The organism is Janthinobacterium silvisoli (assembly GCF_014200725.1).
GTDB lineage: Bacteria > Pseudomonadota > Gammaproteobacteria > Burkholderiales > Burkholderiaceae_D > Janthinobacterium.
On sequence record NZ_JACHCL010000001.1, the window covers coordinates 287,161 to 344,021 of the forward strand.

The following is a 56,861-nucleotide window of genomic DNA, read 5'->3' on the forward strand; positions in this document are numbered from 1 at the left end:
GCTGCGCGGCAGGCATGGCGATGGTTGCCGTGCCCATAAAAGTGCCGCCAACCAATAAGGCGCTGAGGATATAACTAGTGGCGGACGGAACCAGCGCCGGCAGCGCCACGCCTATGGCTTGCAGCAACAGGTTGAGCCGCAGCACCTTGCGCGTGCCGTAGCGCTCATGGGCGCGGTACCACAGGAAACAGGAAGGGGCGGCGCTCAGGCCAAACACGGCCCACACGTGGGCGGAATTCAGATCGGGCAAAGCCAGCTTGACCAGCACCGGCAAATACGTCGCGGTAACGATGTAGCCGAGCCCGGCCAGGCCATAGATCAGTACCAGCGGCCAGGCCGCCACCGGTGCCTGGCTGATTGATACGGGCTTGAGCAATGCATCGAGCGTGCCCTCGCCGCTGGCGACGATGCCGGGCGCGGCCAGCAAACCCAGCACCAGGGTGACGCCACACAGCATCAGCCACATGCCGGTGCTGTGCAAACCCAGGTGGGTGGCCAGCACCAGCAATTCGGCCGACAGGGCGATGCCGATGCCCACGCCCGCGTACAGCAGCGGCGCGCCGCTGCCATGCTTGCGGTGTTCCAGCAGCCACAAGGAGGCGGACACCATGGACAAGGCGCTGAAGAGACCCGCCAGGCCACGCACCGTCACGATCAGCCAGACCGGCATCGGCAAGGCCAGTAACCCCAGGCAGGCTACCGTCCCGATGACCGACCAGACACATAGCTTGTGCGCGCCGCGGGCATGCGCACGCATGGAGAGGATGGCGCCCAGCAAATAGCCCGCATAGTTGGCCGAAGCGGCCAAGCTGCCATCATGCAAGCTCAGCACACCTTCATCGACCATATGCGGATAGATCGCCGTAAAGGCAAAGCGGCCAAAACCCATGCCGATCGCCAGGATCATGGCCGCCTCGATGGCCGAACGCAGGCTGGCCCAGTGTGCGGGCCTATGCCCGGCAAGCGCGCTCACAGCGCCACCTCATTGATTTCCTGCAGCAAATGTTGGAAAGCGGGCACGTCGAATCCCGCGCGCCAGACCAGTAAGGTATCGGCCTGCCCTGCCGGCAAACTCTTCAGCGATGCAGGCGCATTGGACAGCTTGAGCACGCTGTCGGGCAACACGGTCACGCAGGCGCCGGCGGCCACGCAAGCGATCATGATGTGATACGAACTCATCTCATGCACTTGCCAGTCTGTGGTGCCGGCAATTTCCAGCTGCTTTTCCGCGATGCTGCGATAGGTACAACCTTGCGGGAAGGCCGCCAGCGAGCGCGTGCGCACCTGTGCAGCACTGTGTGCATCCGCTTCGCTGGCGGGCAATAGCAAGCGCAGCTCTTCACGCCACACGGTCTTGCTCGCCAAACCCAGCTCTTCCAAGGCACCGGGTGATTCAAACGATGGCGGCAATGCCAAAAAGGCGCAATCGAGCAGGCCCGTACGTACTTGTTCCAGCAAGGGGCGCGACGGCGCCGTGCTCAGTTCCAGGCGCGTGGCTGGATGGTAGGCGTGATAGGCCGCCAACAATGCAGGCAAGCGGCTGGCGGCCGTACTTTCCATGCTGCCGACACGCAAGGTGCCACCGTCGCGCCCGCCCGTGACGACATGCCGCGCTTCTTCTTCCAGCGCCAGCAGGCGCTTGGCATAATCGAGAAAGCGCTCGCCAGCCGCCGACAGGGCCATGCGCTTGTTGGTCCTGACGAAGAGCTCGGCACCGATATCGGCTTCCAGTTGCTGGATGCGCGTGGTGACACTGGACGCCGCGCGGCCCAGCCTGGTGGCCGCATGGGTGATGCTGAGCTCACTGGCGACCGAGCAAAATATCCTCAAGGATTCCAGGTCCATCGCATTCTCCGTTTAAAAATGATTGTGCTATTATATTCGAATATTGCGAATAATTTCCAGCCATCATTCTCAACGAGGAAATACCATGAACACCTCTCAGCACTTTCTTGACCGGCTCTCGATCCAGTTTCCCATTATCCAGGCGCCGATGGCTGGCGTGTCCACGCCGCAGCTGGCTGCCGCTGTTTCGAACGCGGGGGGCCTGGGGTCCCTGGGCATAGGCGCCAGCACGGTTGCGCAGGCGCGCCAGATGATAGAAGAGACGCGCACGCTGACTAACAAACCTTTCAACGTGAACGTGTTTTGCCATGCGCCGGCACAACGAGATACTCCTCGCGAAGCGGCCTGGCTAGCCCATCTGGCGCCCTTGTTTGCCGAGGTGAAGGCAGCCCTGCCCTCTAGCCTCAATGAAATCTATCAAACCTTCCTCAGCGATGAAGAAGTGTTGGCATTGCTGCTGGAGCAGCGCCCGGCCGTCGTCAGCTTCCATTTCGGCTTGCCACCAAGCGAACATATCGCCGCCCTGCGCCAGGCCGGCATCTACACCATGGCCACCGCCACCAACCTGCACGAAGCGGCGCTGATCGAGCAGGCGGGTGTCGACGCCATCGTGGCGCAAGGGGTGGAAGCGGGCGGCCATCGCGGCAGTTTCGATCCGGAAGCCATCGACGAGCGGCACAGCACCCTGGTACTGCTAAGGCTGCTGGCCAGCCGCAGCAAATTGCCCATCATCGCGGCCGGCGGCATCATGGATGGGCAAGGCATCCGCGCCGCGCTGGCTGCGGGCGCTGTAGCAGCACAGCTGGGCACGGCATTCATCCTGTGCCCAGAATCGGCGGCCAATGCCAGCTACCGCAGCAATCTGCAAAGCGAACGGGCAGCGGCCACGCGCCTGACCAGCACCTTCTCGGGCCGGCTGGCGCGTGGCATGGTCAATCGTTTTATCGAATATGCCGAAGCAGCAGGCAGCCCACCGCCAGCCGCCTATCCGGTCGCCTACGATGCGGCCAAGCAATTGAATGCGGCTGCAAGCAAGCTGGGCAACAGCGAATTTGCCGGCCAGTGGGCTGGCCAAGGGGCGCCCTTGATCCGTGACATGCCAACAGCGCAGCTTGTTGCAACCCTGGTCAGGGAAATAGCAGGCTGATTCTTGCCTCAGCCTGGCTTTCATCGGATGGCCAGGCAACTCAGCCCTTGATTCCTGTCGTCTGTCGCATTCCCCATAGGATCTAATTGCTTATTTCATACAATCCTTCAGCTCAGCATTCCCAACCTGCCCTGAAGGATAGATTTATGTGGAAATTGGTCTCTGCCCGCAACTGCCTGCTTGTACTATCGGTCGCAGCCCTGGCTGCATGCACAACGGCCAAAGTGCACCAGCAAACATTCTCCCAGGCGCCAGAACAGTTAAAGCAGCAAATTGAACAGATGGACACAGCCTTGTTCAGCGCGTTCAACACCTGTGACGTAGGGCGTTTTACAGCACTGCTGACGCCCGATGTCGAGTTTTACCATGACGAAAGTGGCCGCATGTTATCGGCCCAGTCCCAGGCGGAAGGCTTGAAAACAAGCTGCGCCGAACAGGTAAGCAATGGAGTACTGCGGCGGGAATTGGTCCAGTCCAGCCTGGAGGTCTACCCGATAGGTAATTACGGTGCGGTGGAAATAGGCACTCACAACTTCTACCGCACCTTACCGGGCAAGCCGGAAAAACTGACCACGGTGGCCAAGTTCGTCCATATCTGGCAGCAGGATGGCCAGCAATGGCGCGTGTCACGCATCATTAGTTATGCGCATTCGGTGCCGAACTAAAGTACCAAGCGCATATTTTTGCATGACGGCACGGGGCATCATGCGGGGCACATGCCAATCTCGTCCGGAACGCGTTCCGGCATGCACGGTGCTATGCTAATTGACGCAATTTATCTTGCATTCTAGCAATCAATTCCAAGATAATGTTTTCACATTCTCTTAAAGGTTACCCATGCGTTTTATGTCCTCGGCTTTCCTGTGCACATCCCTGTTATTGGGCGGCGGTACCGCGGGCGCGGCCGACAATGTGCCAGCTTATATCGGCAAGTATGTCTCGACGCCGCAGGATACACGGGCGATCAACAAGGTGATTGAAGACTTCCAGACCGCGATCAAGACCCGGGACCGCAAACTGCTATCGACACTGGTGCTCAATTCGAACATCCTGTTCGACTCACCCATGAGTCCTGACGATATCGCCTACGTGCGCGACAAGCATGACGTCACGTTCGACGGCCTGCGCGCTGGAGGGTACGGCGATTTCGCGCGCCTGGTCGGCACGTCCAAGGTAGCGATCGAGGAAAAATTCTACAACGTGAAGATCACCCAGGACGGCAACGTGGCGTGGGTGATGTTCGACTATGAATTCGTGCGGGAAGGAAAAACGCAGAACTACGGGATTGAAACCTGGCAAATGATGAAGGTGGGCGATGAGCAATGGAAAATCGCCAGCGTGATGTGGACCATGAACCGGCTGTAACAATGCCCCGGCACCTGTGCACGCAAGCGTCTGATTATGGCAACTTGTGCCGGAAAGTCGGTTCAATATGGCGCGCATGCAGCCAGCGCACGATATCTTCCAGGGTGGCGTCCTGCAGCAGCAAGCCTGGCGATGCGAGGGGGGCTGCTGCGGCTACACGGGGAGACACGACCGGCTCAGGCGCCAAACCCGCATGCTGGTTCAATTTGGCCAGCGCCTGGACAAACTGCGCGGGCGCAATGCTGCGCAGACTTTCCAGGAAACCCAGTTGCGCGGCCGGCGTGGGCGGCATGTCCAGGCCGGGCTCGTCGGCAAACGCAGCGCCCATGCCAGGGTGGATAAAGGCGGCCCACTTGCCCGATGGCTGCAGGCACGGCGGCAATTGCGCCTGTTCCAGGTAGGCAGGTGGCGCCACGGCGAGAACATCGGTCGAAGCTGGCAAAAAAGTCGAGCGCAGCAATTGCACAAACTGCTGTGCCTGTACCAGCGCCACGGGAGTGGCCAGCGACAGCCATAATTGAAACGCCGTGCCCGAGATGCTGACGGCCGGCGCCGGCAAGTCCAGTTCGTGCTGCAGCGCATTGGCAATCGTGCACAACGCGGCCCAATGTGCTTCGCCGCCACCCTTACCGCCAAATTCCATCACCAGCGCGCGGACCAGGCCGCTATCGCTGACCAGCTTGACGGCCACCGTGTGTTCGCCCGACAGATGGCGCGCCAGCACGGCCGGCGTCAGCGCATGGCTGCTGCCATCGGCTTCCAGATAGCGCTGCTCATCGAACAGATACAGGCGGTGTAATTCAGAAATCAGTTTATGCATGGTCGGTCCCGTAACACCGCTGGCAAGCTTGCCAGGGTGCCGCGATTATAGCCGAGCAAGCTCAGCCTGGCGGCACCACGCCAGTCCAGCCTGGCAAGTAGCGCGCCTGCTGTGTGCTCGCCAGTTTCATCGCCTGATCCAGCGCCTTGCTGAAATTTTTCTGCAGGATGGCCGGCGCGATGCGGCTGCGGAAAAAATCGGCCCACAGGAATTCGCTGAATGGCGTCACGTCCTTGGCATACCCCCCGGCGCTGCGCAATTCGCCGGCCAGGCTGCGGTAGGGATCGTCCTGCAAGCCGCTCAAATGGTGGGGCACGGCGGAAAAATCGCGGCGCAAGCCTTCGCTGTCGTAGGGATGCACCCACTGGTGGTGGTCCATCACATGCCAGAAATGCAGCGGTTCCAGCCAGGACAAATCCTTCAATATCATCAGCCGCACGCTTTTCACGCCTTCCTGGTGCAGCGCCAGGCCGAAATGGTGATGGTCGACGATGTAATGGCGTCCTTCCGGACCGATAATGCTGGGAAACCAGTGATCGGACAGCGCCGTTATGCGCGCCTTCCTGCCCAGGCTGGCCCAGCGCTGGCGCTTGAGCGCGACTTCGGCCATGCCGACGGTAATCTGCGTGGGCAGCAGCTTGTTCAGCCTTGCCTTCACCAACTGCGGTTTTGCGCTTGTCATGCCAGCTCCTCGACGGCTTCAGTTGCCTGCCAGCGTAGCATAATCGCGCTCAATTTTCATGCAATGTGGAATCAACGGAAGCGAGCAAACGCACCGCTTCGGCTACGCTCAGCTCGCTCAAGACCAGCGCCTGGGGGCTCTCGGCCAGCAAATCCTGCATGGCAGACTGCAAAAGATCGAACACGGGTTCCTTCAGCCGCGCCAGCGCCAGCCGCAAGCCGCGTTGATGGACAAACAGGGCAAAGTCGCGCAGCGCTTCCACGCTGCTGCCATCGAGGTCGGGCGACTCTTCCAGGCTCAGGATGAGCTTGCGGACCTGGCTGTCTTCCAGCATGGTGCGCGCCAGGTGCAGGCTGCGCTCGGCATTAACAAAGAACAGCGGCTCATCGACCCGCAAGATCAGCATGTCCGCCGCTGCCCTGGCCGTGGGATGTTGTGCCAGCTTTACATAATCGTGGCTGTCACCCAGCCGGCCCAGCACCGACAAGCCCGGTTGCGACAGCCGGCGCAGCATCAGCGCCAGGCTGATGGCAATCGCCACCAGCAAGCCATCGAGCACGCCAAACAGCAGCACGCCGGCAATCGCCACCAGCACCAGTAGCCGGTCGCGGCGCCAGCTGAAATACGGTTTTAAGGCTACCGGATTCAAGGTATGGCTGACGGCGTGGATCACCACGGCAGCCAATACCGGTACGGGTACCAGCGCTACCAGGGGCAGCATGGTCAGCACGATCAGGCCAACCACGACCGCCGCCACCAGCCCGGCCAGGCGCGACGTGGCGCCAGCGGCGTCGTTGGCAGAGGTGGCCGAATAACCGGCGCCCACCGGCATGGCCTGGAACAGCCCGGCCACCACGTTCGCCAGACCCAGCGCCAGCAAGTCGCGCTCGGCGGCGACCGTATCGCCATGTTTCAGGGCGAAATTGCGGATGGAGCCATACGATTCCGCATATAAAATCAGGGCCAGCGCAAACGCCAGCTCGGCCAAACGCGTCCATTCGGCCTGCGTCAGTTGGGGAAACACCGGCATGGCCAGCGTCAAATCGATGTGCCCCACCAGGGACACGCCGTGGCTGGATAAATCCAGCCAGCGCCCGGCAGCGATGCCCAGCGCGATAACGATCAGGCCGGCAGGCCAGCGCTGCCAGCGCCTGAACACAAACAGCAACAGCAGCGCCAGCGCACACACGGCCGCCCCGGTCCAGTTCCACTGCCCTGCACTAGCCAGCAAATCGGGCAGCAGATGCAGCAGATCGCTGTGCGCCGGCTGCACGCCTAGCACGCTGGGCAATTGCTTGACGATGATGACGATGGCCAGGCCGAAGGAAAAACCGCGCAGCACGGGCTTGGCGATGAATTCCGTGATGCTGCCCAGCCTGGCCAGCCAGGCCAGCAAAAAGAACGCGCCGGTCAGCATCACCAGCCCCGCCATCAGCATCAGCTTGTGGCCCGCCGTGCCGCCCGATAAGGAAGCCATGGCAGCGGCCAGCACTGCGGCCGAAGACGAGGTGGCAGAGACGATGGCAAAGCGGCTGGTGCCCAGCAAGCCATACACTAGCAGGCCGACGAACAGCGCCAGGATGCCGGCTTGCGGCGACAGATTGGCAATGCTGGCATAGGCCACCGCTTCGGGTAGCAGCAAACCGGCAATCGACAGGCCGGCGCTGGCGTCTTGCCAGCGATTGGTAGACATACTGGCCATGGCGTTCATCGTGACGGTCCTTGTCAGGTGTGTTTGCCTGCCATGATGGCGCAAAGCGCGGCCGGGTGCAGCAAGAATTTCTCCGCTCATTCCTAACGAATCGCGGGAAGTAGACGAATTGATATACAGTTGGTTTCAGTTGGTTTCTTTTCAGCACTATTCAGATAGGGCGTTGCATATGATGTTTTTCTTTTCTCGTTCAGGAATTCGCTAACCACTCATGCATGTTGACACTCTCAATAGCCTGGCCCTGCTGCTCGCCCGCGCCCAGGACGATGGCCTGACCTTTCCCACCAGCGTGAATGCGGCGCTGCGCCTGCAGCAGGCGCTGGGCAATGCCGATTTTCACGTCGCCGACATCCACCGCCTGCTGCTCTCCGAACCAGCCCTGTCGGCGCGCGCCGTGGCACTGGCCAATTCGGTGATTTTTACGCATGGCCGCATCCAGCCCGTGAGCAGCGTGCGCGCCGCCATCGAGCGCCTGGGGCAGCGCAACCTGCAATCGCTGGCGACGGCGGCCGTCATCCGGCAAATCCATACGGGCATCGCTGATGACCATCTGCGCACCATGGCCGCAAAATTATGGTCGCACACCGTGCATGCGACGGCGCTGGCGCACGACATCGCCCGCGCCGTGACAAAAACCGATGCCGATACGGCCATGTTTGCGGCCATCGTGCATGAAGTGGGCGGCCTGTACCTGCTGGCCGAAGCCGACAAGACGCCGGGACTGTATGAACAGCTCGATGGCCACATGGCGCCGGCGCTGGAAGTCATCACGCGCGCGCTGATGCGGCAACTGAGCGTACCGCCACGGGTGGCCGAAGCCATCGTGGCCCTGCCAGGCGCCACCATCATGCTGCCGCCCGCAGGCCTGCGCGACACGCTGCTGCTGGCCAAGGCGCTGGCCTGCGTGGTCTCGCCCTTGCCGCAAACGCCACGCACCGTCAGCGCGGAGCTGCAAGCCTACCTCGATTCCGATCCCGCACTGCAAGCGCTGCGCAGCGCGCCATCGCCAGAGGCGCAGGCGCTGATCACAGTGCTGCTGGGCTGATCTGCCAAGGTGATCTGCTATTATCCTGACGCCGGCATGCAGCAATGCGTCCGGCCTTTCGTCGATAGGGACATACAGGAATAGAGTAAGGACACCGCCTTGAAGACTACTTTACGCGTGCTCGGCCTGGCCGCAGCACTCACCATCGCTCATCTCGCCCACGCTGACAGCATCGTTTCCTCCGCTTCCAGCGCAGGCTCCGCCTCGAGCGGCAGCATCTCCGATTCGCTCAATGGTTCCAGCAATAGCTCGCGCCATGACCGCCGCGTGGCCAATGGCCCCTACCGCATCATCGACATCGCCGCCGTGCCTGGCCGCGACGGCATGACCCGTTTGACCCTGCAAGCCGAGGCACAGCAAGAGCCGCTGACGCTCGACCTGCCCAATGCGACCTTCGACAAGCAGCAGCTGGTCCAGGGCGACGCCGTGCATGCGCAAAACCGCGACTATGGCATCGAATTTGCCCGCAACGATAACCGCGTGGCCTTCTTCCTGGTGCTGGCCGACGACTGGTACGGCGAACTGGCAGCGCGTCCGGTCAGCATGTGAGGCTGCGTCCCCTTGCAGCGCTGCTGCTGGCCATTTGCGCCGGCAGCGTTTCGGCATCATCGCGCTTTTGCGACCGCTCGCAGGAACTCACCGCCACCGAACAAGACCGTCTATTGCGCTTTGCCGCCGTGGTGCGCCAGGAACTGGCGGCTACCGAAGGCAGCGTGGCCCTGATCAGCCGCTCTGGCCTGGACCTGTCCCGCTTCGGCATCCGTTATTCGCATGCGGCCCTGGCCTGGCGCCATGACGACGGCGCCTGGTCGGCGCGCCAGTTGTACTACGCCTGCGATGAAGGCCGGCCCCGCATCTTCGACCAGGGCACGGCCGGTTTCGCCATGGGCACCGACAATGCAGCACTCGGCTATGTCTCGCTGGTGCGCCTGCCGGCAGAAACGCTGGCGCCGCTGCGCCAGGCGCTGCTTGACCCGGCCCGCGTGCAGCATTTGCTGGCGGGCCGCTACAGCGCCAACGCCTATCCCTTCAGCCTGGAATACCAGAACTGCAACCAGTGGGTGGCGGAATTGCTGGCCGCCGCCTGGGGCGAACTGGCCGACGGCGGCGATTTGCGCGCGCGGGCCCAGGACTGGCTGCGCACGGCGTCCTACGCGCCCGACCCCGTGCAGATCAGTTCACGCTGGCTGATGTTCGGCGCCCTGTTCGTGCCCTTGATCCATCTGGACGACCACCCGAAAGTCGACGTGGCCACCCTGCGCATGCAAGTGAGCTTGCCCGCCAGCCTGGAAGCGTTTGCCCGCGTACGCCTGCCGGCCAGCGAAAGAGTGGAAATCTGCCACGATGGCAGGCAGGTAGTGGTGCACAAGGGCTGGTCGCCGATTGCCGATGGCTGCCAGCCTGGCCCCGGCGACCGCGTAATCCCCTTCGATTAAACCGTCAGCGACTCGCCGATCGCATAAAACTGGCCGCCGGCGATGTAATGCAGGCTGCGCAACGAAGGATCGGCGCTTTCAAAATGCCAGTGGCCATCGCTGAAGACGCGCGTGTCGGCCCAGGCGGCCACCACTTCGCCGATGAATAAATCGTAGGTATTCTGGTTGTGCGGTTCGGGGATCAAACGGCAAGCCAGCCATGCGGAACAGCCAGCGACGAAGGGCAGATCGTGGCCCTCCTGGCCGAACAATTCCACGCCGGCTCGGGCCAGCTTGTCCGGTTCATCGGCCAGGCTGCGGGTGCCCACGGCGTGGGTCAGCTGCAGCTGGGCCGCCGTCGGTACTTGAATCACAAAAGTCCCGCTGCCTTCGACCAGCGCGCGCGTGCTGGTCGCCTTGTCCAGCACCACCGTTAATTTTGGTGGCGCAAAATCGAGTGCGCAAGCCCAGGCGGCGGCCATCACATTATCCACGCCGCCATGGCGGGCCGAGACCAGCACCGATGGGCCGTGATTGAGCAGGCGATAGGCTTTTTCCAGCGGGACGGCGGCGATATGGTTCAGCATTTCTTCTCCTTGAGAGGGCAACAGCGCGATCATGATGAGCGGGCATTGTAATGCAAGGCGCCAGTGGCCAGCCATCAGGCCAGCGTCGATTCAAGGTGTTCTTGGCAAGCCCGATGTCAGTTATACTTTAGTCAAAACAACGCCAGCACACATCTTTTCTTTCTCTCTCCAAAGCGAAAAACAAGCATGAACCCTCCTTCCCCTACCCAATTAGCAGGCAGTAGTGTCAACGTACGCATCAACGCCGGCGGCAAAGTGCTCGATAGCAGCTATCAAGTAATATCAGTCGATATCTGGTCTGACGTCAACGAAGCACCCAGGGCGCGCCTGGTGATTGCCGATGGCAGTCCTGCCGAAGGCGGCTTCTCCATCAGCGACACAGCCGGCCTGATTCCTGGCGTGGCGCTGGAAATCAGCCTGGGTTACGGCAGTACGGCAACAGCCGTATTTACCGGCCTGATTTACCAGCAAGGCATATGCGTGGCACAGAATCGTCCTTCACAGCTGGTGCTGGAAGCGGCGGGCGACAGGCGCCCGGTAGCGCCACCCGATACCAGCGCGGAACCTGTGTTGATACTGGCGTATGGCGACTCCATTCTCGATTTTCGCGGCGAGATAGACAGCAATACCGTGACCTCCCCGGCCAGGATACGCGGCGAAGTGCGCTTCCGGGGCAGCGCACTGGCCACTGCTGGCGCCACGGTCGCATTGGCTGGATTGGGCGACCGCTACAACGGCCCTGTCTATGTCTCGGGCGTACATCAGCAGGTGAGCGAAGGTCATTGGAATACGTCCATCAAGATCGGTCTGCGTGAACCGCACACGGGCAGCGCCGGCAAACCAGACGAGATCATCACCCGCGGCGGGCTGCGTATCGCCCTGGATGACGACAATCACGCAATCGAGATTTCCACGCCAGCAAAGCACAGCGTGCGGCTCGACGACAAGACTGGTGCGGTCACGGTCAAGGATGGCAATGGCAACACCATCACGCTGGCGTCTGGCGGCGTCACTATCGACAGTACCAATACGATCACCTTGAAGGCCAAGGGTGACATCGCTCTCAACGCACAAGGCATGCTCTCGCTGAACGGCGCGGCTGGCGTCAATATCACAGGCGCGGCGATTCAGGCCTCTGCCAGCACCAGCTTTACAGCGCAGGGGGGAGCTGAGGCGAAACTGAGCTCTGGCGGCGTGGTGACGGTACAAGGCGCACTCGTAAAAATCAACTGAGCACCCAGGAGCCTGCCATGCCATTCGCCGCCCGTATCACCGATTTCCATACATGCCCGATGCTCACGCCAGGCCTGCCGCCTATCCCGCATGTCGGTGGCCCCATCACGGGACCAGGCGTACCCACGGTGCTGATCGGCGGACTGCCAGCCGCCTGCCTGGGAGATATGTGCGTCTGCGTCGGCCCGCCCGACAGCATCATCAGGGGTTCGGCCACCGTGCTGATAGGCGGCAGGCCGGCGGCGCGTCTGGGCGACAGCACAGCCCATGGCGGCAGCATCGTACTGGGCCTGCCCACGGTCCTGATAGGTGGCTAGGCTAGCCCTGCCCCCACATGCGCAGCAGGTTGTGATACGCCCCCGTCAGGCCCAGCACGGCCGGCGCCTGGCCATCTTGCGCAGTGGCCCGCAGCAGCATCAGGTCGCGGTCCATCTGAAATAGCAAGCGGCGCTGCTCTTCGCTGCGCACCATGCTTTCGATCCAGAAGAAACTGGCGTAGCGCTGGCCTGCAGTAACAGGATTGACCCGATGGACCTTGTCGGCCGGGTAGAGCAGCATGTCGCCAGCCTTCAGCTTCACCTGTTCGTCACGCCAGCTGTCACAGACCACCAGTTCGCCGCCCGCATATTCTTCAGGGTCGCTGAGAAACAGGGTGCACGACAAATCCGTGCGCACCCGCTCGCCATCGGGCAGGATGCGCATCGCCACGTCGACGTGGTCGTCGAGATAATCGCCAGGCTGGTCTTCACTGCCCTGGTAGCGGCTGAACATGGGCGGCGCGATACGGCGCGGCAGCGCAGCCGAGAAAAACAGCTGGTTGCGGCGCAAGGCGTTCAACACCAGTTGCTGCAATGGCTGCGTAGCTGCTCCCTGCGATGGCAGCTGGCGGTTGCGCTTGACTTGCGCCGGCAAGCTGCCCGAGGTGGCGCGGCCATCTTCCCAGTCGGCAGAGTCCAGCATGGCGCGCACCCGGGCCAGTTCGGCCGGATCGAGCACGGAGGTCAGGTTTAACATGGTGTTCCTATGGTTGAAATGGCGCTTCTTCGGACAGCGCGCGGATGACGGCCAGCGGCGAGATCCGCAGCCATGACCGCAGGTTGGCCATGAAAGCAGGCGTGGCGCTGTCGGGGATGCGGCGCAGCCAGGCCAGCGCCTGCTGCGGTTTGCCCTTGTCCAGCAGCAGCCGCGCATGATTGAACTGGCCGCGAAAGTCACCGCCGACGGCCGCCGCGCAGTAATACACGGCCGCCTGGGCCAGGTTGGCCGGCATTTCCCAGCCTTCTTCGTAAAAGCGGCCGACAATATTGATGGACTTGGCATGCCCCTGCCCTGCTGCCTGGCGGTACAGCACCAGCGCGGCGGCGCGGTCAGCAGCGATGCCCTTGCCGCTCATCAGCAGATTGGCCAGGTTGTAGCAGCCCCAGTCCAGGCCCAGGGTCGCGGCCTGGCGATACCAGTACACGGCCAGCTGGGCGTCAACCGGTACGCCCCAGCCGTTCTCCAGGCAGCGCCCCAGCATGTTGATGGCCTCGATATCGTCGCGCGCAGCCGCCTGGCGGAACCAGTAGACAGCATGCTCTGCATCGGCCGGCAGACCATCGCCGGTCAGCAGGCGCTGCGCGAGGATGGCTTGCGCGCGCGGCACGCCCTGGCGGGCCGCCGCTACCAGCCAGGGCAAGGATTGTTCCCCTGCCTGGGCCAGCATGGCGGCCCAGGCATCCGCCGGCAAGGCCGACAACTGGGTCACGCTAACGATAGCGTCCATCTTTTAGAAACTCAGGTCTGCGCTAAGGCTGACGCTGCGGCTGGCGCCCGGCACGCCGTACAGCTGGAAGCCGTCCAGCGAAGAACCGATGCGTGCCCAATAAAACTTGTTGGCCAGGTTTTGCACATTCAGGTTCAAAGCGAGGCGCTCGTTGACGCGGTAGCGGGCGGCCAGGCTTTGCACCCAGTACGACGGCGCTTTTTCCGTGTCGAACACGTAGACGGGCGCCTTGCCTGCCGGGCCATTGACGGTGCTGCTATTGTTGTTCAAGCCGCCGACATAGGCATTGTCCGAATAGCGGCGCTCGCCCACATACTGCGCGCCATAGCTCAGCACCAGGCCCTTGGCCGCTTCATACGAAGTCCAGATATTAAAAGTCAGGTTGGGCACGTTCTTCGCTTCGCTGCCTTCGTTGATACCCTTGGTCTGCTTGCTCATCAAACGCGACATGCCGCCATACACGGACCACAGCTGCGTGATATTGCCCTGCACGCCCAGTTCCGCACCCTGCACACGCTTGGCCGGCAAGGCTCTGACCGGAGAGACATCGTCATCGCCGTATTCCCACGAGTCAGTCACGGACGTGCGGAAGATGGCGCCTGTCAGCGCCAAACGGTGCTGCAGCACATCCCATTTGCCGCCCAGTTCCATGGTCTTCGAGGTGGCGGGCGAATAGGCGGAGGCCGCAGCCGAACCGTAAATCGCATTATTGGTCGACGCGCCCAGCGCCGATGGCTGCGCCGCCTGGGCGTAAGCGACGTAGATATTGGCTTCATCAACCGGCTTGTACATGGCGGCCACCCGGCCGCTGACGGCGCCAGCGCTGCTGCTCGAGGTATTGACGCCCAGCGTGGACGTATCGGCCTTCCAGTGGTCATAGCGCAAGGACGCCACCATGCGCCATTGCGGCGTGAAGCGGATGGCGTCCGTCACATACACACCCGCATTGCTGACGACAGACTCCAGGCCCGCGCTGCCCTTCACGGTTGGCACGCTGCCATGCACCACTTGCGGGTTCGCCATGTTGAACCACAGGGTGCCGACGGGCGCGTTGACGGTGCGCTGCAAGTCGCCATAGCTTTCGCGGTACAGGTCCAGGCCTGTCACCAGTTCGTGATGCACAGGGCCCGTATCGAAAGCCACGCTGAAGTCAGTCTGGTTGGCTGCGATTTTATAGCGCTTCGACGTGCCAAAGTCGCTGCCGCGCAGCACGCCATACGGCTGCGTGAAATCGGCAAAGTTGGTGTAGGAAGCAATGCCCGCCACTTTCGTCAAGCCTCCCAGACCCACATAACCGAGCGAAGTGCCTTGCGTGGTGCCGTTCGCGTTTGCTGCATTGAAGCGGGCTGGCGACAACACGGACAGATTGTCCGTCAAGGCCCAGCGCGACTGGTTGCGGATTTTCACACCCGGCGCGAAATCATGTTCCAGCTTCAGGGTGAACGAGTCGGCCGTGGTTTGCTGCGTGTAGGCGTCGCTGCCGAACCAGGCGCTATGCGGTACATTCGCCATGGGCTGGCCACCGGTGCCACGCTGGATCGGCAAGCCGCCATCGGGCACGTTCTTGTCTTCCTGGTGGAACAGGTCGACATAGACGCGCGTCGGGCCGTCCAGGCCCGTGACAAACGATGTCGCCAAACCCTGGCGATTGTTATTGGTCACATCGCGGCCCGGCACATCGTTCTTTTGTTTCATGACGTTGAAACGCAAGGCGCTGCCTGCGTCCAGTTGGCGGTTCAGGTCGGCCGTCACGCGGCGGTAGGCGGCGCTGCCCACGCCCACCGACACGTTGTTGCTGTTGCCCAGTTTGGCTTCCTTGCTGACCAGGTTGACGGTGCCGCCCACGGCCGAGGTGCCCGATTCGATCGAGCCGGTGCCCTTGAATACCTCAACCTGGTCCAGGTTGAAGGTGTCGTTACGGCTGGACATGCCGGCGTCGCGCATGCCATCGACCGTCAGGCTTTGTTCGGACGAAAAACCGCGGATGGTAAACAGGTCGCCCCAGCCCAGGTTGCCCTCGCCCGAGGTAAACGTGATGCCGGGGACGTTTTTCAGGATGTCTTGCAGGTTTTGCGCATTTTGCTCCGTCAGCACTTCACGCGGCACGATGGTGATGCTTTGCGGCGTGTCCAGCAGTGGCTGGGCAAACTTGGCTGAACTCAGGTGCTCGGGCTTGTAGGCCGGCGCCTCGCGCTCGGCCTTTACCACCACGGCATTGAGCTGCTGCGGTTCAGTCGCAGCCGTGGCGGCAGCATCGGCATCGGCTGCCAGCGCAGTGCCAGTGGCGCCCAGGGACGTGACGGCCAGGCCGACGGTGGCAGACAATTTTCCATACTGTGCAAAAAGCGAGGCGATGGTATCGGCGGTCGTGCTGCTGTTATCTGTGCTGCGATGACGCATGGGGGATCCTCTGTAAATTGTAATGATTCTCATCTACAGGCACTATAATGGCTGGCATATGGGGCAAGAACGGGGCAACAGCGCTGAAATGTAATGGAATGTGTTTACGCCACGGCAACGTCACATACGATTACAAAAAAATGTTTTTTAGAGAATGAGTTTAGCGAATGAGTACGGCAAGATGAAACGAGCGGATCAGGTGTTGATCGTCGATGACGACGAAGAAATACGGCAATTGCTGTCAGTGTATCTGGAGGGCGCCGGCTACCAGGCACACACGGCAGCCGATGGCGAACAGATGTGGCAAGTGCTGGCCAGCCGGCCCGTCGATCTGATCATTCTCGACCTGATGCTGCCCGGCGACGATGGCCTGGAACTATGCCGCCAGCTGCGCGCGCGGCGCAATATCCCCGTCATCATGCTCACAGCGCGCGGCACCCTGGTCGACCGCATCGTGGGCCTGGAAGTGGGCGCCGACGATTACCTGCCGAAACCGTTCGACCCGCGCGAACTGCTGGCGCGCATCAAGGTCATCATCCGCCGCGCCCGCAGTTTTCCGGAAAAGCAGGAAGCCGACCGCATTGGCACGGTGAGTTTCGAAGGCTGGCAGCTCGACACGCGTGCGCGCCAGATGCGCTCGCCGCAAGGCGTGACCCTGTCACTGGGTAGTTCCGATTATCTGGTGCTGCGGGCCTTGCTCGACCACCCGAAGCGCACCCTGAGCCGCGACTTTTTGCTGGCCGCCGTGTATGGCAAGGAAAGCCTGCCATTTGACCGCGCCATCGATGTGTGCGTCAGCCGGCTGCGCCAGCAACTGGGAGACAATCCGCGCACGCCGGCCCTGATCAAGACTATCCGCAATGGCGGCTATATGCTCAATGCCGACGTGGCTTACCAGGCATGAAGCCTGTGCTGAAACGGCTATTGCATAGCATATGGCCGCGCAGCCTGTCCGGGCGCCTGGCGCTGGTGCTGATCGTCGGCATGCTGGCGGCGCAGGCGCTGACGGGCACCATCTGGTACGACATGCGCTATGGCAAAGCGATGGAAATCCCTACCCGCTTGGCCGCCACGCGGCTGGCCGACGCCGTGCGCATGCTCGACGCCGTGCCAGCCGCCAGCCGGCTGGCCATGTTCGACGCCATCAGCAGCAAGGATTTCAAGGTCAGCGCAATAACTGGTCCCTCGCCCGTGTCACCGGCCCTGGCCCGCAACGCCCTGTTCAGCAGCGAACTGTTTCTCGACGTCTTGCGCCAGCGCCTGGGCGATAAAAACGATGAACTGTCGCACCATCAGGTGCGGGTACTGAATATCCACCTGACCCCGGCCGAAACCGGCCAGGATCGCTGGTTTTCACTGCTGCACGATGCTTTCCCCTCCGGTCACTTTATCGTGCAACTGCGTTTGCACGACGGCCAGTGGCTGCAAGCCGAAGCGCTGGAAGGCCAGGCCGGCATGAGCACGGCGCCGCGCGCGGCCGCCATCGATTACCTGCTGCGTATTTATCTGCTGCGCATCGCCGCCGTGATCCTGCTGGCCTGGCTGGCCGTGCGCCTGGTGATGCAGCCGCTGGGCAGGCTGGCCGCTGCGGCCGACAAGCTGGGGACAAATATTTTCAGCCCGCCACTGGCTACCAACGGCCCCACGGAAGTGCGCAAGGCGTCGCAGGCGTTCAACGCCATGCAGCAGCGCTTGATCGACAATATCGCCGAACGCACGCGCTTCCTGGCAGCCGTCTCGCACGATTTGCGCTCGCCCATCACGCGTTTGAAACTGCGCACCGAACTGCTGCCCGGCGAAGCAGACCGTATCAAGTTCCGCCGCGACCTTGATGAAATGGATGCGCTGGTGGGCGCCACCCTGACCATGGTGCAGGATAGCGGCTTGCATGAACAGCAGCAAACGGTGGATATCGACAGCCTGCTGGCCAGCCTGTGCAGCGACTTTGCGGAAACCGGTGGCAAAGTGAGCGTGACGGGGCAGGCCGCGCCCTTGCCCGGCTACGCGCGCAGCCTGAAACGCTGCCTGCAAAACATCATCGACAACGCCATCCGCTACGGCGGCGCAGCCTATGTCCAGGTGCGCGATGAAGGCGGCAAAGTCGTCATCAGCATCAGCGACGATGGCCCCGGCATCCCCGCAGCGCTGCTTGAGCGGGCGCTGGAACCGTTTTACCGGCTCGAAACCTCGCGCAATGGCACCACCGGCGGCTTCGGCCTGGGCCTGTCCATCGCGCAAACGGTAGCACAGGCCCACCACGGGGGACTGCGTTTGCAGAATGGTGCGACAAAAGGCTTGCTGGTGACCTTGAGCCTGCCGCGCGAGGCTACTTAATCTGCCCGAATAACGATCTTGCCAAATGCGCCGCGTCGCACATGGGCCAGCGCCTGTGGCAATTCATCGAACGCGTAGCTGGCTTCGATCACGGGGCGGATAGCCAGCACATCCACGGCCCGCACCAGGTCTTCCAGCGCGCGGCGCGAACCCACGGCGATGCCCGTCATCGTGGCGCGGCTGGCCAGCAGCGCCATCACGGACAGGCTGAAACGGTCATCTTCGAGCAGGCCGATAACGCTGATCCGTCCACCCTGCGCCACGGCGCGCAAGGAGTGCTCGACATTCCCGCCACCCGCCATTTCCAGGATATGATCGGCGCCACGCCCGCCCGTCAGGACCAGTACTTCGCGCTCCCAATCCGGTGTCGTGTGACGGTTGATGCCATGGCTGGCGCCCAGCGCAATCGCCTGCGCAATCTTGTCATCGCTGCCGCTGACGACGATCACGCGCGCGCCGTGGGCGGCCGCCAGTTGCACCGCAAACAACGACACGCCACCCGTGCCCTGCACCACCACACTCTGGCCCGCATGCAGCTGGCCCTTTTCAATCAGCGCCATCCACGCCGTCAAGCCGGCCACCGGCAAGGTGCTGGCTTCCTGCGCGCTCAAGGAGTGCGGCGCATGCACATACCAGTCGGCCGGTTCCACCACATGGCGCGCCAGTACGCCAGGCAGCGGTCCGCCACGCACAGGCGCCACCGACCATGGCAGCGACGCGCCATCGCGCCAGCCGGGAATAAATGCTGACAGCACGCGGTCGCCAACTAGAAAGCGGTTCACGCCCTCGCCCACGGCAAGCACGCGGCCAGCCAGGTCGGACGCTGGCGTGAAGGGGAACTCCAGGGTGGAGCCCATGCCATTGTCTATCACTTCCACATCGCGGTAATTGAGCGACACGGCCTCGGTAGCGATGACGATTTCGCCCGCCTTGGGTGCCGGTAGCGGCGCCTCGCGCAGCGCCAGTTTGTCAATGCCATAGCCGGCGAGTTCCCAGCGTTCGGTGGTAGTAGCAAGCGTGTTCATGATCAGCCTTTCAGTAATAATGGAGAGATGGCTGCCAGCTTAGCGCTCAGGCATTTACGGAGTAAGTGGGGTATAGTTCCGTTATTTACGGAGACTATCCTCCGCAATGGAATTCATCATGGACAGCATCAGCGCCCTCCACGTTTTCGTGCAAGTGGCAGAAACACGCAGCCTGGTGGCGGCCGGACGGCTGCTGGGCGTGTCCGCGTCGGCCATCGGCAAGCGCATCACCACCCTGGAAGAGCAGCTGGGCGTGCGGCTATTCCACCGCAGCACGCGCAGCCTGACCCTGACGGCGGAAGGCGCCATGTTCCTGCAGCGCAGCCGCCGCATCCTGGCCGAAGTCGAGGCGGCGCAAGCGGAGCTGTCGCAAGCGACGCTGGCGCCGCGCGGCCGCCTGCGGGTCAGCCTGCCCTTGATCGGCGACCCTTTCCTGCCGGTGCTGGCGCAGTTCAAGCAGTCTTATCCCGAGGTCGATCTCGATCTTGATTTCACCGACCGCCAGGTCGACGTGATCGAAGAAGGCTTCGATGCCGTGATCCGCAGCGGCGACGCGCCCGATTCGCGGCTGACGGCCCGCCGCCTGGGCGCCTACCGCATGCTGATCGTCGGCGCGCCCGCCTACTTTGCCGCGCACGGCTTGCCGCAGACCGGCGGCGAACTGGCGCAGCATAGCTGCATCCAGTTCCGCTATCCCAATACAGGCAAGTTCCAGCTATGGCCGCTGCACGCGGAAACCCTGCCGGCCGATTTCCACCTGCCCACCTCCGTGATCTGCAACAACCTGGAAACGCGCATCCTGTTTGCCTTGCAGGGACTGGGCATCGCCTACCTGCCAGACTTCGCCATCGATGGGCATCTGGCGGCGGGCCGGCTGGTGCAAGTACTGCCCGGCTGCGTCGAAAATCCCGCGCCCTTCCACATCATGTGGCCGTCCGGTAAACAACTGCCGCCCAAGCTGCGCGTGTTCATCGACTTTCTCGCCAGCCGGCTGTTTCCTTCCACATCACCATGAGCGCCATGAAAACGCCTGTTTACCTGAACGCCTTGCGCGCCTTCGAAGCGAGCGCCCGCCACCAGAGCTTTTCCGCCGCAGCACAAGAACTGAACGTCACGCCGGCCGCCGTCGGACAGCTGGTGCGCAGCCTGGAGGAATGGCTGGGCTCACCGCTGTTCCACCGGTTTAGCACCGGCCGCGCCAGGCTGGTAGCCACCGATGCGGCGCTGCGCGCGCTGCCCGATATCCGCGCCGGTCTCGATAAACTCAGCCTGGGATTGGAGATACTCAGGGAGGGCTCCAGCAGTGGCGTGCTGACCGTGACCGTCAGCCCAGCCTTCGCCGCCAAATGGCTGTTGCCGCGTATCGAGCGCTTCCAGGCCGCGTGCCCAGAGACGGATCTGCGCCTGGACACCAGCCTGAAACCCGTCGATTTCGCGGCCCAGCGCATCGATATCGGCGTGCGCTATGGTGCGGGTAGCTGGCCCGGCCTGGTCGCGGAAAAACTGATGGAAGAAGAGATATACCCGGTCTGCTCGCCGGCGCTGCTGCACAAGCAGGGAGTATTGCACTCACCTGCCGGCCTGGCGCATGTCACCTTGATCCACGATTTATCGATGGATGGCCACGCGGGCTTTCCGACCTGGGAAGCGTGGCTGGACAAGGCGGGCGTGGACCAGGTGACGGAACGGCGCGGCCTGCGCATCAATAATTCGGCGGCCGTGCTGCAGGCTGCCATCGATGGCAGCGGCGTGGCGCTGGCCCGCAGCGTGATGGCGGGCGACGATGTCGCCGCCGGCCGCCTGGTACGGCTGTTCCCCGAGCTGCGGCTGCACTCGCCGCTGGCCTATTACATCGTCTACCGGGCCGAATGCGCGAGCCTGCCCCGGCTGGCCGCCTTCCGGGCATGGCTGCAGGCCGAGGCAAGTGCCGGCTAGCTTACTCTTCCAGACCGCCACCGAGCGCCTTGTACAAGGCGATAGCCGACTTGAACTGGTCGCGCCGCAAGTCCAGCAAGGTTTGCTGGGCTGCATAGGACTGGCGCTGGGCGTCGAGCAATTCCAGCCGGCTGTCCTGACCCGCGCCGTAGCGCAGGGCCGACAGGCGTTGCCGCTGCCCGGACGCATCCACCACCCGCTGCTGCGCGCTGATCTGGCTGGCGTAAGTGGCGCTGCCGGCCAGGCCATCGCTCACCTCGCGAAACGCCGTCGCGATGGCTTGCTCGTATTGCAGCACGGCTGCCTGCGTGCGAATTTTTGATAGCTGCAATTCGGCCCGCAACTGCCCGCCCTGGAATAGCGGCTGCGTGATTTGCGGCGCAAACGACCAGCTGCGCGCGCCGCCACGGAACAAGTCGCCCAGCTCGGGGCTGGCAAGTCCCAGCTGCGCCGTCAGCGACAAACGCGGAAAGAAGGCGGCGCGGGCGACGCCGATTTCCGCATTCGCCGCCACCAGCGCATATTCGGCCTGTACGATGTCGGGGCGGCGCACCAGCAAGTCGGACGGTACGCCTGCCGGCAATTGTGTCAACACAGGATCACTGGCCAGCGGGCGGCCCGAAGGCAGCTGATCGGGTAGCGGGCCACCCAGCAACAGGACCAGCTGGTTGTGCGCAAGCAGCAGCGCCCGTTCGCGCGCCAACACGTCCGCTTCGGCTTGCGCCGCCTGGCCTTCGGCTTGCGCCACGTCCAGGCTACTACCCTGCTGCGCCGCCCGCAGGCGCTGCGTGAGGATCAATGCTTCGCGCCAGTCATGCAGGGTTTGCCGCGACAATAGCAGCTGCTCTTCGGCCAAGCGCTCTTCCAGGTAGGCGTCGGCCACGGCGGCTATCAGTACCAGACGGGCAGCGCGCTGGCCCTCCACCGTCGCCAGGTAACGGGCGAACGCCGCATCCGACAAGGAGCGCAAACGGCCGAACAGGTCGATCTCGAAGGCGCTCATGGCGATGCCGGCCGTGAACTGCTTATCCGTGCCGCGCTGGCGCGTGCCGCCCAGCGCGGCGCCCACGGCCGGGTAACGGGCCGCATCCTGGATCTGATACTGGGCACGCACGTCGTCCACGTTCAGCGCGGCCAGGCGCAAGTCGCGGTTATTCTGCAGCGCCAGTTCGACCAGCCGCTGCAAGCGTGCATCGAGCAGCATCAGGCGCCAGCCCAGGTCAGCCGCATTGCCGCCAGCTTCCGGCAAGGTCGGACCATAACTTGCGGGCACGGGTGAAGCTGGCTTGAGCAGCGCCGGCGTCAGGCTGCAGGCCGACAAACTCAGGGCCAGTATTGATAAAGTAAAGTAGCGCAACATCATGCTTGTCCTTCCAGCGCCTTGACGGCGGTAGTGTTTTCTTGTGGCCGCCAGCGTTGTCCTATCTTGTCCACCGCGCCCAGCACGACGACAAAGAAGACAGGCACGAAGAAGACGGCCAGCACAGTGGCGGTCAGCATGCCGCCGAAGACGCCCGTGCCGATTGCGTGCTGGGTCTCGGCGCTGGCGCCGGTTGCCAGCATCAGGGGCACCACGCCCAGGGCAAACGCCAAAGACGTCATCAGGATGGGGCGCAAACGCAAGCGCGACGCTTCCACGGCCGCCTCCAGCAAGCCCTTTCCCTGTGCCTGCAACTGGCGCGCATATTCCACGATCAAAATGGCGTTCTTGGCCGACAGGCCGATAATGGTGATCATGCCCACCTTGAAAAACACATCGTTCGGCATGCCGCGCACCATCACGGCCAGCACGGCGCCCAGCAAGCCTAGCGGCACGACCAGCATCACGGATAGCGGAATCGACCAGCTTTCATACAGCGCGGCCAGCACCAAAAACACCACCAGCATCGACAGCGCCATCAGCATGGGCGCTTGCGACGCCGATTCCTTTTCCTGCAGCGACTGGCCAGTCCAGGCCAGCGCAAAGCCGGGCGGCAGCTGCTTGGCCAGGCGCTCCATTTCCAGCATGGCGTCACCGCTGGACACGCCAGGCGCGGCGCTGCCGGAAATGCGCGATGCGGGGTAGCCCTGGTAGCGCACCAGTTGCAGCGGCGTTTCGCTCCACACGGGGTGCACCAGTTCGCCCAGCGCCACCATGCCGCCCGCGTTATTACGAACCCGCAGCGCCAGCACGTCGTTCAGCTGCATGCGCGCCGGCGCATCGGCCTGGATGATCACTTGCTGCATCCGGCCAGCGTTCGGGAAATCGTTGACATAGGTTGATCCCATGGCCGCCGTCAGCATGTCGCCCACGGCCGTGAAAGACACACCCAGCGCTTCGGCCTTGCTGCGGTCGATTTCCAGGCGCACGCTGGCGCCAGCCGGCAAGCCATCGGGATACACGCCAGCGACCTTGCCGCTTTGTCCGGCCAGTCCCAGCAACTTGTTTTGCGCCGCCTGCAAGGCGTCATGGCCCTGATTGGCCCGGTCCAGCAAGCGTACGCTGAAGCCCGAGGAATTACCCAGTTCATCGATGGCGGGCGGCATCAGGCTCATGATCATGCCCTCCTTCGCTTGCCCCATGGCTTGCTGCGCCAGCGCCACTTCTTCCTGGGCGGTGGCGCCATGGCGCTGCTTCCAGTCTTTCAGCATGGTGAAGGCCAGCGCGGCGTTCGGGCCGGAGCCGGAAAAACTGAAACCCAGCACGGACTGGTTCACCGCGATGCCGGGGCGCGACGCCACATGCTGTTCATACAGCTTGACGACATCGAGCGTGCGCTCCATGGTGGCGTCCGAAGGCAGCTGGATCGAAGTCAGGAAATAGCCCTGGTCTTCTTCCGGCAAAAAGGCCGATGGCAGCTGCATGAAGGCTACACCGAGCGCAGCGACGATGGCGGCATACACGAACATGGAGCGCCCGGCGCGCCTGAGCATGGCCACCACGCCCGCTTCGTAGCGGCGCGTCATGCGTTCGAACTGGCGGTCGAACCACCGGAAAAAGCCCTTCTTGTCATGCTCGTGCGGGACTATGGGTTTGAGCATGGTGGCGCACAGGGCCGGTGTCAGGGTCAAGGCCAGGAACGCGGAGAACAGGATAGAGACGGCCATCGCCAGGGTAAACTGGCGGTAGATGGCGCCCACGGAACCGCTGGCCAGCGCCATCGGAATGAACACGGCTACCAGTACCAAGGTGATGCCAACCACGGCGCCGGTGATTTCGCGCATGGCCTTGGAGGTGGCCTCTTTCGGCGACAGGCCTTCGGTGACCATCAAACGCTCGACCGCTTCCACTACCACGATGGCGTCATCGACGATGATGCCTATCGCCAGCACCATGCCGAACATGGTCAGCACGTTGACGGAGTAACCGGCCATCAGCATCACGGTGAAAGTGCCGAGCAGCGCAATCGGCGCAACGATGGCGGGAATCAGGGTGTAGCGTATCTTTTGCAGGAACAGATACATCACCAGGAAGACCAGCACCATCGCCTCGATCAAGGTGGCGACCACTTTTTCAATCGATATCTTCACGAAGGGCGCCGTATCAAACGGTACGGAATATTCCATCCCGGCCGGCATGGCGGGCGCCAGTTCGGCCATGCGCGCGCGCACGGCGCTGGCCGTCTGCACGGCGTTCGCACCGGGCGACAGCATGATGGCGGCGCCGGATGCGGCCTGGCCGTTTTCGCGTATGCTGAAGTTAAAGCTTTGCGCACCCAGTTCCACCCGCGCCACGTCGGCGATAGTCACTTTCGAGCCGTCGGGGTTGGCCCGCAGGACGATGGCGGCAAACTGCTGCGGCGTCTGCAACTGGCCCTGCACCGTCAAGGGCACGGTCACGCGTTGGCCAGCGATAAAAGGCGCGTCGCCCAGGCGGCCCGGCGCGATCTGCGCATTCTGTTGCGCTATCGCCGCGCTGATGTCGCCCATGGCGATGTTGTACGACACCAGCCTGGCCGGATCGACCCAGATGCGCATGGCCCGTTCGGTGCCGAACAGCTGTACCTTGCCCACGCCGGGGATGCGGCGCAGTTCTTCCGTCACGTTGCGCGCCAGGTAGTCGCCCAACCCCACTTCATCGAACTGGCCGCCAGCCGAATTGAGGCTGACGATCATCAGGAAGCCGGACGACGCCGATTCCACGCCCAGGCCATTTTGCCGCACCGCCTGCGGCAATCGCGGCTCAATCGCTTTCAGGCGGTTCTGCACGTCGACCTGCGCCATTTCGGGATTGGTGCCCGGCTTGAAGGTGACGGTGATCGAGGCCGAACCGGAGGTATCGGCCGAGGACTCGAAGTACAGCAGGTTCTTGACGCCCGACAGTTCGCGTTCGATCAGGCTCACCACCGAGTCGTTCATGGTTTGCGGCGTGGCGCCGGGGTAGCTTGCCTCGATGCTGACGGACGGCGGCGCCACCGAAGGGAAGCGCGCAATCGGCAATTGCGGTATGGCGATCAGTCCGAACAGGACGATAAAGATCGCCACCACCCAGGCAAAGACCGGGCGGTCGATAAAAAATTGCGGCATATGTTCAAGCTTTCAATCAGCGGATATTCAAAAATGCATTCAGCGCGGCGTGGTGCTAGCTGCGGCTGCCTGCACGCCAGCCCGTTTCCATGGCTGCGGCGCGGCCGTGGCGCCCGGCTGCAAACGCTCCTGTCCTTCGACCACCACGGTGTCGCCCGCGCGCAAGCCGCCCGTCACCACGTACTGGTGCGCAATCACGTCGCCGACGGCGATGGACTTCAGGCTGGCTTTGTGCCTGGCATCGAGCACCCAGGCTTGCGCCGCGCCGTCGCTATTGCGCAGCACGGCCTGTTGCGGCAGCAGCAAGCCATCGGCTTGCGTGGTCCGCGCGATGCGGGCCCGCACGAACATGCCCGGCAAGAGCTGGCGCTGGGGATTGTCGACCAGCACGCGGATGGTGGCGTCGCCCGTGCCCGCATCGATGCTGATGCCGGAAAACAGGATGCGGCCCTTGACCGGATACTCGCTGCCATCGGCCGCCAGAATGGCCACCGGCAGCTTGTCGACACCGGCCGGCCCCGAGGCCTGCAGGCTCGCCAGCGCGGACGCCGGCTGGCGCACGTCCACATACACCTGGTCGATCTGCTGGATGCGCGCCATGGGGGCCGCGTCGGCCTGCCCCACCAGCGCGCCTTCGCTGACCAGTTCCGACCCGATGCGTCCGGAAATGGGCGCGTCGATGCTGGCAAAGGCCAGGTCCAGGCGGCGCCGCGCCAGGGCTGCACGCGCCTGCGCCACGTTGGCGCTGGCCTGCTCGCGCTGGGCCACCGCATCGTCATAGGCCTGGCCGCTGATGGCGTCCGCCTCCATCAGCGGTTTCAAACGCTCGGCCTGGGTAGTGGCGCGCTGTGCGGTAGCGACGGCGTGCTGCAGGGCCGCAGCCGCCAGGTCGACGTCAGCCTGGAAAGGGGCTGGATTCAGCTGGAACAGCTTTTGCCCGGCGCGCACGTCGGCGCCCTGCTCGAATTGCCGGCGCAGCACGATGCCACCCACCTGCGGGCGAATATCGGCCGTGCGGTAAGCGGCCACGCGGCCCGGCAAGGTATCGCTGAGCACCACGGGCGCCGATTGCAGCTTGAGCACGGTGACCGAAGGGGCTGGCGCCGGTGGTTCCTGCGCGGGTTGGGAACAAGCGGCAAGGCAAAACAGGGCCGCGACGATGGCGGTATTTTTCTTGAGGCAGATAGGCGGATACATGGTCTTTTCTTTCGCTGGTCGCGACCGGCGGTCCGGTCGAGGGGTAGAGCAGCTTAGGGCAGGCGCATGGACATTTAGTCGAAGAAGTGTGGAGATTCGATGGAGATAGAGAACAATGAGAGAACAATGTTAGACTATTCGCATGATCCGTTTACACAGCACCAGTCACGACGCCGGCAGCCTGCCTGCGCGCCCCGCCCTCCCCGCCGCCGCCCTGATATTGATCGCCGAAGATGAACGACAAATCGCCCGCATCCTGGCCGGCTACCTGGAGCGCGACGGCTACCGCACGGCCTTTGCGCACGATGGCCGCGAAGCGCTGGAACAGCATCTGGCGCAAAAGCCCGACCTGATGCTGCTGGACGTGCAAATGCCGCACGTCGATGGCTGGCATGTGCTGACCGAAGTGCGCCGGCGCGGCGAAACGCCCGTTATCATGCTGACCGCGCGCGACCAGGACGCCGACAAGCTGGCCGCGCTGCGCGTGGGCGCCGACGACTATATCGTCAAGCCTTTCAACCCGGCCGAAGTGGTTGCGCGGGTGGCCGCCGTGCTGCGCCGCGCGCGCATGGGCCAGGCGGAAACCAGCCGCGCGCCGCTGCGCTGCGGACCCATCGAAATCGACCAGGAAACATATGTCGCCTGCGTGGTGCGCCACGGTGCAGCCATGCCGCTGGCGTTGACCCTGACGGAATTCCGTTTGCTTGCCCATTTGGCGCGCACGCCGCGGCGCGTCTGCAGCCGCCAGGAATTGCTGGAATCGTGCATGCCCGAAAGCAATTCACTGGAGCGCACGGTGGACAGCCATGTCAGCAAGCTGCGCAAGAAACTCGAGGAAGCGGGTCTGCCGAATATGCCGGCCAGCCTGCGCGGCGTGGGCTACCGTCTGGAAAGCGAGCAGCCATGCGCTTGATCGGCCTGAACCGGCAAATCATTTTGTCGATGTCCATTTTGATGCTGCTCAGCATACTGATGATCTGGATCAGCTCCTGGATTTTCTATGCCGTCATCTTCAAGATCGACCCCGAGATGCTGTCCGATCCCGAGGAATGGGCGCCCACCATGGCCGAATGGCTATGGATCTTCGCCATTACCGTATTCGGCCTGGTGCTGGCCACTTTTTCCGCCGTCAAGCTCACCCGGCGCATCTTGAAACCGCTCAATTCCGTGATGGACAGCGTGCGCCGCGTGGCCCACGGCGACCTGTCGGCGCGCGCCTCGGCGGGCGACCGCAGCCTCGGTGAAACGGCGATACTGGTCGATGATTTCAACACCATGGCCGAACGCCTGGAGCGCACGGCCAAGGAAAGCCTGACCTGGAATGCGGCCATCGCCCATGAATTGCGCACGCCGGTGACCATCTTGCGCGGCACCTTGCAAGGCGTAGTCGATGGCGTATTCAAGCCGGAAGAAGTGGAATTCGGCAGCCTGCTGTCGCAAGTCGAAGGCCTGGGCCGGCTGGTGGAAGATTTACGCACCTTGAGCCTGGCCGACAGCGGCCAGATGCAGCTGCGCATGGCCTGGACCGACCTGACCCTGGAAATCGAAGAAGTGGGCCGCTTGCTGGCCCAGGAACTCGATGCGGCTGGCTACACCCTGCAGCTGGATTTGTCCGACCACCCCGTCTGCTGCGATGCGGCGCGCATCCGGCAAATCGTGCTGGCCCTGCTCGACAACGCCCGCCGCCATGCCGACCCCGGCCCGCTGCGATTATGCACCCGTGTGCACGACGGCCAGTATTACCTGAGCCTGGAAGACGCCGGTCCCGGCATCGCGGACGCACTGGCGCCCCATGTGTTTGTAGCCTTTCGCCGCGGCGACAGCGTGCGCGACGAGCTCAACGCCGGCAGCGGCCTGGGGCTGGCGGTGGTCGAGGCCATCGCCCGCGCCCACGGCGGCAGCGCGGCCTGCGCGCGCGGCGTGGCGGGCGGCACGGTCTTCACGATACGCTGGCCGCTCGATAATGGCGCGGCGGCCAGTTGAGCCATTGTTTTGCCCGGAGGACTTGAAATAGCGGAAACTGCTATCATTTCTTTGTATACATTTTATTGATAAAGAAAGTGCTCATCATGACCGACCTGCTGCAAGCCCTGCAATGGCGCTACGCCACCAAGAAAATGGATCCGGCGAAAGCTGTGCCACAAGAGAAAGTCGAGCGCATCCTGGAAGCCGTGCGACTGACGGCCAGTTCCAGCGGATTGCAACCGTATGAAGTCTTCGTGGTCACCAATCCCGAACTGCGCGAACAGATCAAACCGCACGCCTGGAACCAGGCACAAGTGACGGACAGCTCGCACCTGCTGGTGTTTGCCGCCTGGGACAATTACACGGCCGAGCGCATCAACCACATGTTTGACCTGGTCAATGCCGAGCGCGGCATCAAGAACGAAGGCTGGGAAGCGTACCGCCAGCAATTGCTGAACACCTATCCGCAGCGCGATGCGGAAACCAATTACCAGCACGCCGCCCGCCAAGCCTATATCGGCGTGGGCACGGCACTGATCGCGGCCGCCGCCGAACATGTCGATTCGACGCCGATGGAAGGTTTTGACCCGGCCAAGGTCGATGACATCCTTGGCTTGCGGGCACGCGGCCTGCGTTCGGTCGTCATGCTGCCACTGGGCTACCGCGCCGATGCAGGCGACTGGCTGGTGAACCTGAAAAAAGTCCGCCGCGCGCGCAAGGAATTCATTACAGAATTAACGTAAGCGTGGCATAAGCGTGGCGTAATAGCCGCGACAGAGCGGATGCCATGACAGCATCCGCTTTTTTTACCGCTACTCGCTCAATTCCAGGCGCTCCACCGCAACGCTGGCCGTGCTGCCATCGTGCTGCTTGTCTTGCGAGTACAAGCCCGCCTTGTAATACACGGGAATCGCCTTCCAGGCGTCGCTAGCATAGCTGAACTCATGCTTTGCGCTGGCCTGACCACTACGCACATCGACGCTCAAGATATCGCCGCGCACGGCCAGCTTGCATTCGATACGGCTGCCCAGGGCCACGCCGCGCAACAGCGTGATGCGCTGTTCCGGGTCGCCGTAATGCTTTTTTACGCCCATCACGATATCGCCATGGCTCCAGCGCATCTTCAGCGCTTCCGAACCGCCGCTACGCTCGCCATGGATCTGGGCAAAGATCAATTCCCCTGTTGTTGGCTCGGCCAGCACACGCAGCGCAAGGGATAATGTGCGCCGCTGCGTGCTGCCAGAATCGATGGCCCAATTGCCTTTTTCCCGCAATTCCACGCGGGGAAACTCGGAATGCCCGCTATGGCCAGCTCCCGACGGCACGCGGAAGGCCATCGCCCCCGTATGCTGGTCGGTAAAGAAATAGCTGTCTTGATAAAGGCCGATAGGGTCGACTTCCGTGAATTGCAGGCGGGTATCGAGTGTTTGCAACAGGAATGGCGTCAGATTGAAATTCTGACCCGGTACCCGCCCGGGGTCGAGCGGTCCCGCTGGTGCAGCGCTGACAGTGTTAATCATGAAAAACACCGACACCAGCAAAACCATTTTTTTCATCGCCGCTCCAGGCACAGGGCACTCAGGCGGACGCCGAGTTACTCTTAGTATGCGCCAAATTGGTATCCCACACTACCATCAGTTGCTTGATCGCTGCATCGAGCACCGGGTATGCGACCCCATCGCGCGCCTGGATCGAGACACCCAATAAAAAGCCGTCAAATATGGCAGCCACGAAATGGGGATCGGCCGCAGCGGTCAGCTCACCGCTGGCGATGCCCCGTTCGACGCAGTGCACGAAGCCGGCCCGCGAGCGGGCGCGCGATTGGGCCAGCGGCTCGGCGACGGCCGCATGTTCGGGCGTGGGCGCGCTCATGGTGCCCAGCGCCACCATGCAGCCTTTCGGATGGCCCTGCTCGCACTGCATCTTTGTCGATTGCCGCAGCGCCAGTTCAACGGCCGCCCTGGGCGCCAGGGTATCGTCCCACAGGCATTCCGTTACCCTTGCATAGGTATCCAGATAGCGCTGCACGGCTTCGCGGAACAAGGCTTCCTTGGAGCCGAACGCCGCATAAAAGCTGGGCGCGGAAATGCCGCCGCCTATGCCTGCCTTGAGCTGGCTTAGCGACGTCGATTCGTAGCCTTGCTCCCAGAACAGATGCATCGCTTGCTCGATGGCTGCCTGACGGTCAAACGTGCGTGGCCGGCCCATTTGCGCCATTGTCCGCTCCTTGTTTACTGTGTTTTCAATGACTTCGATACTACTCGATACAGAAGTCGTTGACAAGCTGAGGCCGTCTCGCCTATATTTATACCGATCGATACATATATTGATATCGACAACATCCATCTCTTAAAGGATTTCCCTTGACTCATACCGCAACACAGATCAGGCACGCCGAGTCTGATCGCCTTCCCATTTCAGGCTTGCTGGCCCTGGCCATGACGGGCTTCATTTGCATCGTCACCGAAACATTGCCGGCCGGCTTGCTGCCGCAGATCAGCGAAGGGCTGTCCATCAGCCCTACCCTGGCCGGCCAGATGGTCACCGCCTATGCGCTGGGCTCCTTGCTGGCCGCGATACCGCTGACCATCGCCACGCGCGGCTGGCGCCGCCGCAACGTCTTGCTGCTAACCATCATCGGTTTCTTTCTCTTCAATTGCGCCACGGCGCTGTCGTCCCACTACGTGCTGACCCTGATTGCCCGCTTCCTTGCCGGGATGGCGGCGGGACTGGCCTGGAGCTTGCTGGCAGGCTATGCGCGGCGCATGGTGGCGCCGCACCAGCAGGGACGCGCCCTGGCGCTGGCCATGGTGGGTGCGCCGCTGGCGCTGTCGCTGGGAGTTCCGCTGGGAACTCTGCTGGGTGCTACCGTGGGCTGGCGCACAGCGTTCTGGATCATGTCGGCCATGACACTGGTGCTGATCCTGTGGGTGCTGGCCAAGGTACCCGATTATCCGGGCCAGAGCACACGTGAACGCATGCCACTACGCAAGGTTTTCCATACGCCGGGCGTGCGGGCTGTTTTGGCGGTCGTCATCGCGTGGATGCTCGCGCATAACATCCTGTACACCTATATCGCGCCCTTTGTGGCACCGGCCGGACTCGGTGGCCGCGTCGACCTGGTCTTGCTCATCTTTGGCGTAGCCGCCATGCTGGGCATCTGGATCACGGCAAGGCTGGTCGACCGCCATTTGCGCAGCACCGTGCTGGCCAGCCTGGCCGCATTTGTCGCCACGGCGCTGATATTTGGCCTGGCGTCGGAAATTGCCATCGTGGTATATCTGGGCATGGCCGTCTGGGGGATCAGCTTTGGCGGCGCAGCAACCCTGCTGCAAACGGCACTGGCGGACGCTGCTGGCGATGGCGCCGACGTGGCGCTGTCGATGAATGTGGTGGCCTGGAATGGCGCGATTGCCGGCGCCGGCCTGCTGGGTGGCGCGCTGCTCGAAATCTGGGGCGTGACTTCCTTACCCTGGGCGGTAGCCGCGCTGCTGTTGCTGGCGTTGGCCATCGCCTGGTCGGCGCGCTCGCATGCGTTCAAGCGGGGACGGCGCAGCGCTACGGGCCAGGTGGCGGGACACTAAAATAAAAAAGCCCCTGAAACATCAGGGGCTTGTGTTCATACCCGGCAGGATTACTGCGCCAGGTAGCGTTCCGAGCGCGGGCCGTACAGCAAGCCGTTCGGCGAGCCAGCGGATAGCAAACGCGAATTGGCCACGCCGGCGATAGGATGGCTGGCATCGGTGGAGCTGTTGATGATCTGCTTGACAGCAGCGGCCACCAGAGCGCCGATCAAACCGCCACCGCCGTTGTTATTGCCTTCATTGCTGGACGCGCTGGCCGCGCCTTCCCACAACAGGGTGCCAGTCTTCAGGTCAACCAGTTTGGCCTTGACCGATACCACGCTGACACTGTCGATCACCGTGTAGGTCGAACCATAGCGGGCGATGCTCATGTACAGGGCCGCGTCCGCGCCAAAGATCTCGCTGAGCTTTTTGGGATCGACGCCCTGGATATCGTGGGCATCGGTCAAGCCATTCTGCTTGAACGTTTCGCTCACCACGGCCACCGGCAGCACGTAATAACCAGCCTCGGCCAGCGGATACGTCACTTGCGCGTAGACGCTGTTGCCGGCGTTGACTTCAGGCGAATCGTTCAACGGAGGCAAGACCACGATGGAACGGGGCTTGGCTGCCTTGAACGCGGTGTAGTCATAGGCTGCCTGCTTGTTGCTGGCGCAACCGACTGCGAGCATGGCCGGCACCAGGCACAAGGCCAGTTTCAAGATGCGTGGCATCATAATTTCTCACCTTTTTTCAATTTGCCCAGCAGGAAGTCCATATAGCCAGCCGACTCGGGGAACAGTTTTTTCTCATCTTCGAACTGGGTTGCAACCTCATCCGTTTTACCGGTGACCGAGTACAGCATGCCCAGGTGGGCATGGAAACCAGGCGGCGCCTGGTTACCCTTGGCGCTGATGATTTGCAAGTCTTTTTCCATCGCGGCGATCTGCTGTTCCGGGCTTTCACCTTTCAGGTATTGATACACCTGTGGCTGATAGCTTTCCCATTGGTACAGGGACTTCGATTGCGAAGCGCAACCGGTCAATACGGCGCAGGCGGCCAGCGCCAGCAGAGCGGCGCTCTTTTTCATCACGATCTGTTTCATGGCTGACCTTATTGTTTGCGCAGTGCGCCAGCTTCGACACCGGCAACCAGGCGCTCGACAGCTTCGCGCATGGCCAGATCCAATACCTTGCCGTTCAGGGTAGCATCGTAGCTGGCGGTGCCGCCAAAGCCCAGCACTTCACGGTTCGACAGGCTGTATTCACCCGCGCCCTGGCTCGAATAGACTACTTCCGAGGTCGAGATATTGACGACGTTCAAGGTAATCTTGGCGTACGCCACTTGCGTCTTGCCACGGCCCATGATGCCGAACAGCTGATGGTCGCCCACTTCCTTGCGGCCGAATTCGGTCACGTCGCCGGTGATGACAAAGTCGGCGCCCTTGATATTCTGGCCTTGTTTCTTGTAATCGGCTTCCTGCTTGATTTCCGCCATATTGTCGCGGTCCAGCACATTGAAACGATTACTCGTTTGCAGATGTGCAATCAAGATCGTTTTCGACTGGCTGCCCAGACGGTCGACGCCATCGGAGAAGATGCCGCGCATGAAGCTGGAGCGGTTGTCGAACTTGCCGACGGCGATTGCGGTACGCGGACCAACATAGGGACGCTCGGCGCTGGCCACGGCAGGGACGACTACCGCTTTCGACGATTCGGTGGCGCAACCCGCCAAAGACGCGGCGATCAGTGTAGCGATCAACAGTGCGCCAGGTTTATTCTTATTCATAATGCCCTTAGAAGAGATGGAATCAAGGACGTGCTCGCAAATTTATTTTTAGCAAGTTACTTTCCCTGATGCAATTATAATTTTTTGCCTCTTCAACAATCTCACCAAAAGTCACACCAACTGTTTTAGTTGACTAATAGAAAGAAAATGGCATTCCTGGCGATACACTGTCTGAATTGCACAACATCTTTATGCCTGCTCTTCTTGCGCCTGCTTGCCTGCCTTCCTGATCGCCCTGCGCCGTATCAGCAAATAAACGGCCGGCACCACGAACATCGACAGCAGGGGCGCCGTGATCATGCCGCCCACCATCGGGGCGGCGATGCGCTGCATGATTTCCGAACCGGTGCCCGTGCCCAGCATCACGGGTACCAGGCCAGCGATCATCACAGCCACCGTCATCGCCTTGGGCCGCACGCGCAAGACAGCCCCTTCGCGTATCGCATCGAGCAAATCGGCTTCACTATCCGTGCCCCTGGCCAGCCGCGCGTCCCAGGCATGTTTCAGATACAGCAGCATGATCACGCCAAATTCAGCCGACACCCCGGCCAGCGCAATAAAGCCCACCCCGCTGGCTACCGACAAGTGATAGCCCAGCGCCCACAGCAGCCAGATACCGCCCGCCAGCGCAAACGGCAAGGTGCCCATGATCAATACGGCTTCATCGATGCGCTTGAAGGTCAGGTAGAGCAGCACGAAAATGGTCAGCAAGGTAGCCGGCACCACCACTTTCAGGCGCGCCGTAGCCCGTTCCAGGTATTCAAACTGGCCCGACCATAACACGGAATAACCGGCCGGCAGCTTGACTTCGCGGTTGACCACTTGCTGCATCTCCTGCACGGCCGAACTGAGGTCGCGGCCATGGATATCCACATACACCCAGCCTGACAGCCGCGCATTTTCGCTTTTCAGCATCGGCGGGCCATCGTCGATGCGGATGGTGGTGACGTCACCCAGGCGTATCTGCGCACCGCGTTCCGTCAGCACCGGCAATTCGCGCAATTTTTCAACGGAATCGCGTACTTCGCGCGGGTAGCGCACATTGATGGGGAAGCGCTGCAAGCCTTCCACCGTCTCGCCGATATTGTCGCCGCCGATGGCGCTGGCAACGATGCTTTGCACGTCGGAAATGTTCATGCCATAGCGGGCCGCCGCATCGCGGTCGATCTTGATATCGACGTAGCGCCCGCCATTCAGGCGTTCGGCCAGCGCGGACGACACGCCGGGCACGTTTTTGACGGCGTGTTCGATCTGCGCCGTGATGCGGTCGATTTGCTGCAAGTCCACGCCCGCCACCTTGATGCCCACCGGGCTTTTGATGCCGGTGGCCAGCATATCGATGCGGTTGCGAATCGGCGGCACCCAGATATTCGACAGCCCCGGCACTTTCACCACGCGGTCCAGTTCCGCCACCAGCTTGTCGGTGGTCATGCCGGGCCGCCATTGATCGCGCGGCTTGAACTGTATGGTGGTCTCGAACATTTCCATCGGCGCCGGATCGGTGGCCGATTCCGCCCTGCCCGCCTTGCCGAACACGCTTTCCACTTCCGGCACCGTCTTGATCAAACGGTCCGTCTGCTGCAGCAATTCAGACACCTTGCCCGTGGCGATGCCCGGCAAGGCTGACGGCATATACAGCAGATCGCCTTCATCAAGAGGCGGCATGAATTCACCGCCCAGGCGCGCCAGTGGCCAGAAGGTCGCTGCCACGATCAGGCCAGCAGCAAGCAAGGTGGTTTTCGGCCGGCGCAGCACCACTTCCAGCAGCGGGCGGTAAATGGCAGTCAGCCAGCGGTTGATCGGGTTCTTGTGCTCGGGCGGAATATGGCCACGGATCAGATAACCCATCAGCACGGGGATCAGGGTGGCCGCCATGCCGGCCGCCGCCGCCATCGAGTACGTCTTGGTCAGGGCCAGCGGGGCGAACAGCCGCCCTTCCTGCGCTTCCAGGGTAAATACGGGAATAAACGACAGCACGATGATCAGCAGTGAAAAGAACAGCGCCGGCCCCACTTCCACGGCTGCGTCGCCGATGACTTTCCAGTGGGCTTCGCCCTGCAACTTCTGGCCCGGATGGGTTTCCAGCCAGGCCTCGATATGTTTATGCGCGTTTTCTATCATCACCACGGCCGCATCGACCATGGCGCCGATGGCAATCGCAATCCCGCCCAGCGACATGATATTGGCGTTGACGCCCTGGTAATACATGACGATATAGGCGATCAAAATGCCCAGCGGCAAGGAAACGATGGCGACCAGCGCCGAACGCAAGTGCAGCAGGAAAATCGCGCAGACGACGGCGACGACGATGAATTCCTCGATCAGCTTGTGCTGCAGATTGTCCACCGCGCGATTGATCAGCTTGGAACGGTCATACACGGGCACGATTTCCACGCCTGGCGGCAAGCTTTGCTTGAGCGTCGCCAGCTTGGCCTTCACCAGGTCTATGGTTTGCAAGGCATTCTTTCCAGAACGCATGATGATCACGCCACCGGCCACTTCACCCTCGCCATTCAGTTCAGCCACGCCGCGCCGCATTTCCGGTCCCAGCTGGATACGGGCCACGTCGCCCAGGCGCACGGACACGCCGGCCGCCGTCGTCATCAACGGTATCTTGCGGAAATCGTCCAGCGATTGCAGATAGCCGGAAGCCCGCACCATGTATTCCGCTTCGCCCAGTTCCAGCACGGAACCGCCGGTTTCCTGGTTGGCTTTCTGCACGGCGTCGATCACCTTGCCATGCGTAATGCCATAGCCGCGCAACTTGTCCGGGTCCAGCACGATCTGATACTGGCGCACCATGCCGCCGATGCTGGCCACTTCCGACACATTCGGCACGGCCTTCAGCTCGTACTTCAGGAACCAGTCCTGGTAGGCGCGCAATTGCGACAGGTCCATCTTGCCGCTGCGGTCGACCAGCGCATATTCATATACCCAGCCCACGCCGGTGGCGTCCGGCCCCAAGGCCGTCTTGGCTTGCGCGGGCAGGCGCGACTGCACCTGGTTCAGGTATTCGAGCACGCGCGAACGGGCCCAGTACGGGTCCGTGCCATCTTCGAACAACACATACACAAACGAGTCGCCGAAGAAAGAATAACCACGCACCGTCTTGGCGCCCGGCACCGACAGCATGGTGGTCGTCAACGGGTAAGTGACCTGGTTTTCCACAATTTGCGGCGCCTGGCCCGCATAGGTGGTACGGATAATCACTTGCACGTCGGACAGGTCAGGAATCGCATCGACCGGCGTGCGGCTCAAGGACCAGATGCCCCAGGCCGCGATAAAGACGGTCGCCAGCAAGACCAGGAAACGGTTGCCGATGGACCAGCGTATCAGTTTGGCGATCATTTGGAGACTCCCGGCATGGCCATCGGCATCTTCATACCGTCCATGGACATTGCTTTACTCGCAGCAATCGTGATGATATCGAAACCGCGTTCGCCCTTCTTGATATCGAAGGCCACCTGCGTGCCCACCTTGATATTGGCCGGCAAGCCCGTGGGCGGCAGCTTGAAGCCCATCGTCATCGGCCCCCATTGCAAAGAAGCAATAGGGCCATGCGAAATCGTGATGCTGTCCTTGCCGATCTGTTCGACCTTGCCCTCGGCGTGATGGCTGGCCGCCGCCGGTGTTGCCGGTTTCATCTGCATGCCGCCCATCTTGTCCATGCCAGCCATGCGCGTTTCCGTGCCCGTCAGGCTGGCTTCCGAATCGATCAGGAACTGGGCCGAAATCACCACTTGCTGGCCCTCGCTCAAGCCCTTGCGTATTTCCGTCAAGCCATTGCCTTCACTGCCGGTTTCCACGTCCACCGGCTTGAACTTGCCACCTGCCTGCGCCAGCATCACCACGCTGCGCGTGCCCGTCTGGATCACGGCTTCCGATGGCACTTGCAAGACATCCGCTCCCCGCTCGGCGCCAAAGGTCACGCTGGCAAACATGCCAGGCAGCAGATTGCCACCCGGATTGGCCAGCTCGATGCGGGCGGTGGCCGTGCGCGTGGTCGGATTAACTTCGGGCAAAATGGCACTCACCTTGCCCTTGAAGTCGCTGCCCGGCAAGGCTTGCGCCTGCGCTACGACAGGGTCGCCCGGGCGCAGCTGGCCCAGCATGTTTTCCGGCACTTCCGCATTCACCCACACGGTAGACAGGCCATTGATGCGGAACAAGGGCGCGCCCATGGCCATCGTCAAGCCTTCACGCGCGCCCAGTTCGGCGATCACGCCGCTGATCGGCGCAACTATCGTCAAGCGCGCTTGCACCTTGCCCGTGCTTTCCACGCCATGGATCTGGCCTTCGCTCATGCCAGCCAGGCGCATGCGCTGACGCGCACCATCGACCAGGCCCGCCGTATCGGCGCCCTGCATGCTGCGCGCGGCCAGGAATTCTTCCTGCGCCGCCACCCAATCCGGCACATACACTTCGGCCAGCGCCTGTCCTTTACGAACGGGATCGAGCGGCGCGCGCGCATACAGGCGCTCGACAAAACCGCTGCTGCGCGCCTGCACCAGGGCCACGTCGCGGTCATTGAAGGCCACGTTGCCGATGGCGCTAAAACCCGACGCCAGCTTTCCACGCGTCACTGTTGCCGTGCGCACCCCCAGGTTTTGCTCGACTCTAGGGCTGATAGTGACACCGCCATCGTCAGCCGCCCCACCACCTTCCTGCGCATACACGGGCACCAGTTGCATGTCCATGAACGGCGACTTTCCCGGCTTGTCGAAACGCTGGCCCGGCACCATCGGGTCATGCCAGTACAAAGGCTTTTTGCCTGCGGGCGCAGTAATGGCAACGGCAGCCACGCTTTTCCGTGCGCCAAGCTGATACGCACCATAGCCGACAGCGGCCAGGGCAATGACGATGGCCGTCAAAGCCAGAGTGATTTTTTTATTGCTGTTCATTTGGACTCCTGCCGTGCCAGTTTCGTATCGGGAAAAAGAAAATCGAGTTGCGCCCAGAGCTGGGCCGTTTCCATGTTCAGCTGCAAACTTTGCAGGCGCACATCGGCGATATTGCGGCGGGCGGCCAGCACATCGGCCAGGGCAGCTTTGCCGCCCTTGTAGGCAGCCAGTACAGCGGTAGCACGCTCTTCGGCGGCCGGCACGATCTGCGTTACATAGCGCTGGCCACGTTCGCGGCCATTCTTCCAGGCGATCAGCAAGCCTTGCGTGCGGGACACTTGCTCGCGCAATTGTTCATCGCGCTCATCCTTGACCTGCTCGACCGTCGCCAGCTTGGCCGCCAGTTCGCGGTCTTGCCGGTTTTTCCTGTCCCACTGCAAAGGCAGCGACAGGCTGACGGACACCATATTGGAATAGGCCGAACCGCGCTGCTGGAAGGCCACTTCCACGCTCCAGTCCGGGTGCTGGTTGGCTTGCGCCAGCTTCGCATCGGCCTGGGCGATGTCTTGCTGGCGGTTCAGCACGGCAATCTGCGGCTGCTGCGCCAGGGTGGCACTCAAAGCGGAGGTATCGAGACGCAAGGTGTTCAGGTCGGGCATGTTGGCATCGGCAACGTCACCGCTGCTGCCCGTCCAGCGCAGCAAGGCGTTTTTCGCTGTCTCCACATTGCCGGCCAGCTGGCTGCCCCGGTCTTCCAGCGCCAGCAAGGCCGACTTGGCAGCCAGTACATCGGCCGAACTGCCACGGCCGCCGCGATAGGCCGCTTCGGCGGCAGTGATTTCCTGGCGTGCCAGGGCGACCTGGCTATCCAGTGCAGCGGCCATCTGCTGCGTGTAATAGACGTTGAGCCAGGCAATCGCCGTGTCGCGCTGCAAGGACGCCAGGGTGAGGTCTTTTTGCGCCAGCGCCTTGTCGGCTTCGCGCTCCTGGCGCGCTGAGCGCCATTGCAGCTTGTCGGCCCGCGTCAATTCCTGCGAAATGCCGACTTTCCTCATGGTCATGAAGTCATTGCCCAGACTAAAGCGGTCATTGCCGCTGACGGGCAGGTTGTCGATGCCGGCAGTCAGCATCGGATCGGGCCGCTGGCCGGCGGCCACCGCCATTTCACGGGCAGCGGTGCTGGCGTGGCCATCGGCGTCAAGCTGGCGCGAGCGGCTGGCAGCCTGCTGCAAGGCCTCGGTAAAAGAGATGGCCTGGGCAGCATGTGCGCCATCAGCGGCAAGCATGCACGCCATGGCAAGCGCCGTCTTCATCAGAAGACGTGCGCGAGAGGGGGATACCATAAAACCTCCAGAAAACGATAGACAGCATCGTCTTGCCGCGATCGGCAAAACGAGGGCGAACTAAGCTTTCTGGAAGATCAGATGCGGAAACAGCAGTTGCGAATGGCGATGGGGGGCGCGACGGGCCGCGCCAGGGCAATATAGGGTGGCGGGTCAACCGGCTGCAATACAGGCAGATCAAAGATCGCCAAGCTGACCATCATCAGCACGGGAACGAACGCAGGGTGGGCCACGGCGGGCGGCTTGTCCAGCGATTGCTTGGCTGCATCCCCCTGCACATAGACATGGCACAGGGTGGATTGATCACTATCCATGCCGGTACAGCCTGGCATGTCGGGCATGGCTTTCATCACCAGGGTATTGCTGCCCATCGGCACACCGGGACACAGATAGGCCGCCACCGCATGCTGCATGAACAGCACGCTGAGGATGGCGACCAAGGCCGTGAATAATCGGAATGTCCGGCTAAGCTTCATCTGCGGTATGGATAAGGGATCGAACTTTTATTAACTGAAGCTTACTATAAACCTTCCCACAAGGAGAAGGTCAAGACCTTTTTACGTCGTTTTTTCTTGCACCGATCCGTGGCTGAAAGTTTTATTGACGATCAGCCATTGCCCATACACGCGGCGCAAGGTCAGGTAGAGATAATAATCGAATCCCAGCATGGGCGAGTGCAGCTTGACGCTGGCGATATTGGCTTGCTTATCCAGCGCAAGCAACTTCATCCGATAAGGCTCGCCCAGCTCGTGCGGGCTCTTGCGCGCGGCCACGCCGGCCAGATAAGCGCTGGCCGATTTGTGATACAGCTGGCCATCGATATCGCCATACACTTGCGCATCGATGTCAAACAGTTCGGCCAGGGCCGCCGCGTCGCCACGATATACGCCATCGAAATAAGCGTTGACGGTTTGTTCGATGCTATCTTGCATACTGCCTCCTCTAGCCGGAAAGACGCAAAGCAACGCCTTTCCGCCCGCCGAATGTTACTTCTCCAACGCCTGGCGCGCGCGCAAGGTCGTCACCGTTTCCCGGTTGACACCCCAGTTATCGGTCTCGACTTCATCGATGACGACAAAGGTGGTGGATGGATGTTTATTGAGCACGCGGTGCAACAGATCGCTGGTTCCTTCGATCAATTCCAGCTTTTGCGCGGCCGTGACGCCTTCATTGGTGACGCGAATATTTACGTATGGCATAACCGTTCTCCAAAAAGTAAGGATGGATTACCAGGTACCGGCAGTCGAGCCACCATCGACTGCCATCACGGTGCCGCTGGTAAAGGTCGAGTCGGTCAGGTACAGGATGGCGTTGACGATGTCTTGCGTGCTGCCCGTCTTGCCGCTGGGCGACAGGGTTTGCAGGAAAGCTTTGGTGCCCGCATCGTCCGGGTGCAAGGGTGTGTCGATAATGCCGGGCGCCACTGCATTGACGCGCACATTGGACGCCGCCAGTTCCAGCGCCAGTCCGCGCGTGGCATGGTTCAGGCCGCCCTTGATCAGTATCGGCAACAGTGCCGGCACCTTGGCGTTCGGCTGCATCGCCAGGCTGGCCGTGATGGTGACGATATGGCCCTGCTGGTTGGCGCTCATGTGGCGGGCCGCCTGCTGCGACGGGTAAAAGAAGCCCATCAGATTGGTGCTGACGATGGCTGCCACGTCGTCCTGCGTGTAGTCGGTGACGGGTTTGGCGATAAAGATGCCGGCATTATTGATCAGGATATCGACCTTGCCGAACGCAGCGATCGCCTGTTCGAACAGCGCCGCAGCCGTGGCAGGCAAGGCGATATCGCCCGCTACTGGCAAGAAGTTGGACGGATTGCCCAGTTTGGCCGCCGCGCTTTCCAGCCGCGCCAGGGTGCGCGCATTACCGACCACGTTGTAGCCGCGTTCCAGGTAAGCCTTGGCGACGGCAAAGCCGATGCCGCTCGATGCGCCAGTGACGATGACGGTTTTCTTGCTTTCCATATTGTTGCTCCAGTGTGCGTTGAGTGGATGCCAGCACTATGTTGGCTGGCATGGAACTCACTATACTTATGCGCATCATGTTGATAAACACATGCAATAGAAGAACACTTGATCTATCATGTAATCAATTGATGACAGCGGGGATAGCATGAAACGCAACTTCGAGGAAATGCAGCTGGGCAGCATCGAACTGTTTTGCCTGGCCGCTGAACTGAGCAGCTTTACGGAAGCGGCCAATATCGCGGGCGTCACACCAGCCGCTGTCAGCCGCTCGATTGCCAGGATGGAAGAACGACTGGGCGTGCGCCTGTTCGTGCGCACCACGCGGCAAATACGCCTGACCGATGGCGGACGGCGCTATTACGAGCAATGCCACGAAGCGCTGCTGCAATTGCGGGAGGCTGAACGCGAAGTGACGGGCGGCCAGGCGGCGCCTGTCGGCCCCTTGCGCATCAGCGCGCCCACGCCCTATTCCCACTACCGCTTGCTGCCGCTGCTGTCGCAATTCCGGCAGCGATATCCCGAAGTGACCTTCGACGTGCACGTCAGCAACCGCAATATCGATTTCGCAGCCGAAAGCTATGACATCGCCATCCGTGGCCGCACGCCAGCCGATTCCACCTTGATCGCACGCAAGCTGGAAGACGCGGAACTGGTGCTGGTAGCGTCCCCGTCTTACCTGCAGCGCGTTGGCGCACCCACCTCGCTCAATGAGCTGCACCAGCATGACTGCATCCAGTTCGACTTGCCCAGCACGGGGCGCAAGATCGCCTGGCTGTTCCAGGAAAACGGCAAGCCGGTGGAGATAGAGACCAGCGGCGGCTACACCTGCTCGGAAGACGTGCTGGGCATCGTGACCCTGGCGCGCAGCGGCGCCGGCCTGACGCAAACCTACCGTTTTATCGTGGAGCGCGACCTGGCCGATGGCTCGCTGGTGGAATTGCTGCCGCAGCATGGCGGCAGGTCGCGTCCCTTCTTTTTGCTGTTTCCCCACGCGCGCCATTTGCCGCTGCGCCTGCGCACCTTTGTCGATTTCCTGACCGAGAAACTGATTACGCAAGCCTGATCAGTTTTTCTTCAAGATGCGGCCGTCTCCAAGACCAGTTGCGCCGCCAGCAGATCGCTGAGCGCCGTACCGACCGCCTTGAACACCGTAATTTCTTCGGCGTTGCGACGACCGGGTTTGCCAGACTCGTCGGCACGGCACAGATCCTTCAGCTCGCCAGCGATGGAATCGGCGCTGAACACGTTTTCGGCAATCGGAATCAATACCTCGCCCGCCTCGCGCAGCACATTGTCCAGGCTATCGACATGGACCGTGCTGTTGACGATCAGCGCGCTGTCGCACTCGCGCCGGTCCGGACTGTGATTGCCCAGCAAGTCGACGTGGCAGCCGGCAGCGATCCACGCGCCCTGCAGCAGCGGCGTGGCGGCGCCAGTCGCGCTGACGATGATGTCAGCCTGGCCCGCATGCTGCGCAATATCGGCTATGCAAATGAATTTCACGCCAGGATGCTCACGCTGCAAACGCGCTTGCAAGGTAGCCGCCTTGCCGCCGTCACGGCCCCACAGAAAAACCCGTTTAAGCGCACGCACAGAAAGATGAGCAGCTACCAGGAAAGGCGCCAGCCTGCCCGTGCCCAGCAATAACAAGGTCGATGATTCCGGGCGCGACAGATAGCGCGAAGCCAGCGCCGAAATAGCCGCCGTGCGCCAATAGGTAATGGAGGTGCCATCGACCAGCGCCAGCGGCACGCCGTGGCGGCGGTCAAACAACAGTATCTTCGAATACAGCGACGCAAACCCAGTCGCTTCATTCCCGGGAAAATAAGTAAAAGCCTTGACGCCGATCAGCGTATCGTTCCACGCCGGCAGCAGCGCAAAGCCGTCGTGCGACGCTGCTCCCGCGCCAGCCAGCTGAAACACCTGGCGCGGCGGCATGCCGTAGTCGCCGCGAAAGCCTGCTTCCAGCGCATCGATCAGCGCCGGAAACGCCAGCGCCTGGTCTACCTGTTCCGCCTCGATTATCTTCATGCGCTCCCCTTGATCAATGATAAGCCTGCAAGACAGTCCTATCATGCCATGCCGGAGACACAAGTAGCCCGCACTGTGCGAAAATTCCCGCCTTTGCCATCGCCTTGAAGTTTTTATGATCCAGCACGCCAGTTATCCCCTCTCCGCCCGTGACACGCAGCGTATCGCCAACCATGCGGCGCTGGCCGACGCGGCCCGCTTCCTGCATCCCGTGCACCAGGCATTGCTGCACCGGCGCGGCTGGCTCACCATGCTGGCGCCACGGGCCAGCGGCGGCGCGGAACTGCCGCTGCCCGAAGTGGTGCGCCTGGAAGAAGCAGTAGCTGCCATCGATGGCAGCATGGGCTGGGTGCTGACCCTGTGCGCGGGTGCGGGCTGGTTTGCGGGATTTTTAACGCCGGACCTGGCGCGCGAGATCATCGGCACGCGCCGCGTCTGCCTGGGCGGCAGCGGCGCACCGACCGGTTTTGCCGATGAAGATGGCGATGGCTACCGCATCAGCGGCCGCTGGGATTACGCCAGCGGCGCACCGATGGCCACGCACTTTACCTTGAACGCCGTGCTGCGGGTCGATGGCCAGCCCCTGCTCGATGAGCATGGCGCGCCGCGCATCCGTGCCTTTCTGGTGCCGGCCGCACAGGTGCAGCTGATCCCCTCCTGGAATAGCATCGGCATGCGCGCCAGCGCCTCGCACAGTTACCGTATCGATGATGCCTGGGTGGCCAAAGAACACGGTTTCACCATCAGCGCCGCCACTGCCTGCGCCGATGGTCCCTTGTACCGTTATCCGTTTTACTCGCTGGCCTACGTCACCCTGGCCGCCAATGTAGCCGGCATGGCCAGCCATTTCATGCAACTGGCGCAGGAATGCATACGCCACCGCCGGCATGCGGGCAAGGATTTGCCGTTGATCGAGGTGCCGGAAGTGGCAGCCCTGCTGCACAATAAACAGCAAGATTTCGAAACCGCCCGCGCCCGCTTCTACACCGCGCTGGACACTAGCTGGGCCAAGGTAGCGGCCGGTGAAATGCTCACCACCGACGATATGCAGCAAGTGCAAAGCAGCTCGCTGGAGCTGACGGCCGTCTCGCGCGCAGCCGTCAATGAACTCTATCCCCTGTGCGGCCTGTACGCTGCCCGTGAAGACAGCACCATCAACCGCGTCTGGCGCGACTTCCACACGGCCAGCCAGCACCCCTTGCTCATGTCGCTTTAAAAATCCATCGTGGCCGAGATCTGGATGGTGCGCGGCGCCCCCAGCCCCAGGCTGGTCAATTGCGGCATGGCCCAATACGCCTTGTTGCTGACGTTGGTGACATTGGCGCGCAGCGTCATCGGCTGGTTCGCTACAGTCGTCGCATAACGCCCGCCCAGGTCAAACACCGTACGGCCAGGCACCCACATGGTGTTGCTGGCATTGATGTATTGTTTCGATGCGGTGGTCGCATTGGCGCTCAAGGTTAGGCCCGGCAAGCTGGGTGCATCCCACTCGGCGCCCAGCTTGGCTTGCAGTTTCGGCACGCCCGTGGCTAGCTTGCCCTGGTTGAGACCACCGGCCGTTTGCGTCAGCTTGGGTTCCACATAAGCCACACCGCCCATCAGGCGCACGGCGCGCATGGGTGAGCCGAAGAAACTCCATTCGACACCGCGGTTGCGCTGCTCGCCGCCCACGGAAAATACGTTGGTGACGGGGTCCGTATAGCTGCTGGGACGCTTGATTTCATACAGGCTGGCCGTGTGGGCAAATTCACCCAGGTCAAACTTCAGGCCCACTTCCTTTTGCTTGGTCTTAAATGGCGGAAAGACCTCGCCCGCATTGGCAGCCGTCATCGGCGCCGTGCTGCCCTGGCTCAAGCCTTCGATGTAATTGCCGTAGACCGACAATTGCGGCGTCAGCTTGACCAGCAAGGCGGTGGCGGGCGAAGTGGCGCTTTGCTCGTAGCGGGCCGTGCGCGCGCCAGTCGCCACGTTAAAAGTATCGCTGACGACATCCTGGCGACGCAAACCCAACGTCCACTGCACCTTGTCTTGCGCAAAGGAAAGCGTATCGGCCAGGCCGAGGCTGGCCAGGCGCAATTCGGCCCTGGAAATTTGCGGCGCACTGAACACACTGGCCGGGCCCCAGACAGGATGATACAGATTGGTGATCCAGTCCCTGGCCAGCACGTTGCGGCGGCCATACTGTTTATCGGTATGGTTGTAATGCGTGGCGTTCACGGCCCATTGATGGCCGACATCGCCGGTGCGCAGCTTGCCCTTGAAACCGAGCTCGGCCGACCTGCGGTCCACTTCGAAAGCCAGGTCGGCCAGGTTGGTGCGGTAATCGCCGGCCGCATTGAATACCTGGATCAGATAAGCGCCCGTCGAATGGTAATCGGTCTGGCTGGCGCCCATGGCCACATAGGCCATCACCGCATCGCTCAAGTCCAGTTCGCCACGCACCGTCGCGCCCTTGTCTTTCGTATCGTAAAAGGCCCAGCTGGGATTGAGCAGGGTGTCCGGTTTCGGCAGCCTGGGCACGCCGATGCCGGGCGCCAGGTTGATGCCCCGGTTCAAGCCATCGGTGCGGTCGTCGCTGCGGTACAGGTCGGCGGACAGCCGCGCGCCATCGCCGCGCCAGTCCAGGCCCAGCGCCGCCAGCTGCGTTTCCTTTTTCTGATGGTCGACCGAGCCCTTGCCATTGCGGTAGACGCCATTGAAGCGCGCACCGAATTGCTTGTTGTCGCCAAAGCGCCGGCCGATATCCACATGGCCGCCCCATTGCGAGTCGGACAGGTAGCTGAGCGCCGCGCGCGTCAAGGCTTCATCGCCCGCGCGCTTGGGCACCAGGTTGACGCTGCCGCCCACCGAACCGCCAGGTGGCATGCCATTGAGCAAAGCCGACGGCCCTTTCAATACTTCGATCCGTTCAAACATCTCGGGCGAGGTCCGGTAATACGGCGAAATGCCGAACAGTCCATTGACCGTCACATCGCTGATGCTGGAACTGAAACCGCGAATGGAAAAATTTTCATTGATGGTGCCCGTCATGCCCGTGCTGAATACGGTCGGGTCAACGGCCGAGATTACGTCCGTGATATCGCGCGCCTGGCGGTCCTCGATAAAGCGCTCGGTATAGCTGACAGTGTTGAATGGCGTTTCCATGAAATCCTTGCTGCCCAACAAGCCGACCCGGCCACCGGACGCCACATGCCCGCCTGCATACGCTTGCGTCGCCCCGCCCTGCTGCGCCTGCACCGTCACACCCGGCATCACCACTTCACCCTGCTGCGCCAAACGGCTGACCGTATAACTGCCATTGGCTTGCTGCACGGCATGCAAGGGATGGCCGCGCAGCAGTTCGGCAAAACCCTCGCGCACGCCGTAGCTGCCCGATAAACCCTTGCTGCTTTTACCTTGCAACAAGCTGGTATCGGCCGTCAATTCGATGCCGGCCGTAGTGGCGAAATTATTCAAAACCGATCCCAGCGGACCGGCCGCCAGATTGAAATTCATCCTGGTTTCTGCCGCCTGGCCGCTGGCCACGGACTGGGCCAGCGCTGGCGCGGTGCTGGCCGCCAGGGCGAGCCCCAATACCACGGCGCGCACGGCGGCGGCCGGGCGGCTCAGGGTTGGATTAAAAGGTGCAGACTGAAAACGGTGTTGCATGCTCGATTCCTTTTGATGATGTGGTTTGCTCTTATCTAGTCTCCCGAACGAAATGGCAAAACCCTCAATCACAATTGAATTTATTGGTAAGCCTTGAGCACATCATCGATCACGATCTTCAGCGAACCCACGCTGGCAGCCGTGATATACCAGGCGTCGGCATCGGCAAAGACCACCCTGCCGTTCTTCCATGCCTTGGTCTGGCGCAACAGCGGGTTCGCCATGCGTTCGGCATCCATCACGGGGCGGTGTTCCATCACGGCCGTGCGGTCGACGATGTAAATGATGTCAGGGTCGGCTTGCTGAATGAATTCACTCGATATCGGCTGGCCATGCAGGCCCGCTTCCACGGCCGTGCTGGCCGGTTTCACGCCCAGTGCATCGAACACGAAGCCATAGCGCGACTTCAGACCAAACGCGCTGAAGGCGCCATTGTTGTGCAGCACGATCAAGGCCTTTTCAGGCCGGTTTTCGATGATGTGTTTGGCCTCCGCGACTTTGGTATCAAGTTCAGCGGCTTTCTGGCGAGCCAGCTCATCCTTGCCGAAGATACGTCCCAGGGTCAACAAATGCTGCTTGACGATATCGATATGCCCGCTGCGGCTATCGCGGTAATCCACGTCGAAATGCAGGGTCGGGGCGATTTCACTCAATTCCTGGTAGTGATTCGCTTGCAAGGAGGTGATCAGTATCAAGTCCGGCTTGAGCGCATGCACGCGCTCCAGGTTGGGCTGCACGATGGCTCCCAGGTCGGCCACCTGCGCATCATCCTTGTATTTGGCCAGGAAATGCGGCATGTAATCCTTGACCGTGCCCGCCACGGGAATGCCAAGCTGGTCGAGAAAATCGACTTCATTCATATCCAGCGCCGCTACCCGCTGCGGCTGCCGCGTGATCACGGTATCGCCCAGCTTGTGCGTGACAGTAATCGGTGCGTAGGCGGACTGGGGAGCCACGGCAGCAGGTTCCGTCTTGCTGCAAGCTTGCAATGCCGTCAGCGCCAGGCTCAAAGCGGCCAGTTTGAATAAAGTGCGGATCATGCCAGTTCTCCTGATGGGTTGAAATAATTACAAAGACAGCCACGCTCACTGCGCACGATGTCGAAGTCCAGTTCGTACAGCGCTTGCAGGCGCTCTTGCGTCACCACCTCGGCCACCGGACCGCAAAATGCGAGCCGCCCCTCTTTCATGGCGACGATATGGTCGGAATAATTGGCGGCAAAATTGATGTCATGCACGACTAAAATCACTGTGCGGCCCTGCTCGTCGCACAGTCGGCGCAGCGCACGCATGATGTGCACCGCATGTTTCATGTCCAGGTTGTTCAAGGGTTCATCGAGCAGCAGCACCTGCGTTTGCTGGGCGATGGTCATCGCCAGGAAGGCCATCTGGCGCTGGCCGCCGCTCAATTCATCGATAAAAGCATGGCGCAGCGGCTCCAGCGACAAGAAGGCAATCGCGTCAGCGATGGCTTGCCGGTCCTGCGGCGTCAAGGCGCCCCGGCTGTAGGGAAAGCGCCCGAAAGCCACCAGTTCCTCGACGGTGAGGCGCAGGTTGAAGTCGGGCGACTGGCGCAGGGTAGCGACCTGGCGCGCATAGTCGCTGGTGCGAATGGCGGTAATCAAGCGGTCGCCCAGCAATATCTCGCCCTGCGTGGCTTCCAGCAGGCGCGCAATCAGCATCAGCAAGGTGGACTTGCCCGCGCCATTCGGACCAATCAGCGAGGTGACTTGCCCCTTGGGGAACTGCACGCTGACGCCAGACAGCACGCTCTTGCTGCCGTAACTTTTATCGATATTCTTGACAGTAATCATGCTCTACCCTGCTTGCGCACCATGAGTGCGAGGAAATAAGCGCCACACACCAGGTTGACGAGGATGCTGACGGTGGTCTTGTAATTGAAAACATGCTCGACCAGCAGCTGGGCCAGCAAAAAGATGCCGATGGCAATTACGCAGCCCAGCGGCAAGGTGAGCTTGTGCCGCACGCTGCCGGCCAGCGCATACGTGATGTTGGCAACGAAAATGCCCATGAAGGCGGTCGGCCCCAGCAAGCTGGTCGAGACCGCCACCAGCAGCGCGGTCAATGCCAGGTAAAACTGCACGTAGCGCCGGTAAGGCACGCCCAGCGAGATGGCCTGGTCGCGCCCCAGGGACAGCACGTCCAGCACCGGCAAGGTTTTCCAGGCGGCCAGGCAGGCGGCGACCACCAGCAGACCCGAATACAGCAGTTGCATCGGTTGCGCCCGGTTAAACGAGGTATGGCTGTAGCCTTGCAGGATGGAAAACTCACCGGGACTGATGCGCAGCTGGACGAATTGGGTGAAGGTGGCGATCACCATGCTGAGCACCAGTCCCAGCAGCAAGAGGAAAACCACGTTGTTCTTGCCATCACGCAAAAGCCAGCGGTGGATGGCCCAGGAATAAGCCAGCATGAAGGCGATGGACAGGAAGAAATTATTGATCTGGCTCACTACCACCAGCGCCTGCGTGCCCATGGCCAAAATCAGCAGCGCTTGCAGCAGCAGATACACGGCTTCGTAACCCATCACGGCCGGCGTCAAAATCCGGTTGCCGGCGATGGTCTGGAACAATATCGATGAAAAAGCCACGCAGACGCCGCCGATCACGATGGCGGCCAGGCGCGCCAGGCGCTTGGGAATCACGTAGTCGAAATCGAAGCCGGAAGACCAGAAAACAAAGGTGGCCGCCAGGGCCAGCAGAACCAGCAGAAGCAGCAAAGGCGGCCAGATGGCCGGCCGAGTAGAGAGGTCCATCATTTGTTTTTCCAGATCAGCAGGGCCAGGAACAGCAAGCCACCCGCGCCACCAGCCGTCAAACCGATCGGCACTTCAAACGGGTAGATCAGCAAGCGCCCGGCGATATCGCAGGCCAGCAGCAGCGTAGCGCCGCACAGGGCGACGATGGGCAAGGTGCGGCGCAGGTTTTCGCCGTAGTGCATGGCCACCAGATTCGGTACGACCAGGCCGACAAACGGAATCGCCCCCACCGTGATCACCGTGGCCGATACCGTGACGGCCACCAGCATCAGCCCAAGCGCCGCCGTGGCGCCATAGTTCAGCCCCAGGCTGGTGGCCATGCCCTCGCCCATGCCCAGCACGCTGAAGCGCTGCGCGTACAGATAGGTGAGCGCCACGATGGGCAGGATCAGATAAATGATTTCGTAGTTGCCCTGGACGATGCGCGAAAAATCGCCGAGCAGCCAGCCCTGCATGTTTTGCAGGATGTTGTGGCGGTAGGCGTAAAACTCGGCAATGGCGCTCAGCACGCTGCCATACATCAGGCCAACCACGGGCACCAGCACCGTGTTCTTGAACTGGATGCGGCGGATGATGGCCACATACAGCACGCTGGCGGCAAAACAGAAGGTCAATGCAAACAGCATTTTTCCGGCCGCGCCCACGCCGGGCATCAGGGTCAGCGAGATCAATATGCCCAGCTTGGCCGCATCGAGCCCGCCCGAAGTGGCCGGTTCGACGAATTTATTGCGCACGATTTGCTGCAGGATCACGCCGCAGACCGACAAGCCCACACCCGTCAGCACCAGCGCCGCCAGCCGCGGCAAACGGCTGGCGGTGACGGTCAGCCAGGCGTCGCTGGAGCCGGACAGCATCTGCTGCCACGAAAGGTGTTTGGCGCCGACCAGCAGCGAGGCGCAGCACAGCAAAACGAATATGGGCAGCAGCAAACGGCCAGAGACGGAATGGATCAAGACATAGTCCCGGCCTGCTGCGATGGCGACGCAATGCGCCAACCCTTTGCCGCCTGGCGCTGGGCCAGGAATTGCGCGTAAGGCCCGCCATTGGCACTCAACTGCGCGGGCGTCCCTTGTTCGTTGACCTGGCCGCCATCGAGCACCACGATCTGGTCGGCCATGGCCACCGTCGACAACTGGTGCGCGATGACGATCACCGTGCGCTTGCCGCGCAGCCGGGCCAGCGCCTCGGCGATGGCCGCCTGGTTTTCCGCGTCCAGCGCGGCCGTCGCTTCATCGACCAGCAAGATGGGCGCGTCCTTGATCAGGGCGCGGGCGATGGCGATGCGCTGGCGTTCACCGCCAGACAGGCGCACGCCGCCCTCGCCCACCGCCGTCGCCAGGCCCTCTGGCAAGCGGGCGATGATTTCGCTCACGCCGGCCTGGGCCACCGCTTCCAGCACCTCGGCCTCGCTGGCATCGGGTTTGCCGATACGGATATTGTCGGCAATGCTGCCCTGGAACAGATAACTGTCCTGGAAAATCTGGCTGATCTGGCCGGCCAGCTGCTCGCTGGACATCTCACGCACATCGACGCCGCCCACGCGCACGCTGCCGGCATCGACATCAAAGAAACGGGCGATCAGGCGCAGCACCGTACTCTTGCCCGAACCGGACGCGCCCACCAGCGCCGTCATGCTGCCGGGAGCCACGCGCAGGCTGAGACCGCGCAGCACCTCGGGCTGACCCGGTGCATAACGCATGCGCACATCGCACAGTTCGACCGAGCCATCGCGTGGCGCCAGCGGCGCTGCAGGCTCCGGCAAAGGCTGGACGGCGAGGATATCGCGCACGGCATCGAGCTGTCCCCGTGCGCCGCGCAGCACTTCGCCATACGCGGCCACGTCGAGCAGCGGATCGACGAAGCGGATCACCAGCAGCAGCGCCACGATCACCGCGATGACGCTGTCCATATCCATTTGCAGCCAGAGCGCGCAAGCGACCAGCAAGGCGCCAAAGATGGCTTGCACCACCCAGGCGTTGAACACGGCCGACAGGGAAGACAAGATAATCAAACGTCCGCCCGCCTGGCGCTGGTCCGCAATGGCCTGCTCCAGCAAACGCGTGCCGCCGCCGTCGCCGCCGAAGGCGCGCAGCACCGATTGCGCCTGGGCGAATTCCACCATGCGCGCGCTGGTGGCGGCGAACTGGCGGTGATACGCCTCATCGGCGCGCTGGCCCAGGCGGGCGGTCAGCAGCAAGGCGGTCGCCAGCACCGGCAGCGACAGCAAGGCGATCAGGCCCAGCGACCAGTGCAGGGCAAACAGCGCCAGCATGACTACCAGTGGCGTGACGGCGCCACTGATCACGGGTGTCAATACGTGGGCAGGCAGCTGCGCCACCTGCATCATGCCCTGCGTGACGACATGGCTTAATCTGGCCGTGTTCTCTGGCGTGAACCAGCCGACCGGCAAACCGGCCACCTGCACGCCGATGCGCTGGCGTCCCGCCTGCAGCACGGTGACACCTACCCGCACACCCGCCCTTTCCACCACTCTGCGCCAAGCCCAGCAAACCACCATGCCGGCCAGCAGCACGGCCAGCCACAGGCTAGCCGCCTGCACGTCGCCGGCCAGCAAGTGGCTAAGCACGGGCACCAGCACGGTGACGGTCAGTCCGCACAGCGCACCATAGGCGATGGCCATCGATACGTAGCGGCGAAACACGGGCGCGTCTGCACCCAGCAGTTGTATAAAGGTCTTCAGCAAGGTATTGACTCCAGCGATGTTTGATAAGCACCCAACTCCCACAGCCGCGCATAGCGGCCATGGCGGGCCAGCAGTTCGGCGTGGCTGCCCTGTTCGCTTATCGCGCCGTTTTCCAGCACGATGATGTGGTCCGCATGCATGACGGTGTCCAGGCGGTGCGCAATCACCAGCAGGCTGCGGCCCTGGGCAAAACGCGACAGCGCTTCCTGGATCAGCACTTCGTTTTCAGCATCGGCCGCCGCCGTGGCTTCATCGAGCACCAGCACGGACGGCGCCAGCAGCACTGCGCGGGCGATGCTGATGCGCTGCTGCTCGCCGCCGGACAGCTGGGCATCCTCGCCAACCACCGAGTCGTAGCCGCGCGGCAGCGCCAGGATGCGTTCATGGATGTTGGCCGCGCGCGCGGCGTCTTCAATCTCCTGTGCACTGGCCGTCGGGCGGCCCAGCGCGATGTTCTCGCGCACGCTGGCGTGTATCAGCCGCACTTCCTGCAGCACGAAACCGATGGAGCGGTAAAGTTCCGAGGTGGCGATCTGGCGCAGATCGACACCGCCCAGCGCGATGCGCCCTTGCGTGGAATCGAAAAAGCGCAGCAGCAGCCGGGCCAGCGTCGACTTGCCCGACCCGGAAGCGCCGACAATGGCCGTCACCGTGCCGGGCTTGAGGGTGAAGCTGATATTGGACAGCACCTGGTGTTGCCCGTCGTAGGAGTAGCCTAGATGTTCGACGCATAGCTCGCTGCTGGCAGGCAGCTGGCACTGGCCTGGCTCCGGCTGTTCCAGCACCGGCGTCTGTAGCAGGGTTTGCACGCGCTGCGCGGCGGCGGTGGCGTTGTTTAAGTCATGCGTCAGGTAATGCAATAGCAGCAGCGGCGCGGAAATACCGGGCGCCGCCAGCGCGAACGGCAGCACGTCCACGGGCGCCATCCAGCCCAGGCTGACAAACAGCGTACCGAACACCAGCACCACACCCAGCACCGCCACCGGCGCGATCATCGCATTGGCATTGGCCATGGACGACACCAGCGGACGCGTAAAACCGGCAAAGGCCAGCGCGAAAGCGTCGACCGCCTCGCGGTAGCCGGCATGCGCGCGGCCCGTGGCGCCAAAGGCCTTGACGACAGGGATGCCGTTGACGAATTCGATCACGGCGTTATTGATGCGCCCCAGCCCCGTAATAAATTCCTGCATATTGCCCGCGCTGGCCTTGATGGCGCGGCCAAAGAACAGGAAGAAACAGGGAAATGGCACAATCGCGATCAGGGCCAGGCGCCAATCCATGGCGAACAGATAAATCAAGGAGATGGCGATCACGCCGACGGCGCGCGCGGTGGTCGTGAAGAAGTGCGCAGTGAGGCTGTGCAAGGTAGCGATATCGTCCTGCATGGCCTGCTTGACTTCGCCCGACACGCGGCTGGTGAACCAGCCCAGCGGCACTTGCGCCAGCCGCCGCATGATCTGCAGCCGCAGATGGTGGGTGATGTGATTGTCCGCCAGGTGCGCAGCCATCTCGCCGGCCGATACCAGCAGCATACCGGCCAGCAGGCTGGCCACGCTGATGCCGACGATCGGCCACACTGCATCCTGCGCTGCCCGGTTGCTGCCCAGGGCGGCCCTGGCGATTTCAGCGATACCGGCCAGCGGCACCAGGGTCAGCATGCTGCCCACGGCGGACAGCAAACACGCCACGACCAGCCGCCCGCGGATGGGCCGCAATACCTGCGCGACCGGACTGGCGCCATTCGGTGCCGTCACCTCTTTGCTACTCATACAGACTCCCGGAAATTAATAAGCTCTTGCTTATCTCCCGAACGAGATCGTCAAACCCTCAATCCATTGCCCGATTATTTTGTAACAGCAGCCGCCGCCTTCACCGTCACCCAGTAGCGGGTACGCGATACCACGTCGACCGGCAGCACGCGCGTGAGGTTATGCAGCGCCCGGTCCGTGTTGCTCACGGAAAAGACACCGCTCACTTTCAGGTGCGCAATTGCCGGGTCGCAGCGCAGCAAGCCCGGCCGGTAGCGGGCCAGTTCCGCGATCAGCGCATCGAGCCGCATGCCGTCGGCCACCAGCAAACCCCTGGCCCAGGCGGCGGCATGTTCCGGCACCTGGGCAGGTGCTTGCACCGTATTGGCGCTGAAGCTGGCGCCCTGCCCTGCATCGAGACGCACAGCAGCGTCCGGCGCATGCGCGGGCCGCAGCTCGACCGCGCCTCCATATACGGCCACGTGTGAACTATCTGCATCCTGGCGCACCGTAAAACGCGTGCCCAGCGCCTGCACGGTGCCGTGCCGGTCCCGCACGCGCAGGGGCCGGTAAGTGGGTGCGGGATCGGGTCCGCTGGTGACCAGGATTTCACCGGCCCGCAACACGATCAGGCGCTCATCTTGGGTGAAACGCACGTCGATGGCCGAAGCGGAAGCCAGCACCACCGTGCTGCCGTCGGCCAAAGTAATCGTGCGAATTTCACCGGTGGCGGTGCTATGGCCAGCCATGGCCAGTTGCCAGCGATCGCTGCCACCCAGCAGGCAAGCGCCGCCGCCTGCCGTGACGGCCAGGCCAAGTATTTGCAAGGCACGCCGACGGGCCAGGAAGGCGGCGGGCGCAGGCTCGCGCAAGACATGGCGCACCACCTCGCGCGGCGCACTGGATAATTTATCGTCGAACGATTGCAAGCGTCGCCAGGCCAGTTCGTGGTCAGGGTGTTCGGCGCGCCAGCGTTCGCAGGCGGCGCGGTCTGCCTCGCTGGCGTCATCGGCCCACAGCCGCACCATCCATTCGGACGCGCGCTGGACAATGGCCGGACTGATCAACGTCCCGTCCCGTGCCAGGCGTGGTAACAAGCTTGCAGGCCGGCGGCCAGGTATTTTTCAACGGAAGACACCGACACTTTCAGCTCGGCAGCGATATCGCGGTAGCTCATGCCATCGAGCTTGCACAGCAGCAGCGCCTGACGCGCCTTGGCCGGCAGGCTATGCAATATCGCATCGATTTCGACCAGCGCTTCCACCGCCAGCGCGCGCGTTTCCTCGGATGGTGCAAACGCTTCCGGCAACATGGCCAGTGCATCGAGGTAAGCCGCCTCGATCTGGCGGCGGCGGTACAGGTCGATCACCAAGCCATTGGCGATCTGGGTCAGGTGGCGCCGCGACTCGTCGACGGGCGGTATGCGCCCCGTTTTCATCAGGTGCAAATACACGTCGTGCGCCAGGTCGG

Annotated in this window: 53 protein-coding genes (2 of these 53 only partly in view); 18 read left to right on the forward strand and 35 right to left on the reverse strand. The window is 62.3% G+C overall.

Features of this window, described 5'->3' with window-relative positions; translation table 11 throughout:
• Both HDE75_RS01200 and HDE75_RS01205 read right to left on the reverse strand, forming a co-directional pair.
• Positions 1-973, reverse strand: partial view of a YbfB/YjiJ family MFS transporter gene (locus HDE75_RS01200; protein WP_311735142.1) — the 5' portion only. 194 nt of this gene lie to the left of the window's left edge; 973 of the gene's 1,167 nt are visible here — the first part of the coding sequence; it begins with the start codon at positions 971-973; its stop codon lies off the left edge, out of view.
• Entirely contained in the window at positions 970-1,845 is an 876-nt protein-coding gene (locus tag HDE75_RS01205) for a LysR family transcriptional regulator (protein ID WP_183679229.1), read from the reverse strand. Before HDE75_RS01205 ends, HDE75_RS01200 begins: the two co-directional genes overlap by 4 nt.
• An 85-nt stretch (positions 1,846-1,930) precedes the next feature.
• Here HDE75_RS01205 and HDE75_RS01210 point away from each other — a divergent pair, with 85 nt between their 5' ends.
• The 3 genes from HDE75_RS01210 to HDE75_RS01220 all read left to right on the forward strand — a co-directional run bounded on the left by HDE75_RS01210 (position 1,931) and on the right by HDE75_RS01220 (position 4,357).
• Entirely contained in the window at positions 1,931-2,992 is a 1,062-nt protein-coding gene (locus HDE75_RS01210; RefSeq protein WP_183679231.1) for an NAD(P)H-dependent flavin oxidoreductase, read from the forward strand.
• Positions 2,993-3,273: 281 nt separating this feature from the next.
• A complete protein-coding gene (locus tag HDE75_RS01215; protein ID WP_183679232.1) occupies positions 3,274-3,657 on the forward strand; it encodes a nuclear transport factor 2 family protein in 384 nt (127 codons plus the stop codon).
• A gap of 172 nt (positions 3,658-3,829) precedes the next feature.
• A complete protein-coding gene (locus HDE75_RS01220; RefSeq protein ID WP_183679234.1) occupies positions 3,830-4,357 on the forward strand; it encodes a nuclear transport factor 2 family protein in 528 nt (175 codons plus the stop codon).
• 34 nt (positions 4,358-4,391) lie between these two features.
• On the opposite strand, the gene HDE75_RS01225 is transcribed toward HDE75_RS01220, so the two are convergent.
• From HDE75_RS01225 to HDE75_RS01235, 3 genes are all read right to left on the reverse strand, one after another.
• Positions 4,392-5,177, reverse strand: a complete 786-nt coding sequence (locus tag HDE75_RS01225; protein ID WP_183679236.1) for a hypothetical protein — start codon at positions 5,175-5,177, stop codon at positions 4,392-4,394.
• 61 nt (positions 5,178-5,238) lie between these two features.
• Positions 5,239-5,859, reverse strand: coding sequence for a ParB-like protein (locus tag HDE75_RS01230; RefSeq protein WP_183679238.1), 621 nt, complete (start codon positions 5,857-5,859; stop codon positions 5,239-5,241).
• Between the two features lie 49 nt (positions 5,860-5,908).
• Positions 5,909-7,561 (reverse strand): SulP family inorganic anion transporter, encoded by a 1,653-nt coding sequence (locus HDE75_RS01235; protein ID WP_260174204.1) that lies wholly within the window; start codon positions 7,559-7,561, stop codon positions 5,909-5,911.
• A 220-nt stretch (positions 7,562-7,781) separates the two neighbouring features.
• On the opposite strand from HDE75_RS01235, the gene HDE75_RS01240 reads away from it, so the two are divergent.
• The 3 genes from HDE75_RS01240 to HDE75_RS01250 all read left to right on the forward strand — a co-directional run bounded on the left by HDE75_RS01240 (position 7,782) and on the right by HDE75_RS01250 (position 10,051).
• Positions 7,782-8,615 carry an HDOD domain-containing protein gene (locus tag HDE75_RS01240; RefSeq protein ID WP_183679242.1) on the forward strand — a complete coding sequence of 278 codons (834 nt, stop codon included), beginning with the start codon at positions 7,782-7,784 and terminating at the stop codon, positions 8,613-8,615.
• A gap of 99 nt (positions 8,616-8,714) precedes the next feature.
• A complete protein-coding gene (locus tag HDE75_RS01245) occupies positions 8,715-9,164 on the forward strand; it encodes a hypothetical protein (RefSeq protein ID WP_221291730.1) in 450 nt (149 codons plus the stop codon).
• A 2-nt stretch (positions 9,165-9,166) separates the two neighbouring features.
• Complete coding sequence (locus tag HDE75_RS01250) at positions 9,167-10,051, forward strand: DUF2145 domain-containing protein (RefSeq protein WP_183679390.1); 885 nt, start codon at positions 9,167-9,169, stop codon at positions 10,049-10,051.
• Here the strand turns inward: HDE75_RS01250 and HDE75_RS01255 are convergent.
• Positions 10,048-10,617 carry a flavin reductase family protein gene (locus HDE75_RS01255; protein WP_183679244.1) on the reverse strand — a complete coding sequence of 190 codons (570 nt, stop codon included), beginning with the start codon at positions 10,615-10,617 and terminating at the stop codon, positions 10,048-10,050. The genes HDE75_RS01250 and HDE75_RS01255 overlap by 4 nt on opposite strands.
• 186 nt (positions 10,618-10,803) lie before the next feature.
• Between HDE75_RS01255 and HDE75_RS01260 the strand changes: the two genes are divergently transcribed.
• Positions 10,804-11,850: a hypothetical protein gene (locus HDE75_RS01260; RefSeq protein WP_183679246.1), complete on the forward strand. Its 1,047-nt coding sequence runs from the start codon at positions 10,804-10,806 to the stop codon at positions 11,848-11,850.
• Between the two features lie 17 nt (positions 11,851-11,867).
• Positions 11,868-12,167 (forward strand): PAAR domain-containing protein, encoded by a 300-nt coding sequence (locus tag HDE75_RS01265; RefSeq protein ID WP_183679248.1) that lies wholly within the window; start codon positions 11,868-11,870, stop codon positions 12,165-12,167.
• 1 nt (position 12,168) lies between these two features.
• Here the strand turns inward: HDE75_RS01265 and HDE75_RS01270 are convergent, their stop codons facing one another.
• The 3 genes from HDE75_RS01270 to HDE75_RS01280 are packed head-to-tail and all read right to left on the reverse strand — an operon-like array spanning position 12,169 to position 16,015.
• Entirely contained in the window at positions 12,169-12,864 is a 696-nt protein-coding gene (locus HDE75_RS01270; protein ID WP_183679250.1) for a Fe2+-dependent dioxygenase, read from the reverse strand.
• A gap of 7 nt (positions 12,865-12,871) precedes the next feature.
• The gene (locus HDE75_RS01275; protein WP_183679252.1) at positions 12,872-13,615 is read right to left on the reverse strand and encodes a tetratricopeptide repeat protein; all 744 of its coding nucleotides are present in this window, start codon (positions 13,613-13,615) and stop codon (positions 12,872-12,874) included.
• A 3-nt stretch (positions 13,616-13,618) separates the two neighbouring features.
• Positions 13,619-16,015, reverse strand: a complete 2,397-nt coding sequence (locus tag HDE75_RS01280; protein ID WP_183679254.1) for a TonB-dependent receptor — start codon at positions 16,013-16,015, stop codon at positions 13,619-13,621.
• A 181-nt stretch (positions 16,016-16,196) separates the two neighbouring features.
• Here HDE75_RS01280 and HDE75_RS01285 point away from each other — a divergent pair, with 181 nt between their 5' ends.
• Positions 16,197-16,919: a response regulator gene (locus HDE75_RS01285; protein ID WP_183679256.1), complete on the forward strand. Its 723-nt coding sequence runs from the start codon at positions 16,197-16,199 to the stop codon at positions 16,917-16,919.
• Between the two features lie 20 nt (positions 16,920-16,939).
• Positions 16,940-18,349 (forward strand): ATP-binding protein, encoded by a 1,410-nt coding sequence (locus HDE75_RS01290; RefSeq protein ID WP_260174205.1) that lies wholly within the window; start codon positions 16,940-16,942, stop codon positions 18,347-18,349.
• Here HDE75_RS01290 and HDE75_RS01295 read toward each other — a convergent pair.
• Positions 18,346-19,374 (reverse strand): zinc-dependent alcohol dehydrogenase family protein, encoded by a 1,029-nt coding sequence (locus HDE75_RS01295; RefSeq protein WP_183679260.1) that lies wholly within the window; start codon positions 19,372-19,374, stop codon positions 18,346-18,348. The two genes, HDE75_RS01290 and HDE75_RS01295, sit on opposite strands and share 4 nt — an antisense overlap.
• Positions 19,375-19,492: 118 nt before the next feature.
• Between HDE75_RS01295 and HDE75_RS01300 the strand changes: the two genes are divergently transcribed.
• Both HDE75_RS01300 and gcvA read left to right on the forward strand, forming a co-directional pair.
• Positions 19,493-20,389 carry a LysR family transcriptional regulator gene (locus tag HDE75_RS01300; RefSeq protein ID WP_183679262.1) on the forward strand — a complete coding sequence of 299 codons (897 nt, stop codon included), beginning with the start codon at positions 19,493-19,495 and terminating at the stop codon, positions 20,387-20,389.
• Positions 20,390-20,394: 5 nt separating this feature from the next.
• Positions 20,395-21,309, forward strand: coding sequence for a transcriptional regulator GcvA (gene gcvA, locus HDE75_RS01305; RefSeq protein WP_183679264.1), 915 nt, complete (start codon positions 20,395-20,397; stop codon positions 21,307-21,309).
• Position 21,310: 1 nt separating this feature from the next.
• On the opposite strand, the gene HDE75_RS01310 is transcribed toward gcvA, so the two are convergent.
• The 3 genes from HDE75_RS01310 to HDE75_RS01320 are packed head-to-tail and all read right to left on the reverse strand — an operon-like array spanning position 21,311 to position 27,012.
• Complete coding sequence (locus HDE75_RS01310) at positions 21,311-22,672, reverse strand: efflux transporter outer membrane subunit (RefSeq protein ID WP_183679266.1); 1,362 nt, start codon at positions 22,670-22,672, stop codon at positions 21,311-21,313.
• Positions 22,669-25,815 carry an efflux RND transporter permease subunit gene (locus HDE75_RS01315; protein ID WP_183679268.1) on the reverse strand — a complete coding sequence of 1,049 codons (3,147 nt, stop codon included), beginning with the start codon at positions 25,813-25,815 and terminating at the stop codon, positions 22,669-22,671. The genes HDE75_RS01310 and HDE75_RS01315 overlap by 4 nt, the downstream gene beginning before the upstream one ends.
• A gap of 39 nt (positions 25,816-25,854) precedes the next feature.
• Positions 25,855-27,012, reverse strand: a complete 1,158-nt coding sequence (locus HDE75_RS01320; protein ID WP_183679269.1) for an efflux RND transporter periplasmic adaptor subunit — start codon at positions 27,010-27,012, stop codon at positions 25,855-25,857.
• Positions 27,013-27,154: 142 nt separating this feature from the next.
• Between HDE75_RS01320 and HDE75_RS01325 the strand changes: the two genes are divergently transcribed.
• The 3 genes from HDE75_RS01325 to HDE75_RS01335 all read left to right on the forward strand — a co-directional run bounded on the left by HDE75_RS01325 (position 27,155) and on the right by HDE75_RS01335 (position 29,720).
• A complete protein-coding gene (locus tag HDE75_RS01325; protein ID WP_183679271.1) occupies positions 27,155-27,925 on the forward strand; it encodes a response regulator in 771 nt (256 codons plus the stop codon).
• Complete coding sequence (locus tag HDE75_RS01330; RefSeq protein ID WP_183679273.1) at positions 27,916-28,995, forward strand: ATP-binding protein; 1,080 nt, start codon at positions 27,916-27,918, stop codon at positions 28,993-28,995. Before HDE75_RS01325 ends, HDE75_RS01330 begins: the two co-directional genes overlap by 10 nt.
• An 86-nt stretch (positions 28,996-29,081) precedes the next feature.
• A complete protein-coding gene (locus HDE75_RS01335; protein WP_183679275.1) occupies positions 29,082-29,720 on the forward strand; it encodes an NAD(P)H-dependent oxidoreductase in 639 nt (212 codons plus the stop codon).
• A 69-nt stretch (positions 29,721-29,789) separates the two neighbouring features.
• Here HDE75_RS01335 and HDE75_RS01340 read toward each other — a convergent pair whose 3' ends face one another.
• Both HDE75_RS01340 and HDE75_RS01345 read right to left on the reverse strand, forming a co-directional pair.
• Positions 29,790-30,533: a polysaccharide lyase family 7 protein gene (locus tag HDE75_RS01340; protein WP_183679277.1), complete on the reverse strand. Its 744-nt coding sequence runs from the start codon at positions 30,531-30,533 to the stop codon at positions 29,790-29,792.
• 22 nt (positions 30,534-30,555) lie between these two features.
• Positions 30,556-31,194, reverse strand: coding sequence for a TetR/AcrR family transcriptional regulator (locus HDE75_RS01345; RefSeq protein ID WP_183679279.1), 639 nt, complete (start codon positions 31,192-31,194; stop codon positions 30,556-30,558).
• Between the two features lie 221 nt (positions 31,195-31,415).
• Between HDE75_RS01345 and HDE75_RS01350 the strand changes: the two genes are divergently transcribed.
• Positions 31,416-32,561 (forward strand): MFS transporter, encoded by a 1,146-nt coding sequence (locus tag HDE75_RS01350; RefSeq protein WP_183679392.1) that lies wholly within the window; start codon positions 31,416-31,418, stop codon positions 32,559-32,561.
• Between the two features lie 50 nt (positions 32,562-32,611).
• Here the strand turns inward: HDE75_RS01350 and HDE75_RS01355 are convergent, their stop codons facing one another.
• The 10 genes from HDE75_RS01355 to HDE75_RS01400 form a co-directional block, all read right to left on the reverse strand.
• Positions 32,612-33,277 (reverse strand): DUF799 domain-containing protein, encoded by a 666-nt coding sequence (locus HDE75_RS01355; protein WP_183679281.1) that lies wholly within the window; start codon positions 33,275-33,277, stop codon positions 32,612-32,614.
• A complete protein-coding gene (locus HDE75_RS01360) occupies positions 33,274-33,645 on the reverse strand; it encodes a DUF4810 domain-containing protein (RefSeq protein WP_221291731.1) in 372 nt (123 codons plus the stop codon). The genes HDE75_RS01355 and HDE75_RS01360 overlap by 4 nt, the downstream gene beginning before the upstream one ends.
• 8 nt (positions 33,646-33,653) lie before the next feature.
• Positions 33,654-34,328, reverse strand: coding sequence for a CsgG/HfaB family protein (locus HDE75_RS01365; RefSeq protein WP_183679283.1), 675 nt, complete (start codon positions 34,326-34,328; stop codon positions 33,654-33,656).
• Between the two features lie 189 nt (positions 34,329-34,517).
• Complete coding sequence (locus HDE75_RS01370; RefSeq protein WP_183679285.1) at positions 34,518-37,676, reverse strand: efflux RND transporter permease subunit; 3,159 nt, start codon at positions 37,674-37,676, stop codon at positions 34,518-34,520.
• Positions 37,673-39,229: an efflux RND transporter periplasmic adaptor subunit gene (locus HDE75_RS01375; RefSeq protein ID WP_183679287.1), complete on the reverse strand. Its 1,557-nt coding sequence runs from the start codon at positions 39,227-39,229 to the stop codon at positions 37,673-37,675. Before HDE75_RS01375 ends, HDE75_RS01370 begins: the two co-directional genes overlap by 4 nt.
• Positions 39,226-40,455 (reverse strand): TolC family protein, encoded by a 1,230-nt coding sequence (locus tag HDE75_RS01380; RefSeq protein ID WP_183679289.1) that lies wholly within the window; start codon positions 40,453-40,455, stop codon positions 39,226-39,228. The genes HDE75_RS01375 and HDE75_RS01380 overlap by 4 nt, the downstream gene beginning before the upstream one ends.
• 134 nt (positions 40,456-40,589) lie before the next feature.
• Positions 40,590-40,988, reverse strand: coding sequence for a hypothetical protein (locus HDE75_RS01385; RefSeq protein ID WP_183679291.1), 399 nt, complete (start codon positions 40,986-40,988; stop codon positions 40,590-40,592).
• An 81-nt stretch (positions 40,989-41,069) separates the two neighbouring features.
• A complete protein-coding gene (locus HDE75_RS01390; protein ID WP_183679293.1) occupies positions 41,070-41,444 on the reverse strand; it encodes a nuclear transport factor 2 family protein in 375 nt (124 codons plus the stop codon).
• Between the two features lie 54 nt (positions 41,445-41,498).
• Positions 41,499-41,711, reverse strand: a complete 213-nt coding sequence (locus tag HDE75_RS01395) for a tautomerase family protein (protein ID WP_183679295.1) — start codon at positions 41,709-41,711, stop codon at positions 41,499-41,501.
• A 27-nt stretch (positions 41,712-41,738) separates the two neighbouring features.
• Entirely contained in the window at positions 41,739-42,479 is a 741-nt protein-coding gene (locus HDE75_RS01400; protein ID WP_183679297.1) for an SDR family NAD(P)-dependent oxidoreductase, read from the reverse strand.
• Positions 42,480-42,627: 148 nt separating this feature from the next.
• Here HDE75_RS01400 and HDE75_RS01405 point away from each other — a divergent pair, with 148 nt between their 5' ends.
• Positions 42,628-43,545 (forward strand): LysR family transcriptional regulator, encoded by a 918-nt coding sequence (locus HDE75_RS01405; RefSeq protein WP_183679299.1) that lies wholly within the window; start codon positions 42,628-42,630, stop codon positions 43,543-43,545.
• An 11-nt stretch (positions 43,546-43,556) separates the two neighbouring features.
• Here HDE75_RS01405 and lhpI read toward each other — a convergent pair whose 3' ends face one another.
• Positions 43,557-44,513: a bifunctional Delta(1)-pyrroline-2-carboxylate/Delta(1)-piperideine-2-carboxylate reductase gene (lhpI, locus tag HDE75_RS01410; RefSeq protein ID WP_183679301.1), complete on the reverse strand. Its 957-nt coding sequence runs from the start codon at positions 44,511-44,513 to the stop codon at positions 43,557-43,559.
• Positions 44,514-44,628: 115 nt separating this feature from the next.
• Between lhpI and HDE75_RS01415 the strand changes: the two genes are divergently transcribed.
• Positions 44,629-45,729, forward strand: coding sequence for an acyl-CoA dehydrogenase family protein (locus HDE75_RS01415; RefSeq protein WP_183679303.1), 1,101 nt, complete (start codon positions 44,629-44,631; stop codon positions 45,727-45,729).
• On the opposite strand, the gene HDE75_RS01420 is transcribed toward HDE75_RS01415, so the two are convergent.
• The 9 genes from HDE75_RS01420 to HDE75_RS01460 form a co-directional block, all read right to left on the reverse strand.
• The gene (locus tag HDE75_RS01420; protein ID WP_221291732.1) at positions 45,726-48,161 is read right to left on the reverse strand and encodes a TonB-dependent receptor; all 2,436 of its coding nucleotides are present in this window, start codon (positions 48,159-48,161) and stop codon (positions 45,726-45,728) included. The two genes, HDE75_RS01415 and HDE75_RS01420, sit on opposite strands and share 4 nt — an antisense overlap.
• Positions 48,162-48,241: 80 nt before the next feature.
• Positions 48,242-49,201, reverse strand: coding sequence for a siderophore ABC transporter substrate-binding protein (locus HDE75_RS01425; RefSeq protein WP_183679305.1), 960 nt, complete (start codon positions 49,199-49,201; stop codon positions 48,242-48,244).
• On the reverse strand, positions 49,198-49,974 hold the full coding sequence (locus tag HDE75_RS01430; protein ID WP_183679307.1) for an iron ABC transporter ATP-binding protein: 777 nt from the start codon (positions 49,972-49,974) through the stop codon (positions 49,198-49,200). The genes HDE75_RS01425 and HDE75_RS01430 overlap by 4 nt, the downstream gene beginning before the upstream one ends.
• A complete protein-coding gene (locus tag HDE75_RS01435) occupies positions 49,971-50,936 on the reverse strand; it encodes an iron chelate uptake ABC transporter family permease subunit (RefSeq protein ID WP_221291788.1) in 966 nt (321 codons plus the stop codon). Before HDE75_RS01435 ends, HDE75_RS01430 begins: the two co-directional genes overlap by 4 nt.
• Positions 50,936-51,892 carry an ABC transporter permease gene (locus HDE75_RS01440; protein ID WP_311735143.1) on the reverse strand — a complete coding sequence of 319 codons (957 nt, stop codon included), beginning with the start codon at positions 51,890-51,892 and terminating at the stop codon, positions 50,936-50,938. Before HDE75_RS01440 ends, HDE75_RS01435 begins: the two co-directional genes overlap by 1 nt.
• Entirely contained in the window at positions 51,889-53,643 is a 1,755-nt protein-coding gene (locus HDE75_RS01445) for an ABC transporter ATP-binding protein (protein WP_183679311.1), read from the reverse strand. Before HDE75_RS01445 ends, HDE75_RS01440 begins: the two co-directional genes overlap by 4 nt.
• Complete coding sequence (locus HDE75_RS01450) at positions 53,637-55,412, reverse strand: ABC transporter ATP-binding protein (protein ID WP_183679313.1); 1,776 nt, start codon at positions 55,410-55,412, stop codon at positions 53,637-53,639. Before HDE75_RS01450 ends, HDE75_RS01445 begins: the two co-directional genes overlap by 7 nt.
• 74 nt (positions 55,413-55,486) lie before the next feature.
• Complete coding sequence (locus HDE75_RS01455; protein ID WP_260174206.1) at positions 55,487-56,458, reverse strand: FecR domain-containing protein; 972 nt, start codon at positions 56,456-56,458, stop codon at positions 55,487-55,489.
• Positions 56,455-56,861, reverse strand: partial view of a sigma-70 family RNA polymerase sigma factor gene (locus HDE75_RS01460; protein ID WP_183679315.1) — the 3' portion only. Its footprint extends 112 nt past the window's final position; the window shows 407 of its 519 coding nt (coding positions 113-519); its start codon lies beyond the right edge, outside the window; the stop codon is at positions 56,455-56,457. Before HDE75_RS01460 ends, HDE75_RS01455 begins: the two co-directional genes overlap by 4 nt.

Bases quoted from the DNA above. Each gene is read 5' to 3' on its own strand.
- HDE75_RS01425 (WP_183679305.1), bottom strand. From the start codon at position 49,201: ATGATCCGCACTTTATTCAAACTGGCCGCTTTGAGCCTGGCGCTGACG.
- HDE75_RS01300 (WP_183679262.1), top strand. From the start codon at position 19,493: ATGGACAGCATCAGCGCCCTCCACGTTTTCGTGCAAGTGGCAGAAACA.
- HDE75_RS01335 (WP_183679275.1), top strand. From the start codon at position 29,082: ATGACCGACCTGCTGCAAGCCCTGCAATGGCGCTACGCCACCAAGAAA.
- HDE75_RS01240 (WP_183679242.1), top strand. From the start codon at position 7,782: ATGCATGTTGACACTCTCAATAGCCTGGCCCTGCTGCTCGCCCGCGCC.
- HDE75_RS01350 (WP_183679392.1), top strand. From the start codon at position 31,416: ATGACGGGCTTCATTTGCATCGTCACCGAAACATTGCCGGCCGGCTTG.
- HDE75_RS01395 (WP_183679295.1), bottom strand. From the start codon at position 41,711: ATGCCATACGTAAATATTCGCGTCACCAATGAAGGCGTCACGGCCGCG.
- HDE75_RS01315 (WP_183679268.1), bottom strand. From the start codon at position 25,815: ATGCCGCAATTTTTTATCGACCGCCCGGTCTTTGCCTGGGTGGTGGCG.
- HDE75_RS01435 (WP_221291788.1), bottom strand. From the start codon at position 50,936: ATGGACCTCTCTACTCGGCCGGCCATCTGGCCGCCTTTGCTGCTTCTG.
- HDE75_RS01230 (WP_183679238.1), bottom strand. From the start codon at position 5,859: ATGACAAGCGCAAAACCGCAGTTGGTGAAGGCAAGGCTGAACAAGCTG.
- HDE75_RS01260 (WP_183679246.1), top strand. From the start codon at position 10,804: ATGAACCCTCCTTCCCCTACCCAATTAGCAGGCAGTAGTGTCAACGTA.
- HDE75_RS01430 (WP_183679307.1), bottom strand. From the start codon at position 49,974: ATGATTACTGTCAAGAATATCGATAAAAGTTACGGCAGCAAGAGCGTG.
- HDE75_RS01255 (WP_183679244.1), bottom strand. From the start codon at position 10,617: ATGCTGAACCATATCGCCGCCGTCCCGCTGGAAAAAGCCTATCGCCTG.
- HDE75_RS01215 (WP_183679232.1), top strand. From the start codon at position 3,274: ATGGACACAGCCTTGTTCAGCGCGTTCAACACCTGTGACGTAGGGCGT.
- HDE75_RS01420 (WP_221291732.1), bottom strand. From the start codon at position 48,161: ATGCAACACCGTTTTCAGTCTGCACCTTTTAATCCAACCCTGAGCCGC.
- HDE75_RS01210 (WP_183679231.1), top strand. From the start codon at position 1,931: ATGAACACCTCTCAGCACTTTCTTGACCGGCTCTCGATCCAGTTTCCC.
- HDE75_RS01390 (WP_183679293.1), bottom strand. From the start codon at position 41,444: ATGCAAGATAGCATCGAACAAACCGTCAACGCTTATTTCGATGGCGTA.
- HDE75_RS01325 (WP_183679271.1), top strand. From the start codon at position 27,155: ATGATCCGTTTACACAGCACCAGTCACGACGCCGGCAGCCTGCCTGCG.
- HDE75_RS01385 (WP_183679291.1), bottom strand. From the start codon at position 40,988: ATGAAGCTTAGCCGGACATTCCGATTATTCACGGCCTTGGTCGCCATC.
- HDE75_RS01310 (WP_183679266.1), bottom strand. From the start codon at position 22,672: ATGATGTTGCGCTACTTTACTTTATCAATACTGGCCCTGAGTTTGTCG.
- HDE75_RS01415 (WP_183679303.1), top strand. From the start codon at position 44,629: ATGATCCAGCACGCCAGTTATCCCCTCTCCGCCCGTGACACGCAGCGT.
- HDE75_RS01320 (WP_183679269.1), bottom strand. From the start codon at position 27,012: ATGTATCCGCCTATCTGCCTCAAGAAAAATACCGCCATCGTCGCGGCC.
- HDE75_RS01295 (WP_183679260.1), bottom strand. From the start codon at position 19,374: ATGAACACGCTTGCTACTACCACCGAACGCTGGGAACTCGCCGGCTAT.
- HDE75_RS01360 (WP_221291731.1), bottom strand. From the start codon at position 33,645: ATGAAACAGATCGTGATGAAAAAGAGCGCCGCTCTGCTGGCGCTGGCC.
- HDE75_RS01345 (WP_183679279.1), bottom strand. From the start codon at position 31,194: ATGGCGCAAATGGGCCGGCCACGCACGTTTGACCGTCAGGCAGCCATC.
- HDE75_RS01365 (WP_183679283.1), bottom strand. From the start codon at position 34,328: ATGAATAAGAATAAACCTGGCGCACTGTTGATCGCTACACTGATCGCC.
- HDE75_RS01280 (WP_183679254.1), bottom strand. From the start codon at position 16,015: ATGCGTCATCGCAGCACAGATAACAGCAGCACGACCGCCGATACCATC.
- HDE75_RS01340 (WP_183679277.1), bottom strand. From the start codon at position 30,533: ATGAAAAAAATGGTTTTGCTGGTGTCGGTGTTTTTCATGATTAACACT.
- HDE75_RS01400 (WP_183679297.1), bottom strand. From the start codon at position 42,479: ATGGAAAGCAAGAAAACCGTCATCGTCACTGGCGCATCGAGCGGCATC.
- HDE75_RS01375 (WP_183679287.1), bottom strand. From the start codon at position 39,229: ATGAACAGCAATAAAAAAATCACTCTGGCTTTGACGGCCATCGTCATT.
- HDE75_RS01275 (WP_183679252.1), bottom strand. From the start codon at position 13,615: ATGGACGCTATCGTTAGCGTGACCCAGTTGTCGGCCTTGCCGGCGGAT.
- HDE75_RS01265 (WP_183679248.1), top strand. From the start codon at position 11,868: ATGCCATTCGCCGCCCGTATCACCGATTTCCATACATGCCCGATGCTC.
- HDE75_RS01450 (WP_183679313.1), bottom strand. From the start codon at position 55,412: ATGAGTAGCAAAGAGGTGACGGCACCGAATGGCGCCAGTCCGGTCGCG.
- lhpI (WP_183679301.1), bottom strand. From the start codon at position 44,513: ATGAAGATAATCGAGGCGGAACAGGTAGACCAGGCGCTGGCGTTTCCG.
- HDE75_RS01380 (WP_183679289.1), bottom strand. From the start codon at position 40,455: ATGCTTGCCGCTGATGGCGCACATGCTGCCCAGGCCATCTCTTTTACC.
- gcvA (WP_183679264.1), top strand. From the start codon at position 20,395: ATGAAAACGCCTGTTTACCTGAACGCCTTGCGCGCCTTCGAAGCGAGC.
- HDE75_RS01285 (WP_183679256.1), top strand. From the start codon at position 16,197: ATGAAACGAGCGGATCAGGTGTTGATCGTCGATGACGACGAAGAAATA.
- HDE75_RS01405 (WP_183679299.1), top strand. From the start codon at position 42,628: ATGAAACGCAACTTCGAGGAAATGCAGCTGGGCAGCATCGAACTGTTT.
- HDE75_RS01355 (WP_183679281.1), bottom strand. From the start codon at position 33,277: ATGATGCCACGCATCTTGAAACTGGCCTTGTGCCTGGTGCCGGCCATG.
- HDE75_RS01270 (WP_183679250.1), bottom strand. From the start codon at position 12,864: ATGTTAAACCTGACCTCCGTGCTCGATCCGGCCGAACTGGCCCGGGTG.
- HDE75_RS01370 (WP_183679285.1), bottom strand. From the start codon at position 37,676: ATGATCGCCAAACTGATACGCTGGTCCATCGGCAACCGTTTCCTGGTC.
- HDE75_RS01225 (WP_183679236.1), bottom strand. From the start codon at position 5,177: ATGCATAAACTGATTTCTGAATTACACCGCCTGTATCTGTTCGATGAG.
- HDE75_RS01220 (WP_183679234.1), top strand. From the start codon at position 3,830: ATGCGTTTTATGTCCTCGGCTTTCCTGTGCACATCCCTGTTATTGGGC.
- HDE75_RS01205 (WP_183679229.1), bottom strand. From the start codon at position 1,845: ATGGACCTGGAATCCTTGAGGATATTTTGCTCGGTCGCCAGTGAGCTC.
- HDE75_RS01235 (WP_260174204.1), bottom strand. From the start codon at position 7,561: ATGGCCAGTATGTCTACCAATCGCTGGCAAGACGCCAGCGCCGGCCTG.
- HDE75_RS01330 (WP_183679273.1), top strand. From the start codon at position 27,916: ATGCGCTTGATCGGCCTGAACCGGCAAATCATTTTGTCGATGTCCATT.